The 56925-nt window shown below is 73.0% G+C and carries 50 protein-coding genes and 1 pseudogene (2 of these 51 only partly in view); 30 read left to right on the top strand and 21 right to left on the bottom strand.

Features of this window, described 5'->3' with window-relative positions; genetic code table 11:
* Positions 1 to 771, top strand: partial view of a hypothetical protein gene (locus OG455_RS22745; RefSeq protein ID WP_266296524.1) — the 3' portion only. Its footprint begins 60 nt before the window's first position; 771 of the gene's 831 nt are visible here — the last part of the coding sequence; its start codon lies beyond the left edge, outside the window; its stop codon occupies positions 769 to 771.
* A gap of 52 nt (positions 772 to 823) precedes the next feature.
* Here the strand turns inward: OG455_RS22745 and OG455_RS22740 are convergent, their stop codons facing one another.
* Together OG455_RS22740 and OG455_RS22735 are read right to left on the bottom strand one after the other, a co-directional pair.
* Positions 824 to 1987 carry an NADH-quinone oxidoreductase subunit D gene (locus OG455_RS22740; RefSeq protein ID WP_266300912.1) on the bottom strand — a complete coding sequence of 388 codons (1164 nt, stop codon included), beginning with the start codon at positions 1985 to 1987 and terminating at the stop codon, positions 824 to 826.
* A 5-nt stretch (positions 1988 to 1992) separates the two neighbouring features.
* Positions 1993 to 3006, bottom strand: a complete 1014-nt coding sequence (locus OG455_RS22735) for an SAM-dependent methyltransferase (protein WP_266296522.1) — start codon at positions 3004 to 3006, stop codon at positions 1993 to 1995.
* A gap of 94 nt (positions 3007 to 3100) precedes the next feature.
* On the opposite strand from OG455_RS22735, the gene OG455_RS22730 reads away from it, so the two are divergent.
* The 16 genes and pseudogenes from OG455_RS22730 (at position 3101) to OG455_RS22655 (ending at position 20276) form a co-directional block, all read left to right on the top strand.
* On the top strand, positions 3101 to 4303 hold the full coding sequence (locus tag OG455_RS22730; RefSeq protein ID WP_266296521.1) for a sensor histidine kinase: 1203 nt from the start codon (positions 3101 to 3103) through the stop codon (positions 4301 to 4303).
* A 110-nt stretch (positions 4304 to 4413) separates the two neighbouring features.
* Positions 4414 to 5103: a response regulator transcription factor gene (locus OG455_RS22725; protein ID WP_266296520.1), complete on the top strand. Its 690-nt coding sequence runs from the start codon at positions 4414 to 4416 to the stop codon at positions 5101 to 5103.
* Positions 5104 to 5185: 82 nt separating this feature from the next.
* On the top strand, positions 5186 to 6109 hold the full coding sequence (locus OG455_RS22720) for a Rossmann-like and DUF2520 domain-containing protein (RefSeq protein ID WP_266296519.1): 924 nt from the start codon (positions 5186 to 5188) through the stop codon (positions 6107 to 6109).
* Positions 6109 to 7005, top strand: a complete 897-nt coding sequence (gene panC, locus OG455_RS22715) for a pantoate--beta-alanine ligase (RefSeq protein WP_266296518.1) — start codon at positions 6109 to 6111, stop codon at positions 7003 to 7005. Before OG455_RS22720 ends, panC begins: the two co-directional genes overlap by 1 nt.
* 83 nt (positions 7006 to 7088) lie before the next feature.
* Positions 7089 to 7505 carry an aspartate 1-decarboxylase gene (gene panD / locus OG455_RS22710; RefSeq protein WP_266296517.1) on the top strand — a complete coding sequence of 139 codons (417 nt, stop codon included), beginning with the start codon at positions 7089 to 7091 and terminating at the stop codon, positions 7503 to 7505.
* Between the two features lie 25 nt (positions 7506 to 7530).
* A complete protein-coding gene (locus OG455_RS22705; RefSeq protein ID WP_266296515.1) occupies positions 7531 to 9198 on the top strand; it encodes an L-aspartate oxidase in 1668 nt (555 codons plus the stop codon).
* Between the two features lie 6 nt (positions 9199 to 9204).
* Positions 9205 to 10185, top strand: coding sequence for a carboxylating nicotinate-nucleotide diphosphorylase (gene nadC, locus OG455_RS22700; RefSeq protein WP_266296513.1), 981 nt, complete (start codon positions 9205 to 9207; stop codon positions 10183 to 10185).
* Between the two features lie 24 nt (positions 10186 to 10209).
* On the top strand, positions 10210 to 11001 hold the full coding sequence (locus tag OG455_RS22695; protein ID WP_266296511.1) for a type III pantothenate kinase: 792 nt from the start codon (positions 10210 to 10212) through the stop codon (positions 10999 to 11001).
* A gap of 132 nt (positions 11002 to 11133) precedes the next feature.
* Positions 11134 to 11859: a hypothetical protein gene (locus OG455_RS22690; protein ID WP_266296509.1), complete on the top strand. Its 726-nt coding sequence runs from the start codon at positions 11134 to 11136 to the stop codon at positions 11857 to 11859.
* 208 nt (positions 11860 to 12067) lie between these two features.
* Positions 12068 to 13705: a hypothetical protein gene (locus OG455_RS22685; protein ID WP_266296507.1), complete on the top strand. Its 1638-nt coding sequence runs from the start codon at positions 12068 to 12070 to the stop codon at positions 13703 to 13705.
* Positions 13706 to 13790: 85 nt separating this feature from the next.
* Positions 13791 to 15368, top strand: a pseudogene (lysX, locus tag OG455_RS22680) (bifunctional lysylphosphatidylglycerol synthetase/lysine--tRNA ligase LysX); the annotation flags it as partial.
* 4 nt (positions 15369 to 15372) lie between these two features.
* Complete coding sequence (locus tag OG455_RS22675) at positions 15373 to 15543, top strand: hypothetical protein (protein WP_266296505.1); 171 nt, start codon at positions 15373 to 15375, stop codon at positions 15541 to 15543.
* 92 nt (positions 15544 to 15635) lie between these two features.
* Positions 15636 to 16040 carry a BlaI/MecI/CopY family transcriptional regulator gene (locus tag OG455_RS22670; RefSeq protein ID WP_266296503.1) on the top strand — a complete coding sequence of 135 codons (405 nt, stop codon included), beginning with the start codon at positions 15636 to 15638 and terminating at the stop codon, positions 16038 to 16040.
* 10 nt (positions 16041 to 16050) lie between these two features.
* Complete coding sequence (locus OG455_RS22665; protein ID WP_266296501.1) at positions 16051 to 16578, top strand: amino-acid N-acetyltransferase; 528 nt, start codon at positions 16051 to 16053, stop codon at positions 16576 to 16578.
* A 163-nt stretch (positions 16579 to 16741) separates the two neighbouring features.
* Positions 16742 to 17092: an Lsr2 family protein gene (locus OG455_RS22660; protein WP_266296499.1), complete on the top strand. Its 351-nt coding sequence runs from the start codon at positions 16742 to 16744 to the stop codon at positions 17090 to 17092.
* A 667-nt stretch (positions 17093 to 17759) separates the two neighbouring features.
* Positions 17760 to 20276, top strand: a complete 2517-nt coding sequence (locus OG455_RS22655) for an ATP-dependent Clp protease ATP-binding subunit (protein WP_266296497.1) — start codon at positions 17760 to 17762, stop codon at positions 20274 to 20276.
* A gap of 282 nt (positions 20277 to 20558) precedes the next feature.
* On the opposite strand, the gene OG455_RS22650 is transcribed toward OG455_RS22655, so the two are convergent.
* A protein-coding gene (locus OG455_RS22650; protein WP_266300911.1) for an IS5 family transposase occupies positions 20559 to 21481 on the bottom strand; the annotation gives its coding sequence in 2 pieces (ribosomal slippage) (positions 20559 to 20884 and positions 20884 to 21481; 924 coding nt in all).
* Between the two features lie 159 nt (positions 21482 to 21640).
* On the opposite strand from OG455_RS22650, the gene OG455_RS22645 reads away from it, so the two are divergent.
* Positions 21641 to 22849, top strand: coding sequence for a S8 family peptidase (locus OG455_RS22645; protein ID WP_266296495.1), 1209 nt, complete (start codon positions 21641 to 21643; stop codon positions 22847 to 22849).
* A gap of 133 nt (positions 22850 to 22982) precedes the next feature.
* On the opposite strand, the gene OG455_RS22640 is transcribed toward OG455_RS22645, so the two are convergent.
* On the bottom strand, positions 22983 to 23420 hold the full coding sequence (locus OG455_RS22640; protein ID WP_266296493.1) for an ATP-binding protein: 438 nt from the start codon (positions 23418 to 23420) through the stop codon (positions 22983 to 22985).
* Between the two features lie 124 nt (positions 23421 to 23544).
* Between OG455_RS22640 and OG455_RS22635 the strand changes: the two genes are divergently transcribed.
* The 6 genes from OG455_RS22635 to OG455_RS22610 all read left to right on the top strand — a co-directional run bounded on the left by OG455_RS22635 (position 23545) and on the right by OG455_RS22610 (position 28961).
* Positions 23545 to 24375 carry a helix-turn-helix transcriptional regulator gene (locus tag OG455_RS22635; RefSeq protein ID WP_266296491.1) on the top strand — a complete coding sequence of 277 codons (831 nt, stop codon included), beginning with the start codon at positions 23545 to 23547 and terminating at the stop codon, positions 24373 to 24375.
* Positions 24365 to 24577: a DUF397 domain-containing protein gene (locus tag OG455_RS22630; protein ID WP_266296489.1), complete on the top strand. Its 213-nt coding sequence runs from the start codon at positions 24365 to 24367 to the stop codon at positions 24575 to 24577. The genes OG455_RS22635 and OG455_RS22630 overlap by 11 nt, the downstream gene beginning before the upstream one ends.
* 95 nt (positions 24578 to 24672) lie before the next feature.
* Positions 24673 to 25692, top strand: coding sequence for a hypothetical protein (locus OG455_RS22625; protein ID WP_266296487.1), 1020 nt, complete (start codon positions 24673 to 24675; stop codon positions 25690 to 25692).
* Positions 25693 to 25894: 202 nt separating this feature from the next.
* Entirely contained in the window at positions 25895 to 26878 is a 984-nt protein-coding gene (locus tag OG455_RS22620; RefSeq protein WP_266296485.1) for a hypothetical protein, read from the top strand.
* A gap of 83 nt (positions 26879 to 26961) precedes the next feature.
* A complete protein-coding gene (locus OG455_RS22615) occupies positions 26962 to 27546 on the top strand; it encodes a DinB family protein (RefSeq protein ID WP_266296483.1) in 585 nt (194 codons plus the stop codon).
* Positions 27543 to 28961 carry an MATE family efflux transporter gene (locus OG455_RS22610; protein ID WP_266296481.1) on the top strand — a complete coding sequence of 473 codons (1419 nt, stop codon included), beginning with the start codon at positions 27543 to 27545 and terminating at the stop codon, positions 28959 to 28961. The genes OG455_RS22615 and OG455_RS22610 overlap by 4 nt, the downstream gene beginning before the upstream one ends.
* 9 nt (positions 28962 to 28970) lie before the next feature.
* Here OG455_RS22610 and OG455_RS22605 read toward each other — a convergent pair whose 3' ends face one another.
* The 5 genes from OG455_RS22605 to OG455_RS22585 all read right to left on the bottom strand — a co-directional run bounded on the left by OG455_RS22605 (position 28971) and on the right by OG455_RS22585 (position 35289).
* Positions 28971 to 29654 carry a Clp protease N-terminal domain-containing protein gene (locus OG455_RS22605; protein WP_266296480.1) on the bottom strand — a complete coding sequence of 228 codons (684 nt, stop codon included), beginning with the start codon at positions 29652 to 29654 and terminating at the stop codon, positions 28971 to 28973.
* A gap of 52 nt (positions 29655 to 29706) precedes the next feature.
* The gene (locus OG455_RS22600; protein WP_266296478.1) at positions 29707 to 29928 is read right to left on the bottom strand and encodes a hypothetical protein; all 222 of its coding nucleotides are present in this window, start codon (positions 29926 to 29928) and stop codon (positions 29707 to 29709) included.
* 90 nt (positions 29929 to 30018) lie between these two features.
* The gene (locus tag OG455_RS22595) at positions 30019 to 33711 is read right to left on the bottom strand and encodes a tetratricopeptide repeat protein (RefSeq protein WP_266296476.1); all 3693 of its coding nucleotides are present in this window, start codon (positions 33709 to 33711) and stop codon (positions 30019 to 30021) included.
* On the bottom strand, positions 33708 to 34034 hold the full coding sequence (locus OG455_RS22590) for a trypco2 family protein (protein WP_266296474.1): 327 nt from the start codon (positions 34032 to 34034) through the stop codon (positions 33708 to 33710). The genes OG455_RS22595 and OG455_RS22590 overlap by 4 nt, the downstream gene beginning before the upstream one ends.
* 76 nt (positions 34035 to 34110) lie before the next feature.
* A complete protein-coding gene (locus OG455_RS22585) occupies positions 34111 to 35289 on the bottom strand; it encodes a low specificity L-threonine aldolase (RefSeq protein ID WP_266296472.1) in 1179 nt (392 codons plus the stop codon).
* A gap of 501 nt (positions 35290 to 35790) precedes the next feature.
* On the opposite strand from OG455_RS22585, the gene OG455_RS42110 reads away from it, so the two are divergent.
* Positions 35791 to 36612, top strand: a complete 822-nt coding sequence (locus tag OG455_RS42110; protein ID WP_323185549.1) for a M23 family metallopeptidase — start codon at positions 35791 to 35793, stop codon at positions 36610 to 36612.
* Between the two features lie 338 nt (positions 36613 to 36950).
* Here the strand turns inward: OG455_RS42110 and OG455_RS22575 are convergent, their stop codons facing one another.
* Both OG455_RS22575 and OG455_RS22570 read right to left on the bottom strand, forming a co-directional pair.
* Positions 36951 to 37448, bottom strand: a complete 498-nt coding sequence (locus OG455_RS22575; RefSeq protein ID WP_266296470.1) for a hypothetical protein — start codon at positions 37446 to 37448, stop codon at positions 36951 to 36953.
* Between the two features lie 88 nt (positions 37449 to 37536).
* On the bottom strand, positions 37537 to 38163 hold the full coding sequence (locus OG455_RS22570; RefSeq protein ID WP_266296468.1) for a TetR/AcrR family transcriptional regulator: 627 nt from the start codon (positions 38161 to 38163) through the stop codon (positions 37537 to 37539).
* A gap of 313 nt (positions 38164 to 38476) precedes the next feature.
* Here OG455_RS22570 and OG455_RS22565 point away from each other — a divergent pair, with 313 nt between their 5' ends.
* A complete protein-coding gene (locus tag OG455_RS22565) occupies positions 38477 to 40081 on the top strand; it encodes an MDR family MFS transporter (protein WP_266296466.1) in 1605 nt (534 codons plus the stop codon).
* Positions 40082 to 40164: 83 nt separating this feature from the next.
* Here the strand turns inward: OG455_RS22565 and OG455_RS22560 are convergent, their stop codons facing one another.
* A complete protein-coding gene (locus OG455_RS22560) occupies positions 40165 to 41058 on the bottom strand; it encodes an A/G-specific adenine glycosylase (RefSeq protein WP_266296464.1) in 894 nt (297 codons plus the stop codon).
* 141 nt (positions 41059 to 41199) lie between these two features.
* Between OG455_RS22560 and OG455_RS22555 the strand changes: the two genes are divergently transcribed.
* On the top strand, positions 41200 to 42153 hold the full coding sequence (locus OG455_RS22555) for a hypothetical protein (protein ID WP_266296462.1): 954 nt from the start codon (positions 41200 to 41202) through the stop codon (positions 42151 to 42153).
* A gap of 111 nt (positions 42154 to 42264) precedes the next feature.
* Here the strand turns inward: OG455_RS22555 and disA are convergent, their stop codons facing one another.
* On the bottom strand, positions 42265 to 43371 hold the full coding sequence (disA, locus tag OG455_RS22550; RefSeq protein WP_266296460.1) for a DNA integrity scanning diadenylate cyclase DisA: 1107 nt from the start codon (positions 43369 to 43371) through the stop codon (positions 42265 to 42267).
* Positions 43372 to 43492: 121 nt separating this feature from the next.
* Positions 43493 to 44998 (bottom strand): DNA repair protein RadA, encoded by a 1506-nt coding sequence (radA, locus tag OG455_RS22545; protein WP_266296458.1) that lies wholly within the window; start codon positions 44996 to 44998, stop codon positions 43493 to 43495.
* A 125-nt stretch (positions 44999 to 45123) separates the two neighbouring features.
* Between radA and OG455_RS22540 the strand changes: the two genes are divergently transcribed.
* Both OG455_RS22540 and OG455_RS22535 read left to right on the top strand, forming a co-directional pair.
* A complete protein-coding gene (locus tag OG455_RS22540; protein WP_266296456.1) occupies positions 45124 to 47082 on the top strand; it encodes a sigma-70 family RNA polymerase sigma factor in 1959 nt (652 codons plus the stop codon).
* Between the two features lie 236 nt (positions 47083 to 47318).
* Positions 47319 to 48338, top strand: coding sequence for an NAD-dependent epimerase/dehydratase family protein (locus OG455_RS22535; protein WP_266296454.1), 1020 nt, complete (start codon positions 47319 to 47321; stop codon positions 48336 to 48338).
* Positions 48339 to 48445: 107 nt separating this feature from the next.
* On the opposite strand, the gene OG455_RS22530 is transcribed toward OG455_RS22535, so the two are convergent.
* The 5 genes from OG455_RS22530 to OG455_RS22510 all read right to left on the bottom strand — a co-directional run bounded on the left by OG455_RS22530 (position 48446) and on the right by OG455_RS22510 (position 53882).
* Positions 48446 to 49204: a DUF4239 domain-containing protein gene (locus OG455_RS22530; protein ID WP_266296452.1), complete on the bottom strand. Its 759-nt coding sequence runs from the start codon at positions 49202 to 49204 to the stop codon at positions 48446 to 48448.
* Positions 49205 to 49417: 213 nt separating this feature from the next.
* Positions 49418 to 50629 (bottom strand): family 2 encapsulin nanocompartment cargo protein polyprenyl transferase, encoded by a 1212-nt coding sequence (locus OG455_RS22525; protein ID WP_266296450.1) that lies wholly within the window; start codon positions 50627 to 50629, stop codon positions 49418 to 49420.
* 110 nt (positions 50630 to 50739) lie between these two features.
* The gene (locus tag OG455_RS22520; RefSeq protein WP_266296448.1) at positions 50740 to 52167 is read right to left on the bottom strand and encodes a family 2B encapsulin nanocompartment shell protein; all 1428 of its coding nucleotides are present in this window, start codon (positions 52165 to 52167) and stop codon (positions 50740 to 50742) included.
* Between the two features lie 213 nt (positions 52168 to 52380).
* Complete coding sequence (locus tag OG455_RS22515) at positions 52381 to 52977, bottom strand: methylated-DNA--[protein]-cysteine S-methyltransferase (protein ID WP_266296446.1); 597 nt, start codon at positions 52975 to 52977, stop codon at positions 52381 to 52383.
* Positions 52974 to 53882: a helix-turn-helix transcriptional regulator gene (locus OG455_RS22510; protein WP_266296444.1), complete on the bottom strand. Its 909-nt coding sequence runs from the start codon at positions 53880 to 53882 to the stop codon at positions 52974 to 52976. Before OG455_RS22510 ends, OG455_RS22515 begins: the two co-directional genes overlap by 4 nt.
* 157 nt (positions 53883 to 54039) lie before the next feature.
* On the opposite strand from OG455_RS22510, the gene OG455_RS22505 reads away from it, so the two are divergent.
* Positions 54040 to 54810 carry an SDR family oxidoreductase gene (locus tag OG455_RS22505; RefSeq protein WP_266296442.1) on the top strand — a complete coding sequence of 257 codons (771 nt, stop codon included), beginning with the start codon at positions 54040 to 54042 and terminating at the stop codon, positions 54808 to 54810.
* A gap of 17 nt (positions 54811 to 54827) precedes the next feature.
* On the opposite strand, the gene OG455_RS22500 is transcribed toward OG455_RS22505, so the two are convergent.
* Both OG455_RS22500 and OG455_RS22495 read right to left on the bottom strand, forming a co-directional pair.
* Complete coding sequence (locus OG455_RS22500) at positions 54828 to 56636, bottom strand: beta-galactosidase family protein (protein ID WP_266296440.1); 1809 nt, start codon at positions 56634 to 56636, stop codon at positions 54828 to 54830.
* 167 nt (positions 56637 to 56803) lie between these two features.
* Positions 56804 to 56925, bottom strand: partial view of a M23 family metallopeptidase gene (locus tag OG455_RS22495; protein ID WP_266296438.1) — the 3' end only. It continues 1117 nt past the right edge of the window; 122 of the gene's 1239 nt are visible here — the last part of the coding sequence; the start codon falls outside the window, past its right edge — the gene reads right to left on this strand; it ends in the stop codon at positions 56804 to 56806.

Here is a 56925-nt window from a genome sequence, read left to right as displayed (position 1 = left end):
GACTTCCCCCGCGCCTGGGTCGAGTTCACCGACCCCGCCGACACCGAGCAGGTCTTCCGCTGCGACCTGACCTGGCTGACCTCGCGCTGGGGCTGCATCTTCGGCCAGGGCTGCCACGGCATCCGCCCGGGGCGCGGCGAGTCCGACGGCTGCTGCACGCTGGGCGCCCACTACTCGGACGAGGACGACGAGCAGCGCGTGGTCGGGCACGCCCGGCGGCTCACCCCCGAGACCTGGCAGTACTTCGAGCAGGGCACCGACAAGAAGGGCCGGCTCAAGCTCGACGGCGGCATCACCATGCTGGACGAGGACGGCGACCGGCAGACCCGCCGGGTGGACGGCGCCTGCATCTTCCTCAACCGCCCGGGCTTCGCCGGCGGCCAGGGCTGCGCGCTGCACACGCTGGCCCTCAAGGAGGGCAAGGAGCCGCTGGAGACCAAGCCGGACGTCTGCTGGCAGCTGCCGATCCGCCGCACCTACGACTGGATCGACCGCCCGGACGACACCCGCTACCTGCAGGTCTCGATCGGCGAGTACGACCGGCGCGGCTGGGGCCCGGGCGGCCACGACCTGCACTGGTGGTGCACCAGCAGCCCCGAGGCGCACCAGGCCGTCGACCCGGTCTACGTCAGCTACCGGCCCGAGCTGACCGAGCTGATGGGCGCCGAGGCCTACGCGGTGCTGGCCGGGCTCTGCGAGCAGCGGATCAAGTCCCGGGCGGACCGGAAGCTGGCGCCCCACCCCGCCGACCCGAAGCGGGCCAAGAAGTAGCCGGCGACCGCCGGCCGGCCACCCCGGCCGCTCCTCGTCCGCTACTTGTCCGCTACTTGTCGATGTCCCCGACCACGAAGAACATCGACCCCAGGATCGCGACCATGTCGGCCACCAGGGTGCCGGGCAGCAGCTCGGTGAGCGCCTGGATGTTGTTGAAGGACGCCGAGCGGAGCTTGAGCCGCCACGGCGTCTTGTCACCGCGCGAGACCAGGTAGTAGCCGTTGACCCCGAGCGGGTTCTCGGTCCAGGCGTAGGTCTCGCCCTCGGGGGCCTTGAGCACCTTGGGCAGCCGCAGGTTGACCGGCCCGGCGGACAGCCCGGCCAGCCGGTCCAGGCAGGCGTCGGCCAGGTCGAGCGAATTGGCGCTCTGCTCCAGCAGGCACTCGAACCTGGCCAGGCAGTCGCCCTCCTCCCGCAGGGCCACGGTGAGCACGTCCTGCAGCTCGCCGTAGGCGAGGTAGGGCTCGTCGCGGCGCAGGTCGAAGTCGACGCCGCTGGCCCGGGCGATCGGCCCGGTGATGCCGTAGGCCCGCACGTGCTCGGGCGCGAGCACCCCGACGCCCGCCGTCCTGGCCCGGAAGATCTCGTTGCCGAGCACCAGGTCCTGGTAGACCGGAAGCTGGGCGCGGACCGCGGCGACGGCCTGGCGGACCCGGCCGAGCCAGCCGGCCGGCAGGTCCTCCTTGAGGCCGCCGACCCGGTTGAACATGTAGTGCATCCGGCCGCCGCTGGCCTCCTCCAGCACGTGCTGGAGCTCCTCGCGGCTGTGGAAGGCGTAGAAGACGGGCGTGATCCCGCCCAGCTCCAGCGGGTAGGAGCCGATGAACATCAGGTGGTTGAGCACCCGGTTGAGCTCGGCGAGCAGGGTGCGGATCCACACCGCGCGCTCGGGGACCTCCATGCCGAGCATCCGCTCGACGGCGAGCACCACGCCCAGTTCGTTGGCGAAGGCGGAGAGCCAGTCGTGCCGGTTGGCCAGCATGATGATCTGCCGGTAGTCCCGGGCCTCGAAGAGCTTCTCGGCGCCCCGGTGCATGTACCCGATGATCGGCTCGGCCGAGACGATCCGCTCGCCCTCCAGCACCAGCTTGAGCCGGAGCACGCCGTGGGTGGCCGGATGCTGCGGGCCGATGTTCAGCACCATGTCGGTCGCGGTGCCCACCTCATCGAGCGGGGCGGCACCGGCCCCGATGCCGACCGTGGTCTCCCTCAAGCTGCTCATGCCTCCAGAGTCTGCCATCCCGACAGCCCAGCGAGGCTGGGCGGTACCGGCATCCGGACGGCCTGCGCCAGCCAGCCGAAGCCGCCCAGGCCGGCGCTCGCGGTCAGCTCGGCCGCCTCCCCGGCGGCGGCCAGCGCCCGGACGTAGCCCACCGGGTCGCTCGACGCCAGCGCGAGCGGCGGCCTGGAACCGTCCACGCCGAGCGCCCGCAGCGCGGCGCGCTGGGTCGTCCACAGGGTGTGGACAGCCGGGGCCGCCGCGGAGTCCAGCGCCACGTGGGCCGTCAGGTCGCAGCTGCCGTCCGGCACCGGCGCCACCTCGCGCCCTTCGCGGAAGCCGGTCAGCGTGCCGAACGGCGGCCGGGCACCGGCCAGGTGCGCGTAGTCCACCGCCACCGCGAGACCCCGCTCCAGCGCACCCACCGCCGCCGCCCACGCCGCGTCCCTGGGCCCGCCGAGCTCCACCCGCGTACCCGGCCCGCCCGCCGGCCACCACCGCTGTGCCCAGGCCGCGTCCGCCGCCGACAGCGGCTCGCCCAGCCGCTCCCGCCCCGACCGCGAGACCTCGACGTAGCGCGGCACCCCGTCCTCGCCGTACTCGGCGATGTCCAGCGGCACGTTGTCCAGCCACTCGTTGGCGAAGAGCAGCCCGACCGCCCCCTGGGGGACCCGCTCGGTCCACCGCACCGCGGCGGGCAGGCCGGGCGGGCGCCCGGCCAGCTCCACGCCGTAGGCGCGCAGCCGTCCGCGAAGGGGCTCGGCCATCAGGTCGCAGAGCGCGCCGACCAGCTCGCCGCGCCCGGCCCCGACGTCGATCAGGGCGATCTCCTGGGGGTGGCCGAGCGCCGCGTCCACCTCCAGCAGCAGCCGGCCGACCGCCCACGCGTACTGGGGCGAGGCGTGCACGGAGGTCCTGAAGTGCCCGGCCGGGCCCTCCGGCCCGCGGTAGAAACCGCCGTCGGCCCCGTACAGGGCCCCTTCCATGGCGGGGCGCCAGCGCATCCAGGTCATGCCCGCGACCGTACCGGGCTCCGACCTGCGGACGAGGGCGGGATCGCTCCTACGGCGGACGGGAGTGCCCCCGCGGACTGCCTAGGCTGGTCACGTGCATCGACTCAACGCCTGGCTTCGCGGACACCCCATGGTGGTCGATGGCGCCTGGGCGTCCATCGTGCTCCTGCTCTCCGTGCTGGGCGCGATCAACGAGGCGGGCTGGCACCAGCCCGCGCTGCTGGTCATCGCGGTGGTCATCTGCGGCCTCATGGTGGTGCGCCGGCGCTGGCCCAACGCCACGGTGGCCGCCGCGATGACGCTGGGGCTGGCCCAGGTCACCGCCCAGATCGACCCGGACGCCTCCTCGATCGGCTACCTGGTCTTCTGCTACACCGGTGCCGCCTTCGGCAGGCCCTGGACCTCCCGCTTCGCGCTGACCGGCGGCCTGCTCGCCGGGCCGCTCACGGTCTGGCTGCTGCGCCGCACCGCGGACGACCACCCGCCGGGGCACGGCTTCCTGCAGCAGGCCTTCGTCGCCGCGCTGCTCTCCAGCCCGTTCATCCTCTGCTGGGCCTGGGGCCGGCTCACCCGGGTCAGGCGCGCCTACCTGACCGAGCTGGAGGACCGCGCGGCCCGCCTGGAGCGCGAGCGCGACGCCCAGGCCAAGGTCGCGGTGGCCGCCGAGCGGGCCCGGATCGCCCGCGAGCTGCACGACGTGGTCGCGCACAACGTCTCGGTGATGATCGTGCAGGCCGACGGCGCCGCCTACGTGATGGACAACTCGCCGCAGCAGGCCAAGGAGGCGCTGGCCACCATCGCCTCCACCGGCCGGCAGGCGCTGGTCGAGATGCGCCGCCTGCTGGGCGTGCTGCGCACCGCCGACGCCGCCCACGAGTACGTTCCGCAGCCGGGCGTCGAGGAGCTGCCCGACCTGCTCGACCAGGTGCGCACGGCCGGCCTGCCGGTGGAGTTCTCCACCTCGGGCGAGGCGCGCGAGCTGCCCCGGGGGGTCGAGCTGACGGTCTACCGGATCGTCCAGGAGGCCCTGACCAACGTCCGCAAGCACGGCGGCCCGGGCGTCAGCGCCCGGGTCGCGGTGGACTTCGGCGACCGCGACCTGAACGTGCTGATCGAGGACGACGGGCGCGGCAGCACCGACGAGCAGCTCACCCGGGGCGGCACCGACGGGCAGGGCCACGGCCTGATCGGCATGCGCGAGCGGATAGGCATGGTCAGCGGCAGCCTGGACGCCGGACCGCGCCCGGGCGGCGGGTTCCGGATCCGCGCCGTCCTCCCCCTGAAGACCGCCCGATAGCCGCCCGACAGCCGTCCGGCAGCCCCGACAGCCGCCCGACAACCACCGACAGCCGCCCGACAGCCGTCCGGCAGCCCCGACAGCCGCCCGACAGAAGGAGAGCCCCCAAGGTGACGATCCGTGTGATGCTCGTGGATGACCAGGAGCTGCTGCGCACCGGCTTCCGGATGGTGCTGCAGTCCCAGGACGACATCGAGATCGCCGCCGAGGCCGGCGACGGCGCCCGGGCCCTGGAGGTGCTGGCCGGCACCTCGGTGGACGTGATCCTGATGGACGTGCGGATGCCCAGGATGGACGGCGTGCAGGCCACCGGCCGGATCTGCCTGGACGCCGACGGCACGCCGCGGCCCGACGCGCCCAAGGTGCTCATCCTGACCACCTTCGACCTGGACGAGTACGCCTTCGCCGCGCTCCGGGCCGGGGCCAGCGGCTTCCTGCTCAAGGACGTGCCGCCCACCGAGCTGGTGGCCGCGATCCGCTCGGTGCACGCGGGCGACGCGGTGGTCGCGCCGACCACCACCCGCCGGATGATCGACCAGTTCGCCGAGGTGCTCCCGATGCCGAAGGCCTCCGGTGCCCAGCCCGCCCTGGCGCCGCTCACCGAGCGGGAGCGGGAGGTCTTCCTGCTGGTCGCCCAGGGCCTGTCGAACAGCGAGATCGCCGCCTCGCTGGTGCTCTCCGAGGCCACCGTGAAGACCCACGTCGGGCGGATCCTGGCCAAGCTGGGCCTGCGCGACCGGGTACAGGCCGTGGTGCTCGCCTACGAGGCCGGCCTGCTCCGGGCGGGCGGGCACGCGTAGGGCCGGCCGGTCCAAGGGCGCCCACGGCGGGCCGTAGGATGGGACGGACCGTCTGGTACCCGTAGAGGACTGGAACGCAGAAGTGAGCACCTCCGAGCTGTTCGACCTCCCCGACCCGGGCGACCCGGCCGGCCGCCCCGCCCGCCTGGCCGTCGGCGTGGTCGGCACCGGCCGGGTCGGCCCCGCCCTCGGCGCCGCCCTGCAACTGGCCGGCCACCGGGTGGTGGCCGCCTCCGGCGTCTCCGCCGCCTCCCGCCGCCGCGCCGAGGCGCTGCTGCCGGGCGTGCGCCTGGTGACTCCCCCTCAGGTGCTGGCCGCCGCCGACCTGGTGCTGCTGACCGTCCCCGACGACGCGCTGGCCGACCTGGTCGCGGGGCTGGCCACCACCGGTGCGATCCGTCCGGGCCAGCTGCTGGTGCACACCTCGGGTGCGCACGGCGTCGGCATCCTGGCGCCCGCCACCCGGGCCGGCGCGCTGCCGCTGGCGCTGCACCCGGCGATGACCTTCACCGGCACCTCGGTCGACCTGGCCCGGCTGGCCGGCTGCCCGTTCGGGGTGACCGCCCCCGAGGAGCTGCGGCCGGTGGCCGAGGCCCTGGTGGTGGAGATGGGCGGTGAGCCCGAGTGGGTGCCCGAGCAGGTCCGCCCGCTCTACCACACCGCCCTGGCGCACGGCGCGAACCACCTGGTCACCCTGGTCGCGCAGGCCGGTGAGCTGCTGCGCACCGCCGGGGTCGCCGAGCCCGGCCGGCTGCTCGGCCCGCTGCTCGGCGCCGCGCTGGACAACAGCCTGCGCTCCGGCGACGCGGCGCTGACCGGCCCGGTGGCCCGCGGCGACGCCGGCACCGTACGCCGGCACCTGGCGCAGCTGACCACGGTGTCACCGGACATCCCGGCCGCCTACCGGGCGATGGCGAAGGCCACCGCGCAGCGGGCGCTGGCGAACGGAACGCTGACGGACGAAGCGGCGGCCTCGCTGCTGGACGTACTCGACGAGGAGATCTGATGGCCCGCCCCAAGCCCGCCGCCAAGGCCCCGAAGGTCCGCAAGGCGCAGCTCACCCACACCGTCGCCGACTTCGAGGGCGCCTTCTGGCCCGACGAGAGCCCGGTGGACAACGCGGTCGTGATGACCATGGGCGCGCTGCACGAGGGCCACGCCGCGCTGATCCGGGCGGCCCGCAAGGAGGTCGGCGCGGACGGCCGGGTCGCCGTCACGGTCTTCGTCAACCCGCTGCAGTTCGGCCCCACCGAGGACCTGGAGCGCTACCCGCGCACCCTGGCCGCCGACGTCCGCCTCGCCGAGGAGCACGGCGCCGACGTGGTCTTCGCCCCGCTGCCCGAGGAGGTCTACCCCAACGGCACCCCGCAGGTGCGACTGTCGGCGGGCCCGATGGGCGAGCGGTTCGAGGGCGTCAGCCGCCCCGGCCACTTCGACGGGATGCTGACCGTGGTGGCCAAGCTGCTGCACATCACCGACCCCGACTTCGCCTACTTCGGCGAGAAGGACGCCCAGCAGCTGGCGATCATCCAGCGGATGGTGGCCGACCTGGACTTCGACGTCGAGGTGGTCGGGGTGCCGACCGTGCGCGAGGCGGACGGCCTGGCGCTCTCCTCGCGCAACCGCTTCCTCGCCGAGGCCGAGCGCGAGCGGGCCCTGGCACTCTCCCGGGCGCTGTTCGCCGGGCGCGACGTGGCCGCGCAGGGCACCAAGGCCGTGCGCGAGGCGGCCGCGCGGGTGCTCGACGAGGCCGAGGGCGTCGAGCTCGACTACCTCGCCCTGATCGACCCGCACGACTTCGTCGAGGCGCCGGACGACTTCCAGGGCGAGGCGGTGCTGGCCGTGGCCGCGCGGGTGGGGACCACCCGTCTGATCGACAACGTCCGTCTGCTCGTCAGGTAGAGCCCCGCCGTGTAGAGCTCGGGCAGAACTCAGGTAGAGCAACGACGCGATTCGGCAAGCACCCGACCCAGGAGGCGTGACCCATGCTCCGCACCATGATGAAGTCCAAGATCCACCGCGCCACCGTCACCCAGGCCGACCTGCACTACGTCGGCTCGGTGACGGTCGACGAGGACCTGCTGGAGGCGGCCGACCTGCTGCCCGGCGAGCTGGTCCACATCGTCGACATCGACAACGGGGCCCGCCTGGAGACCTACACCATCGCCGGGCCGCGCGGCACCGGCGTGATCGGCATCAACGGCGCCGCCGCCCGCCTGGTGCACCCCGGCGACCTGGTGATACTCATCGCCTACGGGCAGATGGACACCGCCGAGGCCAAGGCCTACCGGCCCAAGGTGGTCTTCGTGGATGCCGAGAACAGGATCACCGGCACCGGGGCGGACGCCGCCGAGGCGCTGCCCGGGACGGACACCCTGCGCGGCGACGCCGTACACGCCTGACACCCAAGCCGACTGGAGCCCCGCCATGCCTGCGACCCACCGTCTCACCGCGCCCGCCCCGGGCTGGACCGCCACCACCGACGTCGTGGTGGTCGGCTCCGGCGTGGCGGGCCTGACCGCCGCCCTCGGCATCCGCCAGGCCGGCCTGCGGGTGACCGTGGTCACCAAGGCGATGCTGGACGACGGCTCCACCCGCTGGGCCCAGGGCGGGATCGCCGCCGCGCTGGGCGAGGGCGACACCCCCGAGCAGCACCTGGCCGACACGCTGGTGGCCGGGGCCGGGGTCTGCGACGAGGAGGCCGTGCGGGTCCTGGTCACCGAGGGCCCGGGCGCGGTGCACCGGCTGATCGCGGTCGGCGCCGCCTTCGACACCGGCGCCGACGGCGAGATGCTGCTCACCCGCGAGGGCGGCCACCACCGGCGCCGGATCGCGCACGCGGGCGGCGACGCCACCGGCGCGGAGATATCGCGGGCCCTGGTCGCCGCCGTCCGCTCGGACCCGGGCCTGGAGCTGATCGAGCACGCGCTGGTGCTCGACCTGCTCACCGACGAGAGCGGCCACGCGGCCGGGCTGACCCTGCACGTGATGGGCGAGGGCCAGCGCGACGGGGTCGGCGCGCTGCGGGCCAGGGCCGTGGTGCTGGCCACCGGCGGCATGGGCCAGGTCTTCTCGGCCACCACCAACCCGGCGGTCTCCACCGGCGACGGGGTGGCGCTCGCCCTGCGGGCCGGCGCCGAGGTGGCCGACCTGGAGTTCGTCCAGTTCCACCCGACCGTCCTGTGGCTCGGCCCGGAGGCCCAGGGCCAGCAGCCGCTGATCTCCGAGGCGGTCCGCGGCGAGGGCGCCCACCTGGTGGACGCCGCCGGGACCCGCTTCATGCTGGGCACCCACGAGCTCAACGAGCTGGCCCCGCGCGACATCGTGGCCAAGGCGATCACCCGGCAGATGCAGGCCCAGGACACCGACCACATGTACCTGGACGGGCGGCACTTCGGCGCCGCGATGTGGGCCGAGCGGTTCCCGACCATCCTGGCCTCCTGCCGCTCGCACGGCATCGACCCGGTCACCGAGCCGATCCCGATCGCCCCGGCCGCGCACTACGCCTCCGGCGGGGTCCGCACCGACCTGCGCGGGCGCACCTCGGTGCCCGGCCTCTCCGCCTGCGGCGAGGTGGCCTGCACCGGCGTGCACGGTGCCAACCGGCTGGCCTCCAACTCGCTGCTCGAAGGCCTGGTCTTCGCCGAGCGGATCGCCGCCGACCTGACCGCCCGGCACCGGGCCGGCGACCTGCCCGAGCGCGCGGTGGACGTGGCCGCCGCCCGCGCCGCGCGCACCGTGCCGCTGCCCGCCCCCGAGGCCCGCGCCCAGGTCCAGCACCTGATGTCGCGCGGCGCCGGCGTGCTGCGCTCGGCCGCCAGCATGGCCACCGCCGCCGCCGGGCTGGCCGCGCTCGCCGAGGGCGCCGCCGCGCACACCGCCGAGGAGAAGCCGGCCGACCCCCGGGTGGAGACCTGGGAGGCGGCCAACCTGCTGCTGGTCGCCACCGCCCTGGTGGCCGCCGCCGCCCGGCGCGAGGAGACCCGCGGCTGCCACTGGCGCCAGGACTTCCCCGAGCGCGACGACGCCCACTGGCGCCGCCACCTGACCACCACCCTGGACGCGGACGGACTCCGCGTCGCCGAGGAGCACTGAGCAACCATGACCCACACGCACGAAGAGCTGCCGCTCGCGGACCAGGACGCCGGCCAGGAGGGCTGCGGCGCGGGCTGCGGCTGCGCCGACGGCGAGGGCTACGAGACCGGCCTGGACCCGGCGCTGGCCGAGCTGCTGGAGGAGGCCGGCCTGGACCCGGTCGAGGTCGAGGACATCGCCACCCTGGCGCTGGCCGAGGACCTGGCCGGCGGCGAGGACGTCACGTCGGTGGCGACCGTCCCCGAGGACGCGGTGGCCACCGCCGACTTCACCGCCCGCGAGGCCGGCGTGGTGGCGGGCCTGCGGATCGCCGAGGCCGTGGTCTCGCTGATCTGCGAGGAGGAGTTCGAGGTCGAGCGGCACGTCGAGGACGGCGACCTGGTCGAGGCCGGCCAGGTGCTGCTCTCGGTGCGCAGCCGCACCCGCGACCTGCTCACCGCCGAGCGCAGCGCGCTCAACCTGCTCTGCCACCTGTCCGGCATCGCCACCGCGACCCGGGCCTGGGCGGACGCCCTGGCGGGCACCGGTGCCGCCGTGCGCGACACCCGCAAGACCCACCCGGGCCTGCGCGCGCTGCAGAAGTACGCGGTGCGCTGCGGCGGCGGCGTCAACCACCGGATGGCGCTCTCCGACGCGGCGCTGATCAAGGACAACCACGTGGTCGCCGCGGGCGGCGTGGCCGAGGCCTTCCGGGCCGTGCGGGCCGCCTACCCCGAGCTGGAGGTCGAGGTCGAGGTGGACCGGATCGACCAGATCGCGCCGGTGCTGGAGGCCGGGGCCGACCTGATCCTGCTGGACAACTTCACCGTGGCCGAGCTCAAGGAGGCCGTCGCCCTGGTCGACGGCCGGGCGAAGCTGGAGGCTTCCGGCGGCCTGACCCTGGCCACCGCGCGCGCGGTCGCCGAGACTGGTGTCGACTACCTCGCGGTCGGCGCGCTGACCCACTCGGCGCCGGTCCTGGACATCGGCCTGGACCTCCGTTCCTGACCCTGCGACAGACGAAAGCGGCCCATGCTCCTCACCATCGACGTCGGCAACACCCAGACCACGCTCGGCCTGTTCGACGGTGAGGAGGTCGTCGACCACTGGCGGATCTCCACCGACCCGCGCCGCACCGCCGACGAACTGGCTGTCCTGATGCAGGGCCTGATGGGCCGGCGCACCGGCGGCACCGGGCCCGAGCAGGTGGACGGCCTGGCGATCTGCTCCTCGGTGCCCGCCGTGCTGCACGAGCTGCGCGAGGTCACCCGCCGCTACTACGGCGACGTGCCCGCGGTGCTGGTGGCCCCGGGGGTGAAGACCGGGGTGCACGTCCTGATGGACAACCCCAAGGAGGTCGGCGCGGACCGGATCGTCAACGCGCTGGCCGCCAACCACCTGTACGGCGGCCCGTGCATCGTGGTCGACTTCGGCACGGCCACCACCTTCGACGCGATCAACGAGCGCGGCGACTACGTGGGCGGCGCGATCGCCCCCGGCATCGAGATCTCGGTCGAGGCGCTGGGGGTGCGCGGCGCCCAGCTGCGCAAGATCGAGCTGGCCCGGCCGCGCAACGTGATCGGCAAGAACACCGTGGAGGGCATGCAGTCGGGCGTCCTCTACGGCTTCGCCGGACAGGTGGACGGGCTGGTCACCCGGATGGCCAAGGAACTCTCGCCCAAGGACCCGGAGGACGTCCAGGTGATCGCCACCGGCGGCCTGGCACCGCTGGTGCTGGGCGAGGCGAGCACGATCGACGTGCACGAGCCCTGGCTGACCCTGATCGGCCTGCGGCTGGTCTACGAGCGCAACACGACGAGCTGAGCACGGCACGGCGGGCCGGGCACAACACGGAGGGCGGGCCGGGCGCAACACGGGAGGGCACGGACTGATCCGAACGGGGCGCCGCGCGCGAGGCTTCCGACAAATCGGATATTCCTCACGTAGTGTCAACTTATGCCCACGCCCCACGGATCCCGCGGCGGCATGGCCTTCAGCGCCGACGAAGTGCGCGTGCTGCGCCGTGCTCTCGCCCAAGCTCTCCACCCCGCCGTTCCCGCGCAGCTGCCGTCCGGCCACGGCTCGGCCGACCTCTGGATCGAGGACGTCCAGGACGCGCTGCGCCTGACCGAGGCCATCGACGAGGCCGCCGCCGAGGGCGGCCGGCTGCGCCGCTTCCTGCTCGCCGAACTGGTCCGCTACCGGACCGCGCTGCCCGGCAGCGCCCCGGGCTACCTGGAACGCCTGGAGGAGGCCGTCACCGACGGCTACCTGCCCGAACCCGACGACCTGTCGGCCCTGCGCGCCCTGACCCGGCAGCCCTGCGGCCCCGGCGAGCACAGCCGCCGCTCACGCCTGGCCGGCCGCTGCCACGCCCTGGCCGAGTCCGCCGTCCGCGAACGCCTCGCGCTCACCTCGGGCCTGCCCCGCCCCGCCACCGAGCCCGTCCCGGCCCCCGCCCGCCACCTGGCCGCCGTGCCCACCCCCCTCACCGACCGAGCCGGAGGACCGATCCCGATGAGCACCCAGTCCCACCAGTCCACCGCCTCGACCCAGCGCCCGACCCGGATCCCGACCCCGGCCGAACTCTTCGCCCGCCGCCCCGCCCCGGTGGGCGCGGCAACGCACCCCGCGGCGCCGCGCGAGGAGGAGGACGAGGAACTCGCGACCGGTACGGGGTGACTCCGTGCCCGGACCGCGCGCCATCGCCCTCGCGGGGGCGGTGGCGCGCGGTGCTTTATCGACAATGCGAGCACTCCATGACCGATCGCCGGTCAAGATTTCATAAAATCTCAGTGCGCTTGCGCACCACTGTCCTTATGTGCCCGATTCATTCCCTCATGAACACCCTTATGGTCCGCTGGGAATATTCAGTCACCAGGGGGACCCCGTGCTTTCAGCCCGCACCCGCAGGGCAACCGCGGCCGGCGCCACCGCGCTCACCGCACTCGTCACCGCCGGCCTGACAGCGCTGCCGGCGCAGGCGGCCGCCGGGGCGCTGACCATCACCGGCCAGGCGGTCTACGCGCTGCCCACCGACGGCACCACGCAGCAGGTGCGCATGACGATCGCCGACCCGCAGTCGGCCAAGCCGCAGGAAGCCAAGGTCACGATCGACACCAGCGCGCTGGCCGGCATCGCCACCGTCCAGACCAGCGCCGCCTGCACGACCCAGGGCTCCACCGTCACCTGCGACGAGTCCGTCGGCCCGAACGTCGGCAGCCAGCTCGAGCTGCCCTTCCAGGCCGTCAAGACCGCGAAGCCCGGAACCTCCGCGAAACTGCACCTGACGGCGACCACTCCCGACGGCGGCTCCGCCTCCTTCGACACCGTGCTCACCGTCGGTGGCACCCAGCTGTCGGTCAAGCCGCTCCCCGCGCAGCACGGCCTCAAGGTCGGCTCGACCATCACCACCGGCCTGGACATCACCAACAACGGGTCGCTGGCCTCCACCCAGACCACCATCGAGATCTACTCGGACACCGCACTGCCGATGCACCAGTACGGCAACTGCCTCTACGACCACAGCTCGGGGATCGAGTCGATCGCGATCTGCACCGTCAACACCGGCATCGCCCCCGGCGAGACGGTCCACCTCGACCCGGTGCAGTTCGACGTGACCAGTCAGGCACTGGGCGAGGACATCGAGTTCAACGTGAGCCCGCAGCCGGTCGACCTCACCGGGTTCCCCGCCACGGACAAGCTCGTTCAGGGCAGCGGCCCACGGCTGACCCTCGGCAAGCCCGAGTCCCCGGCCCCGGTTCCCTCCACCGTGGCCGAGCTGAGCCAGAACAACGGCGCCGACCTCCAGGTGAGCGTCGACAACAGCGCGGACTTCGTCGCGCTCGGGAGCTGGCAGCCGCAGTCCGGGGGCAAGCAGGGCACCCTCCAGGTCGGCCTGCGCAACGACGGTCCGGCGATGATCACCAGCCGGGCCGGCTCCTCGGCCGCCGACCTGCAGGTGATCCTGCCCGCCGGCGTCAAGGTCACCACGGTTCCGAACGGCTGCACGCAGGCCAAGGTCTCCGACCCGGCCGGCCGGACCCTGTACCGCTGCGACACCAAGGACACCCAGCTCGCCGGCTTCAAGATCACCTTTGACTTCGGCGTCCAGGTCGACGACCCCACCGCTGTGCGCAACGGCCTGGTCGACTTCGTCGACGGCGAGGCGCCGTCCGACTTCGCCGCAGCCGACAAGCTGAGCTTCGACCCGAACCCGGCGAACAACAGCGTCCAGCTCGCCTTCGGCGCCCAGGCCACGGCCTCTCCCACCCCCAGCACCGCCGCGGCCGCCCCCGCCACCAGCGCCCCGGCCGTCGCCACCACCAGCGCCGCGGCCGCCCCCGCCAGGACCCCCAGCGCGGTCGCCACGCCCACCAAGGCCGCCGGCACCTCCCAGGACCTCGCCTTCACCGGCGGCGGCTCCAACGCCGGTGCCATCGCCGCCGTCGGTGGCGGCGTGATCCTGCTCGGCGCGGGCTCGCTCTTCTACGCGAACCGCCGCCGCAAGGCCGCCGACCAGGGCTGAGCCCCGCACGCGTGACGCACCCCGCCCCGCCCCGGCGATATCCGGTGGCGGGGCGGGGTGTATGGCTCGCTACCCTGGTGAGGTGAGCGATCAGAGCAGCCTTCCCGCGACCGACGACCTTCCCGAGCAGATGCGCGTGAGGCGCGAGAAGCTCGAGCGCCTGCGCGCCGCCGGGGTCGACCCGTACCCGGTCGGATTCCCCCGGACCACCACCATCGCGGACCTCCGCGCCAAGCACCCGGACCTGCCCGTCGACACCGCCACCGGCGAGCGGGTCGGCGTCACCGGCCGGGTCGTGCTGGCCCGCACCGGCGGCAAGCTCTGCTTCGCGACGCTGCGCGACGGCTCGGGCGACCTGCAGGTGATGCTCTCGCTGGACAAGCTCGGCGAGGAGCGACTGGCCGCCTGGAAGGGCGACATCGACCTGGGCGACCAGGTGGGCGTCGAGGGCGAGGTGATCACCTCCAAGCGCGGTGAGCTGAGCGTCATGGTGGACAGCTGGGCGCTGACCGCCAAGTGCCTGCGCCCGCTGCCCGACAAGCACAAGGGCCTGACCGACCCCGAGGCCCGGGTCCGCCAGCGGTACGTGGACCTGATCGTGAACCCCGAGGCCCGCGAGATCCTGCAGCTGCGCACCAAGGTGATCCGCTCGATCCGCCGCACCTACGAGGACCGCGGCTACCTCGAGGTCGAGACCCCGATGCTGCAGCCGATCCACGGCGGCGCCAACGCCCGCCCGTTCGTCACCCACATCAACGCCTACGACATCGACCTCTACCTGCGGATCGCCACCGAGCTCTACCTCAAGCGGCTGGTGGTCGGCGGCGCCGAGAAGGTCTTCGAGATCAACCGGAACTTCCGCAACGAGGGCGCCGACGCGACCCACAACCCGGAGTTCACCGCGCTGGAGTCCTACGAGGCGTACGGCGACTACGACACCCAGGCCGAGCTGATCCGGGAGATCGTGGTCAACGCGGCCCGGGACGCGCTGGGCACCACCGTGGTGCGCGGCACCGACCCGCACGGCGTCGAGCACGAGATCGACCTGGCCGAGCCGTGGGAGGAGGTCAGCGTCTACCCGGGCATCTCCGCGCGGCTGGGTACCGAGGTGACTCCGCGGACCACCGTCGAGGAGCTGCGCAAGCTCGCCGACGCGGCCGGCGTGCCCTACGAGAAGGAGTGGGGCCACGGCCAGATCGTCCTGGAGATGATCGAGCGACTGCTGGAGGAGAACGCGATCCGGCCCACCTTCATCCGGGACTACCCGACCGAGGTCTCCCCGCTCACCCGCCAGCACCGCTCGATCGCCGGCGTGGCGGAGAAGTGGGACCTGGTGATCTTCGGGACGGAGCTGGGCACCGCCTACTCCGAGCTGATCGACCCGGTCGAGCAGCGCGCCCGCCTCACCGCCCAGTCGCTGCTGGCGGCCGGCGGCGACGTCGAGGCGATGCAGGTGGACGAGGACTTCCTGCGGGCCCTGGAGTACGCGATGCCGCCCACCGGCGGGCTGGGTCTGGGCGTCGACCGCCTGATCATGCTGCTCACCGGCAAGAACATCCGCGAGACGGTGCTCTTCCCGCTGGTGAAGCCCGAGAGCAGGAAGCTCACGGACCCGGCGGGCGGCTCCGACGCGGTGTCCACCGAGCTGACCAAGGGAGAGTGACCTGATGGAGTACGTCAGTGCGATCGTGCCACCGCTGGTGATGGCGATCGGCTTCGGCTTCCTGGTGCGGGCCATCATCCGCAGCCAGGGCGGCACCCAGAAGGGCAAGGAGGACGCCGCCGCCGAGGCGCTGACCCGGCCCGCGGCCGCCGCCGGCGGCGGGACCGCCGAGTAGACCGGCTCCCGCGGACGGGATTTCGAAGGCCACTCCCCGATCAGGGAGTGGCCTTCTCCGTTGAACCGACAAAAAGTCTCTAAAGTGGTCGTATGGTGCGTCCGCTCGGTGAGCTGGAGAACGCCGTCATGACCCGGGTGTGGGAGTGGAACCGCCTGGTGACGGTTCGCGAGGTGCTGCTCGATCTGCGCACGGAACGCGAAATCGCGTACACGACGGTGATGACCGTGCTGGACAAGCTGTACCGAAAGGGCTGGCTGCGCCGGGAGCGCGAGGGGCGCGCCTATCGATATGCGCCGGTCTCCTCCCGTGAGGCGTACACGGCATCGCTGATGAACGACGCCTGGAGCACCAGCGACAATCCCGCCGCCGCGCTGGTGCACTTCTTCGGCACGATGTCCGCCGAGCAGCGGGGCGCGCTGCGCGACGCACTTCGGGTGGCCGGCCCCGACCTGGCGAACGGAACCGAGGAGACCCCTCCCCCCGGGACGCGATAACGTCCCGCCCATGGAGGTCACCATCCGCCGGGCGCGGACCACTGATGTGCGGGCCGTACGCCGGCTCATCGACAGCTACTCGCGCGACGGCATTCTGCTCGACAAGCCCACCGTCGCGCTGTTCGAATCCGTCCAGGAGTTCTGGGTGGCCGAACGGGAGGCGGACGGCACCGTGGTCGCCTGCGGAGCGCTGCACGTCATGTGGGAGGACCTCGCCGAGGTCCGCACCCTGGCGGTCGATCCGATCTGCCGAGGTCACGGCATCGGGCACGTACTGCTGGACCGGCTGCTGGACACCGCGCGCTGGCTCGGCGTCCGTCGGATTTTCTGCTTGACGTTCGAGGTGGCGTTCTTCGCGAAACACGGCTTCGTCGAGATCGGGGAAACCGATGATGGTACGACAGACCCGGCCGTCATCGCTACGGAAGTGTATGAAGAACTCCTTCGCTCCTACGACGAAGGCGTGGCCGAGTTCCTCGACCTGGAGCGGGTGAAGCCCAACACCCTGGGCAACTCGCGCATGCTGCTGCACCTCTGAACCGGCACCTGAACCGGCACCGCGGCAGTTGCCCGGCTGTTGCGCCGCGACTTGCCGGGGAGCGCTTGGCGCGCCCGGGCGAACAGACCGGGGTTTGTGTTTTCCGAGAAAAGGCGGTTTCCTTTCCCTAAGGCATTGGGTCGTTAAGAGGAAAGGGAGTCCCGTGGCGCAGAGGGTACAGGTCATTCTTGAAGACGATCTCGACGGCGGTTCGGCGGACGAGACGGTGACGTTCGCCCTCGACGGCGTTGCCTACGAGATCGACCTGAAGTCCGACAACGCGGAGAAGCTGCGCGGCCTGCTCGCTCCGTACGTCGAAAAGGGCCGCAAGCAGAGCGGCCGGCTCACCAGCGCGCGCCGCACCAGCGGCCGCGCCGCCGCCCGCCCGGCGGCCAGCAGCGCGGACACGGCAAAGATCCGCACGTGGGCGAAGGACAACGGCCTTCCCGTGAACGACCGGGGCCGGGTCCCGAGCAACGTCCGCGAGGCGTACGAGGCGGCCAACGCCTCCTGACGCGCCGCCCGGCGCCCGACGGCGCACCGAGCGGATCGCGCCACCCACGACGGGGCGCGGAGGCCACACCTCCGCGCGCCGTGGCCCGAGACGGTCGCCGGAACACTCACGGACTGTGCAACGCTGGAACGGCGGCACGGTCACGGCGCCCGCCCCGTTCGGCCCTACCCGGGCCGGCGGCACCCCTGGCCCCGGGCCACCGCCCCGGCTCGAACGGGGCTCGACCCCTGCTTGAGCCCCTGTCATCCAGGGCCGCCCGGAGCGGACTTCTCGCGGGGCGAACAACACCAGTGGGGAAACTGCGCGAGAACGGCCGGAATTTCCGGTATGAATGCAGGTGGGGCGGGCGACAGAGCCGTGAGTGGCTTCCGGAGCCCGGCCCGGAGGCAGCCGCGAAGCCGAAGAACGAGGCGGGTGCGCACTGTTCCCCATCGGGGCGCCGAGCGTGTTCGCCATTGGCGTAGCGGCAGCACGTGCATCGGGCCGACTAGCGGGAACACCGTTCCCCAGCATCAGGTTGGGAAGGGTGTCGGCTGGTCGCGCAGCATGATTTCCCCGCAGTCGCGGGGGAACACCGTAGGCCGCGCCGCTGAGCGGGACTAGCATGCGGAAGGACAGGGCGGGGACAGTCCCCGAACTGCCCGACCGCTCTGAGGAGCGATTAACGATGTTCGAGAGGTTCACCGACCGCGCGCGGCGGGTTGTCGTCCTGGCTCAGGAAGAAGCCCGGATGCTCAACCACAACTACATCGGCACCGAGCACATCCTCCTGGGCCTGATCCACGAGGGTGAGGGTGTCGCCGCTAAGGCCCTGGAGAGCCTCGGGATCTCTCTTGAGGCGGTCCGCCAGCAGGTCGAGGAGATCATCGGCCAGGGCCAGCAGGCCCCGTCCGGTCACATCCCGTTCACACCCCGGGCCAAGAAGGTGCTGGAGCTGTCGCTCCGCGAGGCCCTTCAGCTCGGCCACAACTACATCGGCACCGAGCACATCCTGCTCGGCCTGATCCGCGAGGGCGAGGGCGTCGCCGCCCAGGTGCTGGTCAAGCTCGGCGCCGACCTCAACCGGGTCCGCCAGCAGGTGATCCAGCTGCTCTCCGGTTACCAGGGCAGCGGCAAGGAGTCGGCCACGGCCGGCGGCCCCGCCGAGGGCACGCCGTCGACCTCGCTGGTCCTGGACCAGTTCGGCCGCAATCTCACCCAGGCCGCCCGCGAGGCCAAGCTCGACCCGGTGATCGGGCGCGAGAAGGAGATCGAGCGGGTCATGCAGGTGCTGTCCCGCCGCACCAAGAACAACCCGGTGCTGATCGGCGAGCCCGGCGTCGGCAAGACGGCCGTCGTCGAGGGCCTGGCCCAGGCGATCGTCAAGGGCGAGGTCCCCGAGACGCTGAAGGACAAGCAGCTCTACACGCTGGACCTCGGCGCCCTGGTGGCCGGCTCGCGCTACCGCGGTGACTTCGAGGAGCGCCTGAAGAAGGTGCTCAAGGAGATCCGCACCCGCGGCGACATCATCCTCTTCATCGACGAGCTGCACACCCTGGTCGGCGCGGGCGCCGCCGAGGGTGCGATCGACGCGGCCTCCATCCTGAAGCCGATGCTGGCCCGCGGGGAGCTGCAGACGATCGGCGCCACCACGCTGGACGAGTACCGCAAGCACCTGGAGAAGGACGCGGCGCTGGAGCGCCGGTTCCAGCCGATCCAGGTCGCCGAGCCCTCGCTCCCGCACACCATCGAGATCCTCAAGGGCCTGCGCGACCGCTACGAGGCCCATCACCGGGTCTCGATCACGGACGCCGCCCTGGTCGCCGCCGCCACCCTGGCCGACCGGTACATCTCGGACCGCTTCCTGCCGGACAAGGCGATCGACCTGATCGACGAGGCCGGCTCCCGGATGCGCATCCGCCGGATGACCGCGCCGCCGGACCTGCGCGAGTTCGACGAGAAGATCGCCGACGTGCGCCGCGAGAAGGAGAGCGCGATCGACGCGCAGGACTTCGAGAAGGCCGCCTCGCTGCGTGACGACGAGAAGCAGCTCCTCAACGCGAAGTCCAAGCGCGAGAAGGAGTGGAAGGCCGGCGACATGGATGTCGTCGCCGAGGTCGACGAGGAGCTGATCGCCGAGGTCCTCGCCACGGCCACCGGCATCCCGGTCTTCAAGCTGACCGAGGAGGAGTCCTCCCGGCTGCTGCGCATGGAGGACGAGCTGCACAAGCGCGTCATCGGCCAGAAGGACGCCATCAGGGCGCTCTCCCAGGCCATCCGGCGCACCCGGGCGGGCCTCAAGGACCCGAAGCGCCCCGGCGGTTCGTTCATCTTCGCCGGCCCCTCGGGTGTCGGTAAGACCGAGCTGTCCAAGACGCTGGCGGAGTTCCTCTTCGGCGACGAGGACGCGCTGATCTCCCTCGACATGTCGGAGTTCAGCGAGAAGCACACCGTCTCGCGGCTCTTCGGCTCCCCGCCCGGCTACGTCGGGTACGAGGAGGGCGGGCAGCTCACCGAGAAGGTGCGCCGCAAGCCGTTCTCGGTCGTCCTCTTCGACGAGGTCGAGAAGGCCCACCCGGACATCTTCAACTCGCTGCTGCAGATCCTGGAGGACGGTCGCCTGACCGACTCCCAGGGCCGGGTCGTGGACTTCAAGAACACGGTCATCATCATGACGACCAACCTCGGCACCCGGGACATCTCCAAGGGCTTCGGCCTGGGCTTCGCGGCCACCGGCGACACCGCCACCGGCTACGAGCGGATGAAGGCCAAGGTCGGCGAGGAGCTCAAGCAGCACTTCCGCCCCGAGTTCCTCAACCGTGTCGACGACATCGTGGTCTTCCACCAGCTGTCGGAAGAGGACATCATCCAGATCGTCGACCTGATGGTCGACAAGGTGGACTCCCGGCTGAAGGACCGCGACATGGGCCTGGAGCTCAGCGTCGAGGCCAAGAAGCTGCTGGCCAAGCGCGGTTACGACCCGCTGCTGGGCGCGCGTCCGCTGCGGCGCACGATCCAGCGCGAGATCGAGGACCACCTCTCCGAGAAGATCCTCTTCGGCGAGCTGCGGGCCGGCCAGATCGTGGTCGTCGGCGTGGAGGGCGAGGGCAAGGAAGCCAAGTTCACCTTCCGCGGCGAGGAGAAGTCGGCTGTCGCCGACACCCCGGCGGCGGTCGCGGCGACGGGTCCCGACCTGACGAAGTAGCAGCTCGCTCCGAGTGAGTCGCGGCCGTGGGCCCCACGAAGGAATTCGTGGGGCCCACGGCTTTTTCGCGGCGTGCAGTGATGGGCTGTGACCGAACTCCGTTTCGAGGGTCGAGGGCACCTGCGGCCCTCCTGGGGTGCGCCGGCGATTCCACTCGCCATCCTCCTCGTGCAGATCCTGGCGCGGGACCTGCACCGCGGTTGGGCGTCGGGCCTGGCTCGAAGCGGGCGGCGCCGCGGCTACGGCTGACCGACGGCAGCTCCCTAGGCCCTGTCCGGCCGATCATGTGCGGAGCCAGATCATGAAGGCTGCGACGGTGACGGTCCCCTGGTAGACGTATGCCCGCTTGTCGTATCTCGTCGCGACGGCGCGGTAGTTCTTCAGTCTGCTGATGGCTCGTTCGACGGTGTTGCGTTTCCTGTACCGATCCCGATCGAACCCGGGTGGTCGGCCGCCGGCATGCCCGCGCGTGCGGCGGTTGGCAGCCTGGTCGCTCTTCTCGGGGATGCTGTGGCGTATCCCGCGACTCCGTAGGTATTGGCGTATTGCCCGGCTGCTGTACGCCCTGTCCGCGCTGACGCTCGACGGGGTGCTCCGAGGCCGGCCAGCACCGATGCGGGAACCCGGAGGCCTCTCATCACCGCCTCGAACTGCGTACAGTCCGCACGCTGGCCCTGTGTCAGGACCAGGGAAAGCACGCGGCACCGGCCGTCGGCGCTCAGGTGGACCTTGGTGGTGAAACCGCCTCGTGAGCGACCAAGGGCATCACCCTCGCAAACTGGGGCTACGGCTTTGCCGACACCCGGCCGGAGCCCGCCGGCGGAGTGACGCCCGGACGACAGGGGCATCGGCACCGTGCGCCGGGCACCGGCGGCGTGCTGGTGGGCGCGCACGGATGTGGAGTCGACCGCGATCTCCCAGTCGATGTCACCTTCCGCGTCGGCCTCGGCCTGGAGCCGACGGAGCACCAGGGCCCAGGTACCGTCCGCCGACCACCGCCGATGCCGTTCGGAAACGGTCTTCCACGGCCCGTAGCGGTGCGGCAGGTCACGCCACGGCACACCGGTCCGAAGCCGGTGCAGCACCCCGTTGATCACCTGCCGGTGGTCGCGCCACCTGCCGCACCGCCCGGTGCCCACCGGCAGGTACGGCCGAAGCCGCTCCCACTGCGCATCCGTGAGATCGCCCCTGCCTCTGTCCTCCACGGCCGGATCAACGACCACTCCGCCAACCGGAAACCGGGCAGGCTCCCGCGGCGCGCCGGGCTCAAGGAAGGTGCGCGGACGGACGATGCATCAGGTGACCGTCGTGCGTGGGGCTGTCCCGGCCCCGGGGGCGGTCCCCTTTTCGTGAACGGAGACCTGATGCGACTGTCCGCGCGCTGCGCGTCCGCCGCCCTCATGCTGATCATTCCCCTGGCCGCCGCGCAGGGAGCGGCAGCCGACGGCCCGTCCGAGCGGGCCGTCGCGGCTCCCCTGCACAGGACGGCCACGGCCGTGCCCGGTGAGTACATCGTCACGGTGGGCAAGGGCCTGGACCCGGCCCGGGTGGCGGCCAGGGCCGGGGGCGTCGAGCCGCTGCACACCTACCGCCACGTCCTGAACGGGTTCTCCGCCCGCCTGGACGCAGCCCAACTGGAGCGGGTACGTGCCCAGCCCGGGGTGGAGGCCGTCGAGGAGAACGGCCGCGCCGGCGCCCAGGCGGCCACCGTCTCGCCCACCCAGGACAAGCGGCAGGTAGCCGCCAGCTGGGGCCTGGACCGCATCGACCAGCACGACTGGGACAAGGACGCGGGGACCGGTGACGGGCAGTTCAACGTCGAGGGCAACGGAGCCGGCGTCACCGCCTACCTGATCGGCACCGGCATCGACTTCGGCCACGACGAGTTCGAGGGCCGCGCCACCCTCGGCACCGACACCGTCGGCGACGGGAAGAACGGTGCCGACTGCAACGGCGTCGGCACCCACGTCGCCGGCATCGTCGGTGGCAAGACCTACGGCGTCGCCCGCAAGGTGAACCTGGTCAGCGTCCGCGTCGTGGGCTGTGACGGCAAGGGCACCACCGAGCAGATCATCGCCGGCCTCGACTGGGTGGCGGCCAACGCCAAGAAGCCCGCCGTCGCCAACATCTCCGTCGGCGGCGACAAGGACGAAGCACTCAACAAGGCAGCCGACGCGCTCTCCAACGCGGGCATCCTGCCCGTCGTCTCCGGCGGCAACGGCGCCCGCGACGCCTGCCTCTCCTCCCCCGCCTCCGCCAAGCGGGTCGTCACCGTCGGCGCGACCGACAAGTACGACGAGGAGACCGACTTCAGCAACTACGGCACGTGCGTCTCGCTGTACGCGCCCGGCAAGGACATCATCTCCGCCAGGCTCGGCGGCGGCAGCGAATCCAAGAGCGGCACCGCCATGGCCGCCCCGCACGTCACCGGCACCGTAGCCCTCTACCTCGCCGGGCACACCGACGCGACCCCCGAGGACCTCGCGGAGTGGCTCTCCACTGAAAGCACGAGGGACGCCCTGACCGTCACCAAGAGCAGCCCCAACGAACTGCTGTACGCCGGCGGCCTCTGACACCTCACCACCCCGCTCCCACTGCCCCGCCACGCCCGAAGGGCCAGCGGGGCAGTCCCACATCAAGACCCAGACCCCACCCGGCCGTACCCAAAACCCACTGCAACCCCCCCCAAGATCGACCGGACAGGCCCTAGCCGACGGCGGGCGGGATCTCGCACCAGACGAACTTGCCGATGCCGTGCGCCCGAGGGCAGCAGCCCCAGCGGCTGGCGAGCGACTTGACGAGGAGCAGGCCGCGTCCTGACTCCTCGTCGGCGCCCACCTGGCGGGGCAGCGGGCGGCCTTCGCCGATGTCGTGCACCTCGATGCGCAGCGGGCCCTCGCCTTCTTCGGCCAGCCTGACGACCACCCGGATCAGCGTGCCCCGGCGGGGGCCGTGCACCACGGCATTGGTGACCAGCTCGGAGAGGAGCAGCTCGCCGCAGTCCGCGTAGCGCTCACCCTCCTTGGCCCTGGCCAGCACCTCGCGCAGCAACTGCCGTGCACGGGAGGGACTTCTGAGGTCCTTGGGGAACCAGCGGGCGCCTTCGACAACCCGGGCAGGTGGTTTGGCGAGGGATTCGGGCATGCGGGGGCCTCCCATGGGGCACGGTGACCGATATGTGGTCCCTGCAAGCCTCGGGGGCGGCGGGGTCGGCTCGCCAGGGGGGCGGTGGCAGCAAGGGGTTTGTGGGCGAGGGGAGTTCGAATACGTGAGCGCGGACCGGTTCAACCAGAAGATCGGCTGGAAGCACTTCGGCACCGAGCTGAAGCGCGCGAGGGAGGAGAAGGGCCTCTCCCAGACGCAGTTGGGTGCGCTCATCTTCGTGTCGGGCTCGTACGTCGGCCAGTTCGAGTCGGCCACCCGCAAGCCGCAACTCGATGTGGCGGAGCGGATCGACAAGGCACTGGAGACCGACGGACGGTTCGGTCGGATGTGCAAGGAGCTGGTCGACAGCTCGGTGTTCGAGGACCCTTTCGTAGTCGCCGCCGAGCTGGAGCAGCAGGCGATCAGCATCTGCGAGCATGCCGGTCAGCTGCTCCCTGGACTGCTGCAGACCGAGGCCTACGCGCGAGCCATCTACCTTGCCTGCCAGCCTTTGATTCCAGGGAAGGAGCTCGATCAGCTGGTGGCCGCCCGGCTAGAACGAGCAGGGCTGCTGAAAGGTCCAACACGCCCCATGTTGTGGGTGATCATCGATGAGTCGGCAATCCGACGGCCGCTAGGTGGTCGCGTGACCATGGCTGAGCAGCTTCGGCATGTGACAGAGCTGGCGGAGAGCGGGTCCATCATCCTGCAGGTGCTCCCGTTCTCTGCCGGCGGCCATGCTCTACAGGAAGGCTCGCTGCGGATCATGGCCTTCGCCGACGCGCCACCGGTGGCCTACGTGGAAGCCGCTCTCACAGGCCAACTGATCGATAAACCAGTGATGGTCGCCAAGTCAGAGATGCTCTACGATCTCGCAAGAGCGTCCGCGCTGCCATGCGAGGCCTCTCTGGCACTGGTCAAGGCGGCTGCAGAGGAATACGCATGTGAGCAATGACCCCGCAGTCTCGTGGCGGAAGTCCAACTACAGCGGCGGTAGTGGCGGCAACAATTGCGTCGAGGTGGCCGATGGTCTCACCGGCATCCTCCCGGTCCGCGATTCCAAGGACCCTCACGGCCCTGCGCTCGCCTTCACCCCTGATGCGTGGTCCGCCTTCATCAGCGCCCTCAAGACCGGAACTGTCGCAACACCGCGCTAGTTGTTGCGTTGTTGAGAGGGAAACCCGCTGCTCAGCTGACGTCCGCTCAGATTAGTGTGATCACACGATCCGGACGAAGAGAGCACGGGGGAACGATGAAGAGGACAGTTCGGGGAGCCGTCTGCGCGGTGGCGCTGGCGGTCACGGGGCTGGCGCTCACCAGTCCGGCGGCCGATGCGGCGCCGAGGCCGCTGGCGCTGGGGATCTATCCGGGGGGCTACGCGGGGGGCGGTTCGACCGATCCGCTGCCGGACGATCCGGCGAAGGTGGTCAAGGCGCTGAACGAACTCCAGGACGGGCCGGGTTTCCTGGTCCGCGAGTACGTCGGCTACAACGGGACGCAGAACGGCGGTGCGGACGCCAAGCAGTACTTCGGGTACCTCGGCCACGGCCGCAAGCTGGACCTGGTGCTGAGCTACCCGGGCAAGGACACCCCGCTGGACGGCTGGCTGCAGTACGTCCGCACCGAGGTGAGGGTGGCCGGTCCGCGCGCGGCGTCGATCTCGCTGGGCGTCGACGTCAACCTCTCTGCGGCCTCGGACCCGTCGGTGGTCCCGGCCGTGGTGGCGGGCGTCGAGGCGGCGAAGGACGAGGCCCGCCGGCTGGGCCTGCGCAACCTTGAGATCGGCTTCGACGAGGGCGCGTTCGGCCGGGCATACACCCCGTTCTGGCAGTCACTGGCGGCGGCGGGCGGCGAGAAGTTCCGCGACTCGATCGACTACGTCGGTGTGGAGCTCTACCCGGACGTCTTCTTCCCGGGCCCGGGGGACCTGGGGCAGCAGGCGGTGGACGCGATCACCGTGGTGCGCACCCAGGAGATGCCGATCGCCGGGCTGGGCGGCAAGGTGGCCATCCACGTCGCGGAGAACGGCTGGGACACCCTCGCCCCGCGCACCGAAGCCCAGCAGTCCGCCGCGCTCACCTCGGAGTTGACCGCGATCAGCGCCAACCGCGCGAAGCTGGACGTGACCGCCTACGAGTACTTCGACCTGCGGGACGACAAGAGCGGCTCGACCAACATGCTCGACCACCTCGGGCTGCTCAACGACGACTACACGCCGAAGGCGGCGTTCCAGACGTACCGCCGGCTGGTGCGGCAACTCAAGCGCGGGTAGCGGGCAGGGCGGGACGCGACTGCTCCTGATGGGCGAGCGGGCGGGCGGGGCTTCGAACATCCCGCCCGCCACTCGCACGGGTGATTTTTGTAGATCTGATGGTGGATCAGATCATCTGCGGTGCTAACGTCCGCCGCAGAAGCAATTTGACCCCGGCGGTGCGCCAACACCCCGGGGCCCGGCACCAGGAAAGCAGCTCCCAATGCACATCAACTTTAGCGCGCCCGAGCGCTATGTCCGGGCAGACCACGAGATCGTCCGCCACCCGCGTCTGAACGGGACGGCGAAGACCCTGCTGCTCTGGGCCCTCTCACTGCCGCCGGGCAGCCGCGACACGGTCCTGACGATCGGTCAGCGGATGCCCGAGGGCCGGCAGGCGGTCAGCACCGCGCGCGCCCAGCTCAAGGCCGAGGGCTACCTGCACGTCCGGCGCGGACAGCACCCGACCAACGGCACCTGGCACACCGAAGTGCTGGCCAGCAGCGTGCCGTTGACCACGCCCGAACAGATCTCCGAGGCCTGGGCGGCGACGACCCGCGAGGCGGGAGAGGTCGGGCAGGCGTCACCGACGCACCAGGACCCGACACTCGGTGGGGAGACGGGTCGGGCAGTCGGCACTTCCCCCAAGGGGGAGAACAATGGGGGGAAGAACCTCCCTCCCGCCGCACCCGATCCGGCGCCTGCTCCGGCGGCGCCCCCGCCGCGGCCGCCCGGCCCCGTCACGCCCGGGCCCGTCACGCCCGGGCCCGTCGCGGCGGCCGGGCGGGTGCTGCGCAGGCTGCTCGCCGGGGAGGCGCGGCTGTCCCTCGGGCTGGCCGAGATCCTGGCGCTGGCCCCGCTGGCCGCCGAGTGGCTCGCCCGCGACCGCAGCGAGGACCGGCTCGGGCGCGCGCTGCTGGACGCGCTGCCGCAAGGGCCGATCTTCGCGCCGCTGGCTTTCCTGCGCAGACGGCTGGAGCGCAAGATGCCGCCGCCGCCCGCCCTGGGAACCGCCCCGGAGCCGCCCTTGCCCGGGCCGATGATGGCGGAGTGCGGGACCTGCCGGGCGCCGGTGCAGGTGGGCAGGCGCTGCCGTTCGAGCACCTGCGCGGTGGATCCGGTGTGGGCGGACGAGTCGGTCGCGGAGATGTACCACCGCGGCGCGGCGACCGCGCGGGCCGCGATGACCACCCGCGGCACGCGGTAGTGCGCGGCCCGGGGCGCGGGGCGCGGGGTACGGCGCTCGGGCGGCCTGAAACCTGGTCGTATCCGGTCGGTGACCGTCCTAGGGTGGCCGTGACGGAGCGGCGGCGAGGGACGGTGGCGTTCATGACCGGTGGCGGGCAGCACAGTTGGCAGGATCTCGTCCTCGCGCAGTTCCACCGCGTCCACCGCGACCTGTCGGCCGCCCTGGACGGCGCCGATCGCGCGCTGCTCGACCGGCGTCCGGCCGTCGGCGCCAACAGCGTCGGCTGGCTGGCCTGGCGCATCGCGCGCGGCCAGGACCGCAACCTCTCCGAGCTGCTCAAGGTGCCGCAACTCTGGCTCACCGCAGGGTGGTCGGAGCGGTTCGGGCGGCCCGCCGACGCCGGCGACACCGGCTACGGCCACTCGCCCGCCGAGGCCGCCGCCTTCCGCGGCCCGGCCGCCGAGGTGCTCAGCGGCTACCTGTCGGCCACCTACCGGCTCGCCCAGCGGTACCTCGCCCGCGCACCCGATGACGACCTCCGGCGCAGTTCCACCAGCCCCACCCTGGGCAACACCCACACCGTCGCCGAGCGCCTGACCGGCCTGCTGGCGGAGGGCTACGCGCACGCGGGCCAGGTCGCCCTGCTGCTCGCGCAGGCGTCGCCCGAGGGGTCGGCCACGCCATGACCGCGAGCACCGGCACCGGCCTCAGCGGCACGAGTGGCAGCAGCGGCACGAGCGGTGGCACGAGCGGTGGCACGAGTGACGGCCGTGCGCTGGGCGGTCGCCGCAGGACCGATCTGATCAGGCCTATCGTCGGCACGGCCGCCCCCGTCTACCTGAGCATGCTGGTCTCCTCGGTCGCGGCGCTGCTGGACACCGCGCTGCTCGGCCACCGCGGCACCGCCACACTGGCCGCCTTCGCCGTCGCGCTGGCCGTCTTCACGCCCGTGCAGACGGCGCTGGCGGGCGTGCAGCGCGGCGTGATCCCGTTCGTCGCCGCGCACCGGGAGGACCGCGCGGCGCTGCTCCCGGTGGTGCGGGCGAGCCGGTGGCTCGGGTACGCGGTGGGGCTGCTCGGCGCGGGGGTCCTCGCCGCGGTGCCGCTGATCGGGGCCGCGACCGGGACGCCCCCGGGCACGCTGGCGCGGTTGGGCGTCTTCCCCGCGCTGCTGGCCGCCACCGTGCTGGTCACCGCGCTGGGCGCGACGGCGAGCAGCGTGCTGATCGGGCTCGGGCGGGCCAAGGCGGTGATGCGGGCCGGTCTGCTGGGCACCGCGACCGCCGTGCTGCTCTCCGTCGTGCTGGTGCGCGGCCTGGGGCCGGTGCCCGCGCTGGGCCTGACCGGCGCCGGGCTCTCGCTGCTCGGCGCCACCGCCGTGAGCCGTGGCGCGGCCCAACTGGCGCTGCGGCGAAGCGAGGTGCTGCGCGGGCTGCCCGCACACCCCGGCCGCCCGGACCCGCGCGCGGTGCTGCGGCAGGCCCGGGTGGGAGTCCCGCTGGCCGGGACGGTGCTGGTGAAGTTCGCGGTGCTGGGGGTGCTGACCCTGGCCGCCGCCCGGCTGGGCGCGGCGGACGCGGCCGTGCAGTCGGTCTGCGTTGCGCTGGCCAACCTGCTCTACACCGCCGCGGTGGCGATCGGCCAGGCCGCCGTGCCGCTGACCGCCGTCGCCGTCCGTGACCGCGACCTGCGCCGGGCCCGACGGACGATCAGCACGGCGCTGGTGGTGGCGCTCGGCGCGGTGCTGCTGCTGGGCGCGGTCGTGCTGGGCGCGCACCGGCAGCTGGTGCCGCTCTTCACCGCCGACCCGGCGGTCCGCCGCCGGGCGCTCACCCTGCTCCCGCTGGTGCTCGCGGCGGTGGCCGCCGACGCGCTCCAGGCGGTGGCGGGCTTCGGACTGGTCGCCCTGAAGCGCACGGTGCCGAGCCTGCTGTCAACCCTGCTCTGGTTCGGCCTGCTCGGGGCGGCCGCCGTGCCGATCGCCGACGCCGGCGGCCTGCGGGCGCTCTGGCTCGCCCTGGCTGCGGCCAACCTGCTGCAGGCGGTCAGCAAGGCGGCCTCCTTCCGGCGGCAGAGCGCCCGCGCGGTGGCGGCCCCGTAGCGGCCGGCGCTACGGAAGCGTGCCCTCCACCGCCGCCTTGGTGAGCCCCAGCCCGCTCAACACCCCTGCCCCGTCCTCGTGTTCGAGCAGAGCAAGCAGGATGTGCTCGGTGCCGACGTAGTTGTGCGCCAGCCGGATCGCCTCCCGGAAGGTCAGCTCCAGCACCTTGCGGGCGCCCGCGTCGTAGGGGATCAGCTCGGGCACCTCGGCGGCCGGCGCCGGGAGCGTAGCGGTGACGGCCGCGCGCACGGCCTCGGCGGTGAGTCCGTTCGCGAGCAGCGCGGTCACGCCGAGGCCCTCGGGCTCGTGCAGCAGCCCGAGCAGCAGGTGCGCTGCCCCGATCTCGCCGCTGCCGGCCGTGCGCGCCTCCTCCTGCGCGGCCATCACCACGCTGCGGGCCCGGTCGGTGAAGCGGCCGAAGCCCTGGCTCGGGTCCAGGTCGGAGGGCTCCCCCGGATCCTTGGGCACGAATCGCTTCTGCGCGGCCTGCCGGGTCACCCCCATGCTGCGGCCGATGTCCGTCCAGGAGGCGCCGGAGCGCCGCGCCTGGTCCACGAAGTGCCCGATCAGATGGTCCGCCACCTCGCCGAGGTGGTCGGCGGCGACGACAGCGGTGGAGAGCTGCTCCAGCGCGTCGCCGTGGGTCTTCTTGATGCCTTCGATCAGCTCATCGAGCCGGATGGGATGCGTCATGTGTCAACCGTAGGTTGACAGCATCGCAGTGTCAACCCTTGGTTGACAGCAGCTACTGACCCAGCAGCGAGCCCTCGGTGGCACTGGTCGGCGCGGCCACCGCGGGGCCGTGGTGGTTGCCGAGCAGCGAGTCGACGATCGGGTTGTTCCCGGCCAGGTTGGGCGAGGTGCCGTCGCCCACCGAGGTGGCGGCGTGGGCGGCGCTCGGCGCCGCGAGGGAGGCGGCGAAACCGACCGCGAGGGAGGCGTAGGCGAGCATGCTGCGCTTCTTCATGCGCTGCCTAACGAGACCGCGCGCGAGGGGTTTCGCCGCGCACTCGGGTGACTTCCCGTGCCCTCTCGGGGGCGGGGCGCCGACGGATCGTCAGCGGCCCTGGCCGCGCCGGCGGTCGCGCTCGGCCGCGTCCAGGCTCTCCCGCACCGCCACCGTGAGCGGGTGCCCCTCGCTCAGGGAGGTCAGGCAGAGCGCCAGGGTGCGGGCGGCCAGCTGGGCCGCCTCGACGGACTCGTTCGCCGCCCAGTGCGCCTTCGCCAGCTGGTGGCGGGTGCGCAGCGTGTCGGGGTGCCGCTCGCCGAGCAGCGACCAGCGGTCGCTGAGCACCCCGCGCAGCAGGGCGACCGCCTGGCTCGGGTCGCCCTCCTTGCGGGTGGCGACACCGAGTTCGTAGCGCAGCGCGAGCGGTTCGGGGTGCTGCTCGCCGAAGACCCGCCGGGCCCGCTCCAGCGTGCCGCGCAGCAGTTCGAAGGCCAGGCCGCGCTCGCCCAGGCCCAGGTAGGCGACCGCGAGCAGGCGGCGGGCGGCGAAGGTGTCGGGGTGGTCCTCGCCGAGCCGCCGGGTGCGGGCGTCGTCGACCGCCTCCAGCAGCGGCACCGCGCGGTCCTGCTCGCCCATCCGCACGTAGGCCGAGGCCAGTTGCAGACCTGCGGTCAGCGTGATCGGGTAGTCCTCGCCCAGGGCCCGCACGGCGTCCGCCTGGATCTGCTCCAGGGCGTTGATGGCGCGGTGCAGGTCGAACTCGGCCAGCGCGGCGGCGGCTTCGGTGCGGATCACCAGGGTCTCCGAGGCGTCCTCGCCGAGGATCCGCTCGGCGTCCGGCAGCAGCCACTCGAAGGCGGTGATCGCCTTCGCCAGGGCGCCCGCGTCGCGCAGCGCGGTGGCGTGGCTGCCGCGGGCGACGATCGCCTGGCCGCTCTCGGGGCCGTGCACCTCCTCGGCCTGCGCCTTGAGCTGATCGAAGAGCGGGACGGCGCGGTCGGTGGCACCGGCCCGCAGGTAGCCGGCACCGAGCCGGCCGCGGATGTGCAGCAGGTCGGCGGCGGCCGCGCCCGACTCGGCGTCGGCCAGCAGCTGCTGGTAGCGGGTCAGCGCCCCGCCCAGTCGGCCGCACTCCAGGTAGGCGTCGGCCAGTCGCAGCCGGGGGGCGAAGGTGTCGGGGTGGCCGGCGCCGTAGACCGTCTCGGAGAGCACGACCAGCTGCTCCAGCACCGGGATCTCCTGCCCCAGGTCGCCCGCCCCCTGGTAGGCGCGGGCCAGCACCTCGCGGGAGGCGAGCACCTCCCGGGAGTCGAGCGCGTCGCGCCCGTCCCGCTCGGCCGCGATCCGCGCGTTGACGGCGACCAGCCGGGCCAGCGCCTCCTCACCGCCCATCCGCTCCAGCAGCCGGCAGACCAGCCAGAGCGGCAGTCCGCTCTCGGGGCCGAGCAGCGGCAGGAGTTCCTCGCCGATCGCGAACAGGCCCTGCCACTCGCGCTGCTCGTAGGCGGCCTGGTCCTCCACCGGGTAGAGCCTCAGCAGCGGCAGCAGTGCGGCCAGCACCTCGGCGCGCACCGCCTCGTCCAGCACCGAGGCGTAGGGCAGGCAACTGGCGGCGACCAGCCGCAGCCAGCGGGCCTCGCGCGGCTCCGCGCAGGCGTCGGCGTCGGCCAGCAGTCGACGCAGCAGCCGGGCCCGGTCAGGTGGCGGGCAGTGGCCGACGGCCATCCGGATCACGTCGGCCCAGTGCTCGTCGACCGCCCTCGCGGCGAGCAGCCCGAAGTCCCGGTCCTGGGCGAACTCCCGCCCGGCCAGGTAGTCCTGGAAGGTGCGGTGGACGAACTCCAGGGTGTCCACGCTGGTCTCGGTGAGCAGGCCGGTGCGCTCCACCAGGTGGCGCAGCATCCGTTCGGCGTCGACGCCGTCCCGGGCGGCGGGCAGGCTGGGCAGCACCTGGTCGATCTGCCGCAGCGCGTCGGACCGGTCGCCCTCGTGCTGGCCGTTGAGCACCAGCCAACGCGCTATCCGCTGCAGCGGGGCGAGTTGCTCCTCGCGGCCGAACTGCTCGACGACCACCCGGCGCTGCTTGTCGCGGCGCAGCAGCAGCATGTCCAGGGCGAGTTCGTAGAGCTCCATCTTGCGCCGGGGCAGCGCGCCCTCCCACTCGCGGTGCAGGGCGCAGATCATGGCGCAGAGCAGCGGGCTGTCGGTGAGCAGCTCCAACTCGGGCGACTGGCCCAGGGTGCGCCGCAGGGCGTCCTTGCGTTCGCTGAACTCCTCTTCCAGGCCGGCCAGTTCGGAGGCGGTGAGCTGCTCGGGGGCGGTGGCCTCGGCGGTGGCGCGCTCGGCGGCCAGCGCGGCCTGGTGCCAGCGTTCGACGAAGCGGTTGCGGTCCCACTCGTCCATCGGGCAGAGCAGCAGCTCCTCGAAGCGCAAGTGGGCCAGCCACTGCGCGGGGACGCCGGAGGGGCGCACGGTGACCAGGGTGACGCAGTCGGGGTAGGAGGCGAGCAGCTCGGCCAGCCACTCGCCGGCCTCGTCGCGCTCGCTCTGCGGGATCTCGTCCAGGCCGTCGACCAGCAGGATCGCCCGCCCGGCGGCGAAGATCCGGTCGGCCCAGCCGGGCGGCTGGCTGTCGGCGACCGGGCTGCGGTCCATGGCGAGGAACTCGGCGGGCAGCGGCTGCAGGTTGCGCAGCTGGAACAGGGTGCGCAGCCGCAGCACGAACGGGACCCGGTAGTTCAGCTCGGCCAGCTCGCCGACCAGGGTGCCGGCCACGGCGTTGACGGCCAGCCACTGCAGCAGGGTGGTCTTGCCGGAGCCGGCCTGGCCGCGCAGCAGCACCCGGCGGCGGTCCTTGAGCATGCCCTCCACCCGCCCGCGCCGGTCGGGCGGGCCGAGCACGGTGTCGCCGCTGGGGACGGCGTCGCCCGGGTGGCCTCGCCGGGCGGCGGGGCGGGCGGCGGGGCGCTGGGGGTCGGAGAGCTGGACGGCCTGCAGGCTGAGGTAGGCGGTGCCCAGGTCCCAGGGCTGCGACTGCGGCAGGCCGAAGATCTTCAGTCGGCCGTGTTCCTTGCCGATGCTGCGGGCGTACTTCTCCTCGAAGGCGGCGTCCTGGCGCTCCTGGGCCGAGACGCCGAGCAGCCGCACCGGGGCGGGCAGGTGGCGGGCGAGCAGCTGGGCGAGGTCGGGGCGGGCCAGCAGCGGGGCGAGCGGGATCAGGCCGAGCTGGGAGTGGTGCCAGACCTCGGGGGCGAGGTCGGCGGTGGCCAGGCCGAGCAGCAGGCCGTTGAAGACCACCGGCGCGCCCGACATGCCCGACCACGGGGAGGCGGCGCCGGCCACCGGGCCGGGCGGCTGGTGCTGGGTGCTGAGGGTGTGCCGACCGGTGCCCAGGCCGGTGCCGGGGGCCAGCGTGCCGACCAGCTGGTGGCTGCGCAGCAGCACGCCGTCCTCCCGCCCCGCGGCCGGGTAGCCGATCGCGTGGCAGAGCGGGAGCGGCTCCAGCCCCTCGATCCGGCCCCAGGGCAGCGGGCCGAGGGCGGCGGCGAGTTCGGGGCGGACCAGGTCGCGGGTGGCGAGCAGCAGCGCGAGGTCCGTCTCCTCGTCCGCGGCCCGCCACAGCACGGCGCAGCGCACCCAGCCCACCCCGCCGCCCGGGACCGCGGCCTCGATCCGCACCGGGGCCGCCGCCGCGGGCGGCAGCAGGTGGGCGACGGTGAGGACCAGCCGGCCGGTGAGCAGCAGACCGCTGCCCTGACCCGCCGCGCGGACGGCCGCGACCCGCTGGGCGGTCAGACTCAATGGAAGCCCTCGTCGCTGCCCAGGTCGGGATTGCCGACCAGGACGCTGCCGCCGGTGGCGAGGTCCTTGGGGGTGAGCGAGACGGTGACCTTGTGGCTGCTGGTGCGCCCGGCGCCGACCTCGGCGCCCGCCTGCAGCACCCAGGCCCGCACCCCGCCCTTGAGCGCGGCGTCGCGGCGCAGCTCGATGGCGAACTCCAGCTCGACCGTCCCGACTTCGAACTGGAACCGCTCACCGGCCGCGCGCTCGGCGGCCGCCGCCAGCTGCCGGCGGACGGCCTCGACCGCCTCCGCGAGCTCGATGTCAGCGAATCGGTCGTTCACGTCGCCCCCAGCTGCCTCGTCGGCCGACCAGTCGACTACTGATCGGTCATCAGCGTTGACGATGGGCGACTTTGCGTCAACCCCGGCTCGGGCCGAGCAGCTTGAGGAAACCGCTGAACGAGTCGCTGACCTGCGCGGAGTTCCAGGCGAGGGCCGGTGCGAGGGCGGTCACCTCGGTCAGCGCCAGGCCCACGTGGCCGGACTCCGACCAGGTGCCGAAGAGCGCGTCGCCGGTCAGCTCGGCGTGCCGCAGGTTCGCCTCGGTGAGGCGCTCGGGCGGGTGGGGCAGCAGCAGCTGGAACTGGTGGGTGTGCGGCGGGTCGGGGTTCAGCCGTCCGCCGGGGACCTGGGGCAGCACCTCGCGCAGCCCCTTGGCGATCACCTGGGCCTGGCTCAGGTAGCCGGGTAGTCTGGGCAGTTCGCGTCCGAGCGCGGCCAGCGCCGAGAGCGCGGCGGGCCACTGCTGGTACAGCAGTCCGCCGTAGCGGTGGCGCCAGGTGCGGGCCTCGCGGATCAGCTCCTCACCGCCCGCGAGCGCTGCTCCACTGATGCCGCCCAGCGCCTTGTAGAAGGAGACGTACACCGAGTCGGCCAGGGCGGCGAGGTGCGGCAGCGGGCGGCCGTAGTGCGCGGCCGCCTCCCAGAGCCGGGCGCCGTCCAGGTGCACCACGGCGCCGCGCTCGCGGGCGGCGGCCACCAGGGCGGTCAGCTCGGACCAGGGGGGCAGCACGAAGCCGGCCGCGCGCAGCGGCAGCTCGATCATGAGGATGCCGAAGGGTTCGTCGAAGTCGCGCAGCTCGGCGGCGGTGGGCAGCCGGGGTGCGGTGGTGGGCCAGACCGCGTCCAGTCCGGTGAGCCGCTGGTGGGCGCGGCGCTCGTGGGTCTCCAGGTGGAAGAGCGGGTGGGTGGCCACCACCGGGTCGGGGCGGCGCCGGGCCCAGCAGCGCAGCGCGACCTGCTGGGCCATGGTGCCGGTGGGGAAGAAGAGCGCGGCGGGCTTGCCGAGCAGGCCGGCCACCCGCCGCTCCAGCTCGGCGACCACGCCGTCGCCGTAGAAGTCGGGCCGCTCCAGCGGCCCGACCGCGGTGCGGGCGTCGGCGCCCAGCTCGGCCAGGCGCTCGTGCAGGGTGACCGGGCGGGGCCCGGAGAGGATCCGGTGGCCGGCCCGCCAGAGGGCGAAGCGGCGGTCCGCCGGGCCGAGCACCGCATCCGATCGACCGTTCGACTCGTTCCACTTGTTCGACTCGTAGGCCATCCTTTGATGGTCCATCAGGCGGGCGGCGCGGGGAATGGGCGGGACGCGAGCAGTCGTGGCTCTTCTCACAGGCCGAACCGCCGATACGACGGGGGGTAGTAGAGGGGGGCGCCGGGCGTCGATGATGCGATCAGCGGACCAATCCGCCGATCGCCTGAAATTCACGGACGCCTCGCACTACACGCCGTCGTAGCTGATCGGATTTCGCTACCACCTCACCGACGGTTACATCTGTAGGGTCCCCCGCCGAGTACGCCCCAGGGCCGGCTCCGCGCTGCCCCGAACCGCTGCGAGGTCGAGCACACGATGTCCGCCAAATCCCCTGAGTCCCGTTTCGCCGGCCTGCAGGTACGTTTCGGCAAGGGGCGCCACGCCCGACCGCGCCCGGCTCGCCGCCTGGCGCTGCCGGTCCGCCGGCTGGCTCTGCCGGTCCGCCGGCTGGCTCCTCTGCTCCGCGTGGCGTCCCTGGTTCGTGTGGCGCCCGTGCTCCGCGTGGCGCCCGTGCTGCCCCGTCCCGTGCTGCCGGCTCGCGACGTCTACGCGGTCTTCCGCGGACCGCACCGGCGCCAGGCGATCTCCTCGGCGGTCGCGGGGGCCGCACTGCTCGGCGTGGTGCTCGCGGCGGTCCCGGGCAGCGCGTCGGCACAGACGGTGCACCCGACCACCCCCGGCAGCTCCGCCTTCACCGCGACGGCCCGCGACCGGGCACCCTTCGACAACCTGGTGCAGGTGGCCGACCCGAGCGCGTACCAGCTGCCGCGCGGCTCCCACACCGCCCAGCAGGCGGTGGCCGTGGCGGGCAACCTGGCCGCGGCGGCGGCTGCCGCAGGGGTTCCGGCGCAGGCCCAGGGGCAGGCACAGCCGCAGGCGCCGGCCCCGGAGCCCGCCCCGCCGCAGGCGCCCCCGGCGGCGCCCGCGTGGTCGGCCCCCGCCCCCGGCGCGCGGATCAGCTACGAGTTCGGCCACCCCGACGCCGGTTACGTGGCCGGCTACCACACCGGCGTGGACTTCGCGGTGAACACCGGCACCCCGCTGCTGGCCGTCGGCGAGGGCACCGTGGTCGAGGCCAACTGGGGCGGCGCCTACGGCAACGAGGTGGTCGTGCGGCTCGCCGACGGGCACTTCGCGCTGTACGCGCACATGTCCCGGCTGAGCGTCAGCGAAGGCGACCACGTGACGGCCGGTCAGCCGCTCGGCGCCTCCGGCAGCACCGGCAACGCCACTGGCCCGCACCTGCACTTCGAGATCCGCACCGCCGACCGCTACGGCGCGGTGATCGACCCGGTCGCCTATTTGCTGGCGCACGGGGTGACGGGGCTTTGACGCTGACAGATATCAACATCTGTCAGCCGTCATCCGTCATCTGTTGGTCGCTGGTCGCCAGCTGACAGCTGACAGCTGACAGCTGACAGCTGACAGGTGCTATCAGTCGACCGTCAGCCATCAGCTGTTGGCCCTCAGCCCGCGGCCGTCAGCCGTCAGCCGTCAGCCGTCAGCCATCGAACGTCAACCCGCAGCCGCCAACGGCAAGAGCACGCATCTGGTCGTGACCGACTCGGCTTCGCGACCGACAGGCCCACCACCCGTCGTCCGCCCCCGCTGCGCACCCCGCTCCGCCCACGGATCCCGCGCAGCCAGCGCCCGGCCGCCCGGCTGGGCGGTCAGGCGCGCCCGGTGAGGGCTACAGCAACCTCGGCAGCGCCGGTACCACCGGTACCACCGGTCCGGCGGACGCGAACGACGAGGAACCGCAGTGAGACCAGCAGGCCGGCCGTGGCGGCCACCGCCGCGAGCAGGCAGGTGGAGGGCGTGTCCTCGTCCGGGTAGTGCTCGCCCGCCACCCGGGCTGTCGCCGGGTCGGACTGGGCCACCTCGAGGGGGACGGTCACACCGGGGCCGGGGTTCGGGATGCGCTTGAGGTTGAGCGACTTCGTGCTGTAATCGCGATCGCCGACCCGGTAGGCAACGGTGTAGCCCTCGTCACCCTTGCGCGGCAGCGCGGCGCTGATGGTCGCGTCCACCCGCAGGGGCGACGCGTCGATGAGGCTCGCGGCGCGCCACTGCTCGGACGCCGTGAAGAGGCTCCCACCGAGCACCAGCAGGGCGATCACCACACCCGCCAACGGGATGGCCCACGCCTGACGGATCAGCTTGTGCATGAGCCGGACAGTACTCGCCCGGTCCGCCCTTCCCTCTCCCCCCCCGAGGCCGAGCGAGGAGCACAGGCCGCCCGCCGACCCCGACCGGCTACACGCCCTGGCGGGGCTCGATCCGCGCGGCGTTCTCCAACGCCACGGTGAGCGCGCCCGCCACGGCGTCGTCCAGGGTCGCCGCATGGTCGGACCCGCCCCCGTGGGGCTGGCAGCCGGAGGCGTCCTCGGTGTCGTTCTTGAGCAGGAAGAACGCCGAGTTCACCGAGAAGAGCGCCATGGTGGCGCGCAGCCGGTCGTCGAACGAGGCGCCCGGGCCGTGCACCAGACGGGCCATCGCGGCCATCCGGGCCTTGAACTCCAGCCCGGCCGGCGACTCGCGCAGCGCGGGCTGGTTCTCGTGGAAGAAGCGCAGCAGCGGGATCCGCTCGGTCATCCCGGCCGCGAACCGGCGCACCAACTCGTCGCGCACCGCCGGGGACCAGGTCTGCTGCTCGCCCCAGGCGATGGTCTCGTCGATCGGCGCCGCCATCGTGGCCACGATGCCGTGGACGATGTCGTCCTTGGTCTTGAAGTGGTAGTACAGCGCAGCCTTGGTGACCCCCAGCCGGTCGGCGATCTCCCGCAGCGAGGTCTTCTCGTAGCCCTGCTCCGAGAAAAGCTCCAGCGCGACCGCGATGATCCGGGCCCGCGTGCCACTGCGGGGGCTCTGCGACGTACTCATGGCGTGTGGCCTGCCTTGATAGCTGCGAGGGGAACCGGTGTGGTCGAGCCGCACCGATCACGTGATGCGGACATTCTCGCCGCCTGTGACGCGGTGGCCGAATTCGGCTTGACGCCCGGCTTACCCAGACCTTACCGTGCCAGCTGACCAATAACTAGCCGGTCGGCAAGTAAGCACAGCGAAGTAAGCACAGCGAAGCAAGTACCGCGACGCGAGCACCGCGAAGCACAGTACGCAGCCGACAACACGAGGATCGCGGGCCGCGGAACAGACGGCGCTCAGCGGTCCGCACGCGCATTTCGGGAGAGGCACCATGGCACAGCAGCAGGTCGACGCGAAGGCGGCGCCCCCGCCCGGCAGCGGCGCGGGGGAGCCGGGCGACCAGCGCCCGGTCCGCACCCAGCGAGAGATCCGACTGGTGATGATCGGCCTGGTCATCACCATGATGCTCGCGATGCTCGACAACCTCATCGTCGGCACCGCGATGCCCACCATCGTCGGTGACCTGCACGGGGCCAACCACCTCTCCTGGGTGGTCACCTCCTACACCCTGGCCACCGCCGCCGCGACCCCGATCTGGGGCAAGCTCGGCGACCTCTACGGCCGCAAGGGCACCTTCCTCACCTCGATCGTGATCTTCCTGATCGGCTCGGCGCTGGCCGGCCTGTCGCAGAACATGAACGAGATGATCGCCTTCCGCGCCCTGCAGGGCCTGGGCGCCGGCGGCCTGATGGTCGGCGTGATGTCGATCATGGGCGCGCTGGTCTCGCCCCGCGAGCGCGGCAAGTACCAGGGCATGTTCGCCGGCGTCATGGCGATCGCCACCGTCGGCGGCCCGCTGCTCGGCGGCTTCATCACCGACCACTTCAGCTGGCACTGGATCTTCTACATCAACCTGCCGCTGGGCCTGATCGCGCTCGCCGTGGTCTGGGTCACCCTGCACCTGCCCAAGGTGCGCTCCTCCGCGAGGGTCGACTACGCCGGCGCGGCGCTGCTGACCATCGGCATCACCTCGCTGGTGCTCATCACCACCTGGGGCGGCACCCAGTACGCCTGGGGCTCCAAGCACATCATCGGCCTGATCGTGCTGGCCGCCGCCTCGCTGATCGGCTTCTGCTACGTGGAGGCGCGGGTCCAGGAACCGATGCTGCCGCTGGGCCTGTTCCGCAACCGCGACTTCACCGTGGTCTCGATCATCGGCTTCATCGTCGGTTTCCAGATGTTCGGCGGCGTCACCTTCCTGCCGCAGTACCAGCAGATCGTCCAGAACGCCTCGGCCACCAACTCCGGCCTGCTGCTGATGCCGATGATGTTCGGCATGCTGGTGGTCTCGCTGGCGGTCGGTCAGGTGGTCACCAAGACCGGCAAGTACCGGATCTTCCCGATCCTGGGCACCGTGGTGATGGGCGTCGGCTCGCTGCTGCTCTCCACCATGGGCACCGGCACCACCCGCCTCACCTCCGGCATCTTCATGGCGGTGCTCGGCGCCGGCATGGGCTTCCTGATGCAGATCACCATGCTGGTCTCGCAGAACAGCGTGGAGCTCAAGGACATGGGCGTGGCCAGCTCCACCGCCACCCTGTTCCGCACCATCGGCGGCTCCTTCGGTGTGGCGCTCTTCGGCGCGATCTACACCAACCGGATCACTGACACGCTCAAGAGCCTGCCGGGCGCCGAGCGGCTCGGCAGCATCGACCAGATGACCCCGGCCCGCCTGCGCACCCTGCCCGCTCCCGTGCAGGACGGCTTCCACCAGGCGGTCTCCAACGGGATCCACTCGGTCTTCGTCTGGGCCGCGCTGATCAGCCTGGTCTCGATCGCCGCGGCGCTCTTCCTCAAGGGCACTCCGCTGCGCGGTGCCGCGGGCTCCGGCGGCGAGAAGGCCGAAGGCGAGGACATGGCGGCGATGGCGCACTGAGCCGACGCCCCACGAACTGGCGGCGGGTGGGCCCGGAGGGATCCCGGGCCCACCCGCCGCCGTCTTCCACCGCCCGGCGGCCCTCAGGAGGGCAGGCGGAAGCCACCTTGACCGACCGGCTCGACCAGACCGTCGATGATCAGGCCGTCCAACGCGCGCGAGCGCTGCACGGGGTCGGGCCAGACCGCGTCCAGCCGGTGCCGCGGCACCTCGCCGTGCGCCTCGCGGAGCACCGCGAGCAGCTTGCCGCGCACCTGGCGGTCGGTGCCCTCGTAGGTCTGGCCCCGGCGCGCCGGGCCCTGGTACGGCGGACGGCCCGCCCGGTCCCAGGCGCAGTGCGCGCGCAGCGGGCAGCTGCCGCACTCGGGGCTGCGGGCGGTGCAGACCAGGGCGCCCAGCTCCATCACGCCCACCGCCCAGCCGGCGGCCACCTCGGGGTGGTCCGGGAGCAACTCGGTGGCGGTGCGGCGCTCGGCGGCGGTGGTGGCCTGCGCCGGGTACTCCTCGCCGGTCACCGCACGGGCGAAGACCCGGCGGACGTTGGTGTCCAGCACCGCGTGGCGCTGGCGGAAGGCGAAGGAGGCGACGGCCGCCGCGGTGTACTCGCCGACTCCGGGCAGCGCGAGCAGCTCGGCGTGGTCGTCGGGCACCTCACCGCTGTGCAGCTCGACGATCGCGCTCGCGGCCGCGTGCAGGCGCAGGGCCCGGCGGGGGTATCCGAGCCGCCCCCACATCCGCACCGCCTCGCCCGGCGCGTCGGCGGCCAGCGCGGCGGGGGTGGGCCAGCGCTCCAACCAGGCGGCGTAGACGGGCAGCACCCGCTTGACCGGCGTCTGCTGGAGCATGAACTCACTCACCATCACCGCCCAGGGCGAGGCCTCGGGCGCTCGCCAGGGCAGGTCGCGGGCGTGCTCGCGGTACCAGTCGAGCACGATGCCGTGCAGCAGCGGGGCGGGGGTCACAGAGGTCGTTGCCATAGCGTCTCCGATCCTCGCACACGGCCGGACGGCCCCGGATCCGTCCCACGAACGGCGGAAATACCGGATCATCTGAAAGATCGGGGGCCGAGACCGGTGTTGGTGCGACGAGCGGTGCTCCGGCTCTCGTAGAGTTTGATCGTGCCTTCTCTGCGTCAGCCTGTCGGACCGCTGCCCGCCTCGATCTACTGGCGGCGGCGGGTTGTTGTGCTCGCCGCGCTCGCGGTGGCGGTGGCCGTGGCGGCGTGGCTGACGCTGGGTCAGGGCGGAGGCGCCAAGGAGAAGACCGCACAGCCCCTGCCGGCCCCCAGCACGCCGTCCGGGCCTGGCTCGATCACACCGGGCGCCACCCCGACCGGCCCGGCGATCACCACCCACCCGGGCGGCACGGGCGGCGGCAGCGGGACGACCACCGGCGGCGGCACGGGCGGCAGCGGCGCGAGCACAGGCGGCAGCGGCGGCGGCACGGGCGGCAGCGGGACAGCCGGTGGTGGCAGCGACACCGGCGGCACCTCGAACGGCGGTGGCACGTCCACCGGCACCACCGGCGGCAGCGGCGGCAGTGGCACCGGCACGACCGGCGGCGGCAGCGGCACCGGCACGACCGGCGGCGGCACCGGCACCGGCACCGGCGCCGACAGCGGCGGCGCCCCGCCGGTCAACACCGGCGAGGTGATGGCGCTCCCCGCCTGCACCGCCTCCCAGCTCACCCTGGAGCTGGCCGGCACCCAGGACGCCTTCGCCGCCAAGGACAAGCCGACCTTCGAGCTGAAGATCCACAACGCCTCCGGCGCCGTCTGCCGGGTCGACCTGAGCCAGACCGCCTCCGCGATCACCGTCAGTTCGGCCACCGGGGAGCGGATCTGGTCCTCGGCCGACTGCGTGAGCGACAAGCAGGGCCGCTGGGTGCAGGTATCCCCCGCAAACGTGCTGACCGAGACCTTCGTCTGGGACCGCTCGCACAGCAAGCCGCAGTGCGCCACGCCGACCGACACCTCGCTCGCGCCGACCGGCAAGTACTCGGTGCAGGCGGAGCTGACCGGCCCCAGCGGCGGCCCGATCAAGGCGCTCGCCGCCACCCGGCTGGACGGCTGAGCACGCCCGCAGGACAACTCGCCCCGTTCACACCACGACTGGGCCCGTCCGGAGAACGCCTGAGCCCACGTCGCACGACGTGGGCTCAGGCGCGTACGGCGAGGGAGCCGGTCAGACGTACCGCTCCAGGATCGAGGACTCCGCCAGCCGGGAGAGCCCCTCGCGGACCGAGCGGGCCCGGGTCTCGCCGACGCCCTCGACCGCCTGCAGGTCGTCGATGCTGGCCGCGAGCAGCTTCTGCAGCCCGCCGAAGTGCTCGACCAGCCGCTCGATCACGGTGTTCGGCAGCCGCGGGATCTTCGCCAGCAACCGGTAGCCGCGCGGCGAGACCGCGGAGTCCAGCGACTCGGGCGTGCCGGGGTAGCCGATCGCCTTGGCCACCGTCTGCAGGTCCAGCAGTTCGGCGTGGGTGAGCGCCTCCAGGTCGGCCAGCACCTCGGCGACGGTGCGACCGCGCTTGGCGGCCCGCTCCGGGAAGTAGTCCCGGGTGACCAGCTCGCGCTCCGGCTCGACCCCGGCGATCAGCTCGTCCAACTGGAGCGAGAGCAGCCGCCCGTCGGTGCCGAGCTCCAACACGTAGCCGGCGATCTCGGCGGCGATCAGCCGGACCATCTCCAGCCGCTGGGCCACCGCCGTGACGTCCCGGACCGTCACCAGGTCCTCGATCTCCAGGGCGGAGAGGGTGCCGGCCACCTCGTCGAGCCGCAGCTTGTAGCGCTCCAGGGTGGCCAGTGCCTGGTTGGCCCGGGAGAGCACGGTGGGCGAGTCCTCCAGCACCCGGCGGGTGCCGTTGACGTACATCGCGATCAGCCGCATCGAGTGCGAGACGGCCACCACCGGGAAGCCGGTCTGCTTGTTGACCCGCTCCGCGGTGCGGTGCCGGGTGCCGGTCTCGTCGGTGGGGATCGAGGCGTCCGGCATCAGGTGCACCCCGGCCCGGACGATCTTGGTGATGTCCTTGTCGAGCACCACCGCGCCGTCCAACTTGCACAGCTCGCGCAGCCGGGTCGCGGTGAACTCGACGTCCAGCACGAAGCCGCCGGTGCTGACCGACTCCACCGTCTTGTCGAAGCCGAGCACGATCAGACCGCCGGTGTTCGCCCGCAGCACCCGCTCCAGGCCGTCGCGCAGCGGCGTGCCGGGGGCGATCGCCTGCAGCGAGGAACGCAGCAGGGCCTCCTCGCGGGGGGACTTCTCCACCCGGTCGCTCGCTGCCACGTGACTCCTTAGGCCGGCCGGTTCCGCGCCACCCGGTGGCCCCGGTCCCTCGTTCGCTACTGCCCGATCTGGTGCTGGACAGGGCAAAGTCTACGATGCGGGCGCGCTGACGGTGCCTCGGTCAGCCCAGTTCGTCCGAATCGACCGGTTCCCAGCCCGCCATCAGCTCCTCCGGCCAGGCGGCGGGTGCGGGGACCACCGGGGCTCCGTTCGGCTGCGAACGTTGCTCCGTACGGGGTTTGGCGGCCGCGCGGCGGCGCCCGGGGATCGCGCGCAGCGCCTCGCCGATGTCGGCCACCTCGACCACCTTCATCCCCGGCGGCACCTTGCCGGGGTCCGGCGGGACCAAGGCGTGGGTGAACCCGAGCCGGTGCGCCTCGGCGAGCCTGCGCTGCACGCCCGTCACCCGGCGCACCTCGCCGGCCAGGCCCACCTCGCCGATCGCCACCAGGTTGCTGGGCAGCGGGGTGTCGGTGGAGGAGCTGGCCACCGCGAGCGCCACGGCCAGGTCGGCGGCGGGCTCGGTGAGCTTCACCCCGCCGACGGTGGCGGTGTAGATGTCCTGCTTGCCGAGCTTGACCCCGCCGTGCCGCTCGACCACGGCCAGGATCATCGCGATCCGGGGCGACTCCAGGCCCGAGGTGGTGCGGCGCGGGGAGGGGATCTGGGAGTCCACCATCAGTGCCTGCACCTCGGCGACCAGCGGGCGCTTGCCCTCCAGCGTCACGGTCAGGCAGGTGCCGGGGACCGGCTTGTCACGGCGGGTCAGGAAGAGCCCCGAGGGATCGGCCAGGCCCACGATGCCTTCGTCGTGCAGCTCGAAGCAGCCGACCTCGTCGGTGGCACCGTAGCGGTTCTTGATGCCGCGGATGATCCGCAACCGGGCGTGCCGGTCGCCCTCGAAGGAGAGCACCACGTCGACCAGGTGCTCCAGCAGGCGGGGGCCGGCGATCTGGCCGTCCTTGGTGACGTGGCCTACCAGCAGGGTGGCCATGCCGCGCTCCTTGGAGGCCCGGATCAGCGCGCCCGCCACCTCGCGCACCTGGGCCGGGCCGCCGGGGGCACCGTCCAGCTCGGCGGAGGCGATGGTCTGCACCGAGTCCAGGATCAGCAGGCCGGGGCTGACCTGGTCGATGTGGCCGAGCACCGCACCGAGGTCCTGCTCGGCGGCCAGGTATAGGTGGTCGGAGAGGGCGTTGATCCGGTCGGCGCGCAGCCGCACCTGGCCGGCCGACTCCTCGCCGGTGACGTACAGGGTGCGGTGCTGGGAGGTGGCGGCCTTGGCGGCGACGTCCAGCAGCAGGGTGGACTTGCCGACGCCGGGCTCGCCGGCCAGCAGCACCACGGCGCCGGGCACCAGGCCGCCGCCCAGCACCCGGTCCAGCTCCGGGACCCCGGTGGAGCGGGCGGTGGCCACCTGGCCGTCGACCTGGCCGATCGGTCGGGCCGGCGCGCTGACCGGCCCGGCGGCGGTGGTGCGGATCGGGACGGCGCCGTACTCCTCCACCGTGCCCCAGGCGTTGCACTCGGGGCACCGGCCGACCCATTTGGGCAGCTGGTTGCCGCACTCCGTGCAGCGGTAGGCCGGACGGGGCTTGGCGGTGGTCTTCGCGGTGCGGGCTGCCATGGGGGCCACCGTAGCGGGTGGGTCCGACAGCGCGCTGTCAGCCGCCGGACGGTGTTGTTACCCGAAAGAAGGACAAACGGCCCGACTTTCCGGGCCGACCAGGGCCCGATCCCTACCGTCGGAGGATGACCCACCGTCTGGACCCCGCCGCGGCCTTCGACCAGCTGCAGGACGGCCTCTACACCTACTGCCTCTCGGTGCTCTGCGACCGGCGGGCCGCCCTCGCGGCGCTCGACGAGGCACGGCGGCTGGCCGACGCCAACGCGGAGCGGCTGACCGACCCCGGACTGCGCCGGGCCTGGCTCTACTCACTGGCCCGGTACGCCTGCGTGCGGCGCCTGGGCACCGCGCAGGACCCGGCCGTGGACGGCGGCGGCGCCGCGCTGCTGGGCGAGCTGGCCTGGCCGGAGGCGGCCGGGACCACCGCGGAGCAGCGGGAGGCGCTGGAGCTGTCGGTGCGCCACCGGCTCACCCCGCTGGAGCTGGCCGCGGTGCTCGGGATCGGCACCGAGGCGGCCCAGCGGCTGCTGGCCGAGGGCGCGGCCGAGGTCGAGCGGACCAGGCGGGTGCTGCTGGTGCTGGGGGTCGGCAGCTGCCCCGAACTGGCCCGGCTCGGTGGCGCGGGCGCGGACCACTGGCGCTCCTGGCTGCTGGGCCCGGCGCTGCGGCGCGAGCTGGTCGGGCACGTGGCCGGCTGCCCGACCTGCCGGGGCACCGCGGAGCGGGTCGAGGCCACCCTGGGCACGAGCAGCGGCGGCACCGCCGGGCTGCCGCTGCTGAGCGCCCGCGCAGCCGGGCCGGTCTCCGACCCGCCAGCCGACCCGGCCGCCGACCCGGGCCTCGACCCCGGCGCCGGCCCGGTTCTCACCCCGGTTCTCACCTCGGGCGTCGACCCGGACGTCGACCCGGACGGCTCCGCGATCGCGGAGCGCCCCGCCAGACCCGCCCGCTTCGACCAGCGCGGCTTCCCCCGGCACCGTGCTCCCGGCCTGCTGGAGCGCCACCGGCCCGGCGGCGACCTGCACGAGCGGGCCGTCCTGATCCGCCAGCGGGCGCTGACCACCGGAGTGCTGGCCGCCGTGCTCTCCGCGCCGGTGGCCGCGCTCTGGCTGGCCCACCGGGACGCCACGGCGACGACCGACACAGCGGCGGCGGTCTCCTCGGTGCGCGTCGCGGACGGCACCCCCGACCCGGATCCGGCGCTCCAGGCCCCGGGAGCGGTACCGGCCGTGCCGCTCCCGGCGCAGGCGCAGGCTCACGGCCAGGGCGGGGAACAGCCGCCGGACAGCGCGCTGGCCGCCGCGGTGGTGCGCCCGCCCGCCGCCGCGGGGGCGGCGCCAGGGATGGGACTGCCGGCCGCCGCCGGTGCAGAAACGTTGCTTCCCGCGGTGCAGGGCGCCGCCGTGCCGGTCCCCGCCGCGGGCGCCCTGGCACTCAGCGACCCGGGCCTGCGCGGCGTGCCCGTGCCCGCGGCGCCCGCCGCCCCGGTCGCGCAGCTCACGGTCGAGGCGGGCGCCTACGGCAACCGGACGGTGCTCACCCTGACCGACACCGGCCAGGCACCGCTCGACTGGCGGGCCGTGCCCGACTGCGACTGGCTACGGCTCAGTCGCGACGCGGGCACCCTCTCCCCCGGCCAGCGGATCACGGTGACCGTCACCGTGGACGAGCAGCGCGCGCCGAGCGGTCACTGGACGGCGGCGATCTCGCTGCCGCCGTCCGAGGCCGTGGTCACATTGGCCGGCGACAACGGCACCGCCCCCGCGCCCACCCCGTCGGCCGCGCCCTCGACCCCGGTCCCGAGCGCCAGCGCGAACCCCAGCGGTGCGGCCAGCCCCAGCCCCTCGGTGACCGCGAGCGCCGGCAGCAGCGCGAGCACCGCGCCGAGCAGCAGCGACAGCCCGACGGCGAACCCGACGTCCGGCGCGTCGGCCACCCCGAGCCCGTCCAGCCGCCCTAGCAGCTCGCCGAGCGCCACTCCCACACCATCGGCCACCCCGTCCGGGGACGCGCCCGGTCCGATTCCGAGCCCTGCTCCGACTTCTGCCACTTCCAGCCCCTCGTCCTCGTCGCCCGCACGCTGAACCCTCGGGCCCTCCCCGATGATTCCTACCTAGGACTCGCCAGCGGCCGTCCCTGTTGCACGCGCCGGATGAGAAAGAAATGGGGATGTGGCCGAAGCGTGACCGTCAGCGCCGACGGCGGATCGGCGAGCGGCTCTGACCGACCGTCATGACCCCGCGTCGGATACGCCCTGAGCGGATCCGCCGACCGCGAACGACCGTTCACCGGCCGGACCGCGCCGGGCAGGATCGGCGACATGCGAATCCTCGTACTCGGCGGGTCGGTCTTCCTCGGCCGCGCCTTCGTCCGGACCGCCCTGGCCAGGGGCCACCAGGTGACCACCTTCAACCGCGGCCGCTCCGGCCCCGACCAGCCGGGCGCCGAGGCGGTGCGCGGCGACCGCGACAGCGACCAGGACCTGGCCGCGCTGGTCGCCCGGGCCCCCGACCGCGGCTGGGACCTGGTGATCGACACCAGCGGCCAGCAGCCGCACACCGTGGCACGCTCGTCCCGCGCGCTGCGCCCGCACGCCGGGCGCTACCTCTTCGTCTCCTCCGTGCACGCCTTCGCCGGCTGGCCCGCCGAACCGGTCGACGAGCACTCGCCGCTGCACGAGTGCCCCGCCGACTCCCCACCCGGGTTGCCGTTCAGCACCGCGCTCAAGGCGGGGTGCGAGCGGGCGGTGACCGAGGAGTTCGGCGACCGCTCGATCATCCTCAACTGCGGCCTGCTGGTCGGCCCGCACGAGAACATCGGACGGCTGCCCTGGTGGCTGGAGCGGATCGCGCGGGGCGGCCGGGTGCTCGCCCCGGGCCGGCCCGACCTGCCGATCCAGCTGATCGACGCCCGGGACTTCGCCGTCTTCGGCCTGGACCTGGCCGAGCGCGGCGCGAGCGGCAGCTACGTCACCACCGCGCTGCCGGGCTCCAGCAGCTACGGCGAGCTGCTGGCCCAGTGCGTGGCCGCCACCGGCTCGGACGCCGAGCTGAGCTGGGTGGACGACGAGCGGCTGCGCGCGGCCGGGATCGAGACCTGGACCGAGCTGCCGCTCTGGGCGGCGGAGTTCGAGGACGGCAAGCCGATCGGCATCTGGCAGGCGGACAGCCGCAAGGCGCGGGCGGCCGGCCTGCGCTGCCGTCCGGTCGCCGAAACGGTGCGCGACACCTGGGCCTGGATCCAGGAGCGCGGGCCGCGCGAGCAGCCCTACACCCAGGGCGGCGAGCCGCTGGGCATCGACCCGGAGAAGGAGCGCCGCATCCTGGCCGGCGAGCTGTGAGGACGGGCGGTGCGGGAGGCCTGCCGATCCGACCTCCCGCACCGCCCGTTCCCGTACCTGCCCGTACCTGCGCCGTACCTGTCTGGCCCTGCCCGGCTCCTGTCGGCTCAGCGCGGCGGGGGGAGGCGCTGCAGGAAGACTTCGAACGCGGTCGGTTTGACGGCCGTGACCCCGGTGAACGGGAAGTTCATCTCCTTGATCACCAGCAGCGAGATCACCACAAGACCGGCCAGCGAGAGCACCATCAGCGAGTGCGCCAAGGTGTTCGGCAGCCCGAAGAGGAAGGTGAAGCCGACGGTGAGCACCGCGCCGACGATCAACGCCACCCAGAGCAGCGGCGGCACGTCGTCGTCCACCTCGTTCAGCCGGGCCCGGCGCTGCGAGGCGAGGTCCTCCAGGTGGGTCACCGCGTGCTCGTAGAGCACCTGCTGCTGCGGGCCGTTGGGGTTGATCGAGAAGACACTGTCCCGCATCTGGTACACCAGGTCGGTGGCCTGCGGGCTGCTCTGGTGCTGGGCCATCAACGGCCACTCGGTGTCCATCACGGTGCGCGCGTAGGTCAGGGTCTCCTGCTCCAGCTGCGGCCCGAGCGGGGCGGGCAGTTCGCGGGAGATCCAGTAGATCCCGGCGACCGCGTCGGCCTCCTGGAAGGTGGTCTTGCGGGCCGTGTCGCTGTTCGTCCACACGCTGACCACCACGAAGGCGAGCAGCACGGCGTAGATCACGCCGACGGCCGCGAAGATGAAGCCCGCGACGTCGTTGTGCGCCTCCCGGACGTGGTGCGGGATCCAGCGCTGGAGCATCTTGAGGAGGACGGCCAGGACGGCCAGGACGATGACGAGGGTGCCAATGTCCAGCAGGCTCATGAATGGTGGTCCTTGGGAGCGTTGGGTCCTGGGAGCGTTTGGGCCTGGGAGCGTTTGGGCCTGGGAGCGTTTGGGCCTGGGTGTTTTCGGGCGGGCGTGTTCTCGGGCCCGGATGTGCTCAGGCCCGGAGGTGCTCAGGCCCGGCTGTGCTCAGGCTCTCAGGCCTGGGTGGTGTTTCGGGCCCGGGAGCGCCGGCCCGGTGCGGGTGCCGGCTCAGCGGTTGCGGCGGGTGACCAACTCGGCCAGCGCCAGCAGGTCTTCGGCCGCCTCCGGGTCGGGGACCGCGAGGGCGAGGTGCTCGATCGCGGTGGCCATCCGCTCGCAGGAGGCCCCCTGGGCCCAGGCGCGGCCGCCGGCCCGCTCGACGGCCTCCGTGGCGCGGCGCACCTCGTCGGCGGTGAGCGGGCGGTCCAGCGCGTAGATCTCGGCGAGTTCGGCGCCGGCGGGCGTGCCCGAGCCGAGCGCCGCCACCACGGGCAGCGACTTCTTGCGGACCAGCAGGTCGGCGCCGACCGGCTTGCCGGTCACCGCGGGGTCACCCCAGATGCCGATCAGGTCGTCGATCAGCTGGAAGGCCAGGCCGATCTCCCGGCCGAAGGCGTCCATCTCCTCGGCGACCCGCGCGCTCGCACCGCCGTACAGCGCGCCGATCGCGCAGGCGGCGCCGAGCAGGGCGCCGGTCTTGGCCTCGGCCATGGCGAGGCACTCGTCCAGCGAGACGGTGCTGCGCCGCTCGAAGGCGCAGTCGGCCTGCTGACCGTCGCAGAGCTCCACCACGCAGTGGGCGAGCCGGCGCAGCGCGTCGCCGGCCGCGGGGTGCGGGTCCTCGGCGAGGGTGCGCAGGGCCAGCGAGTGCATCGCGTCGCCGGCCAGGATCGCCTCGGTGGCCCCGAAGACCAGCCACGCGGTGGGTCGGTGACGGCGCGTCTCGTCGCGGTCGATCACATCGTCGTGCAGCAGGGTGAAGTTGTGCACCAGTTCGACGGCGGCGGCGGCCCGGACCGCCGCCGCGGCGACCGCCGCGGGCTCGGCGTCCGGACCGGCGCAGGCCTGCGCGGCGGCCAGCACCAGCGCGGGCCTGATCGCCTTGCCGGCGTCGGCCCCCGAGGGCGAGCCGTCGGCCTCGCGCCAGCCGAAGTGGTAGGCGGCGACCCGGGACATCGACTCGGGCATGCTCTCCACGGCGGCCCGCAGCGCCGGATCGACCACCGCCCGCACCCGGGCCAGCAGTTCCGCGGCCTGCTCCTCCCCGCTGGGCGCCGAGCCGCCGGACGCCGAGCCCCCGGACGCCGAGCCCCCGAGCCGCTGCGTGCCGGGCTCCTCCGCGCCGGCCCGCTCGACGCGCGCCGCCGGGACGGCACCGCCCCGTTCCCCCCGGTCGTCGTTGTGATTGTCCCGGCCCCGGCTGAGTGTTTCGATGCCCATGATCGCTGGTCCCCCCAGAAGTCGGGCTGGAAAAACGGTGCCGCACACTCGTGTGCCGCCCGCCGGTCGCCCCGGGGAAATTCCCCGGGGCGACCAAAGAATGGAACAGCTCAGCTACGCGGACGGGAGATTTCCACGTTTTCCAGCACGCCGATCGCGTCGGGCACCAGAATGGCCGCCGAGTAGTAGGCGCTGACCAGGTAGGAGATGATCGCCTTCTCGTTGATGCCCATGAAACGGACCGAGAGGCTGGGCTGGTACTCGTCCGGGATGCCGGTCTGGTGCAGACCCACCACGCCCTGGTTGTCCTCACCGACACGCATCGCGAGAATCGAGCTGGTGTGGCCGTCCACGATCGGGATCTTGTTGCAGGAGAGGATCGGCACCCCCCGCCAGGAGGGCACCTGCTGCCCCTGCATCTCGACCGTGCCCGGGTAGAGGCCCCGGCTGCTGCACTCGCGGCCGAAGGCGGCGATCGCCCGGGGGTGGGCCAGCAGGATCCTGGTGCCCCGGCGGCGGCTGAGCAGCTCGTCCAGGTCGTCGGGGGTGGGCGGGCCGGAGTGGGTCTGGATCCGCTGGTCGTACTCCGCGTTCTGCAGCAGGCCGAACTCGCGGTTGTTGATCAGCTCGTACTCCTGGCGCTCGCGCAGCGCCTCGATGGTGAGCTTCAACTGCTGCTCGATCTGGTTCATCGGCTCGTTGTAGAGGTCCGCGACCCGGCTGTGCACCTGCAGCACGGTCTGCGCGACGCTCAGCTCGTACTCGCGCGGGGCCAGCTCGTAGTCCACGAAGGTGCTGGGCAGCTCGTGCTCGCCCTCGTGGCCGGCGGCCAGCGCGATCTCGGCCTCGCCGTGCCTGGTCTGCGGCTTGCCGGCGTCGGCGAAGTACTGCAGCAGCTGGGCGCTCAGCACCTCCGAACGGTCGGCGAGCTCGCGGAAGGCGGGCCAGGACAGCGCCAGCACCGTGCCGGCGGTGGCGGCCTGGCCGCCGTAGGGCCAGACGGAGTCGGCCGAGCTGAGCGCCTCGTCGCCGATCCGGTCGCCGTCGGCCACCACGCCGACCACCGCGTGGTCGCCGTACTTGCCGGTGGCGATCTTGTTGATCTTGCCGTGCGCGACCAGGAAGACCTCGTTGATCGGCTGGCCGGCCTCGAACAGCACCTCACCGGCCCGGAACTCGCGCTGGACGAAGCGGGTGGCCAGCTCCTCCAGCACCGCGTCGTCCTCGAAGCCGCGCAGCACCGGCAGCTCGCGCAGGCTCGGCGCCAGCACCCGCACCTCGGCGCCGGTCTTGACGAAGCTGACCCGGCCGCGCCCGACGGCGTAGCTGAGCCGGCGGTTGACCCGGTACGTGCCACCGGAGACCTGGACCCACGGCAGCACCTTGAGCAGCCAGCGCGAGCTGATGCCCTGCATCTGCGGCGTGGACTTGGTGGTGGTGGCGAGATTGCGAGCGGCGGCGGTCGCGAGGCTCTGCTGCTCACGGCTCTCGGCGGAACTACTGGGCGCTGGAATACCGACACCGGTATCAGTGGTCATGACGGGGCCCTCCCCCACGAAGATGCGGACTTCTGCATTCCAGAGTGAGGCCCCGACGATCACAACGCAATCACTCGGATGGGTGATTGGAACGTCGGATTAATAAGTATGATTAGCCAGTCTGCTCGAATTCTGTTCGGGGAATTCCGGACAGAATCGTTCCTTCCGGCCAGTGCCGATCCGGCCGCGGCCGGCCCCGTCCCGGGGACCCGCTCAGCCCGGGCCGTCCCAGTCCAGGGTGGGCGCCAGCCAGCCCTCCAGGGTCAGCAGCCAGCGCTTGACATCCAGCCCGATCCGCCCGTTGCCGAAGCCGCCGAGGCCGTCCGCGGCCACCACCCGGTGGCAGGGCACCAGCACCGGGATCGGGTTGGCGCCCATCATCTGCCCCACCGTCCTGGCCGCGAGGCCCGGGCTCTCACCGACGCCCTCGAACACCCCGCTGCGCTGGGCCAGTCGACCGTAGGTGATCGTCTCGCCGACCGGCACCGACCGGTACAGCGCCTCCAGCACCACCTGGTGCGGGCCGCTCGACAGCCGCCAGTCCACCGGCAACCCCAACTCCCTTCGGGCTCCGGCGAAGTAGGCCGCGAACCGCTCGGTCACCGCCGCCACCCGCCGCGACTCGACGCAGCGCGGCGCCTGCTCGGGCACCGCGTCCGGGGTGAAGTGCACGGCTGCCACACCGAGTTCGGTGATCCCGACGGTCAGCGGGCCGCTGGGCAGCGGACTCGGCACCGTGAGCCACTCGATCGCCCCGCCTCCGCTCATCACCGCTCCGCCTCCGCTCATCACCGCTCCGCGGCCGCTCATGACCGCTCCCCGGACCGCTGCCGGCCCTCGGACTCCGGCTGCGGCTGCGGCTGCGGCTGCGGCTGCGGCGCGGACCAGCTGGCCAGCAGCGCGAGCCGCTGCGCGGTGGGGCTGCCCGGCACCGCCGTGTAGCAGACCAGCAGTTGGTCCGGATCGCCCGGCAGCGCCAGCGCCTCGTACCCCAGCTCCAGATCGCCCGCCAGCGGGTGCCGCAGCAGCTTCTGCCCCCAGGTCTTCTCCCGCACCTGGTGGTCCGCCCAGAGCCGGCGGAACTCGGGACTGCGCAGCGACAGGTCGCCGACCAGCGAGGCGAGTTCGGGGTCCTCCGGGTGTCGTCCGGCGTCCAGCCGCAGGTGGCTGACGGTCTCCGCGGCCACTGCCTCCCACTGCGGGTAGTAGGTGCGGGCGTCGGGCTCCAGGAAGGTCTGCCGGGCCATGTTGCGCCGCCCCGGGTCCATCGCCGAGAAGCCGACCACCGCGTCGCCCAGCGCGTTCCAGGCCAGCACGTCCATCCGCCGCCCGAGCACGAAGGCCGGCACCTCCGTCATCGCGTCGAGCAGCCGGCGCAGCCCGGGGCACACCTGCTGCCCGGCGCGCGCACCGGCCGTCCGGGCGGCGGTGGGCGAGGCGGCCCGCGGCGGCCTGGCGAGCGCCCGCAGGTGCGCCCGCTCCACCTCGTCCAGCGCCAGCACCCGGGCGACGGCGTCCAGCACCGCGTCGGAGACGTTCGCCCCGCGGCCCTGTTCGAGCCGGATGTAGTAGTCGACGCTGACTCCCGCCAACTGGGCCACCTCCTCACGCCGCAGCCCTGGCACCCGCCGCTGCCCGTAGGAGCGCAGCCCCACCTCCTCCGGCTGGATCCGCGCCCGGCGCGACCGCAGGAACTCCCCCAGTGTGTTCTCCATGCGCTCCAGCCTAGGCCGCCGCGCCGACCGGCCGGGTGGTACTGGCGGACCCAGGAACAACGCTGCCCTGGGTGGGCCTGCCGAGCGGCGGAAGTATCGGTGGCGCAAGCACAACAGCCCGCCGGACAGCGGCGGGCGCATCCTGGAGGAGAACACCATGGCCACCACCGGCTACCCCGAGCTCGCCGGCCGCACCGCGGTCGTCACCGGCGCCGCCTCCGGCATGGGCGAGGCCACCGCCCGCCTGCTGGCCGCCGGCGGCGCCCGGGTCGCGCTGCTGGCCCGCCGGGCCGACCGGCTGGCCGAACTCGCCGAGAAGATCACCGCCGAGGGCGGCCAGGCCCTGGCCGTCCGGGTCGACGTCGGCGACCAGGCCGCCGTGGACGCGGCCGCCGCCCAGGTGCGCGCGGCGTTCGGCCAGGTCGACCTGCTGGTCAACGCGGCCGGGGTGATGCTGCCCAACCCGCTGGCGGCCGGCCGCCTGGACGAGTGGACGACGATGATCGACACCAACCTGACCGGCGCCCTGCGCATGGTGCACGCCTTCCGCGCCGACCTGGTGGCCGCCGCGGCCGAGGGCCGCACCGCCGACCTGGTCAACGTCTCCTCGATCGGCGCGCACGTCGCCTTCCCCAACTACGCCGTCTACGGGGCGACCAAGGCCGCGCTGACCCAGCTCTCGGCCTCGCTGCGCACCGAGTTCGGGCCGCTGGACGTACGGGTCACCAACATCGAGCCCGGGCTGACCGAGACCGAGCTGGGCGGGCACATCGACAACGCCGAACTCGCCGACCAGCTGACCGGCATGCTCCAGGTCATCCCGCCGCTGACGGCGGCGGACATCGCCGACCTGATCGGCTGGACCACCAGCCGCCGCCGCGGGGTCAACCTGCGCCAGGCGGTGATCCTGCCGACCCGTCAGGCCTGAGCGTGCTGCTCGACCCGTCAGGCCTGAGCGTGCTGCTCGGCGAGCCGGTCCAGCACCGGCTCGGCCACCAGCGCCAGCTCGTCCCCGCGCGGCCCGTGCAGCTCCAGCAGCACCAGCTCGTTGCGGCCGGGGCGCAGCAGCGGGCCCGGCAGGTAGAGGGTCTGCTGCGGTCCGATGTCCCAGTAGCGGCCGAGCAGGAAGCCGTTGATCCAGCAGAGTCCCTTGCCGTGGCCCTCGGTGAGCACGAAGGTGTCGGCCGGGCGGTCCACCTCCAGGACCGCGCGGCGCAGCACCGGACGGTCCGTCAGATCACCTGCTCCCGAGGCTCCCTGAGCACCGTGGCCCGGCCCGGCCGCCGGCGGCACCGGATGGACCAGCGGCAGCGGGAACATCTGCCACCCCAGCAGCAGCTGCCGGCCGAGCCGCACGCCCTCCGCGATCCCCTTGCGATCGGCCGGCCGCGGGCCGTAGTTGACCCGCCCGAGGTTCTCCACCAGCAGCTCCAGCCGGACGCCGGACGCCGGGACGGCGAACTCGACCCGGGCCGTCCCCGGCTGCGCCGTCCGGTCCAGCACGCCGGCCGGCCGCCCGTCCAGGAAGACCTGGGCCCGGTCGCCGAGCCCGTCCACCAGCAGCTCGGCGCTCTCGCGCGGGCCGCTGACCCAGGTGCGGTAGAGCACGAAGCCGTAGGACTGGTCGAGTTCCTCCATCGAGAGCGGCGCCGCGCTGGGGACGGGGGTGGTGAGCTGCTCGACCAGGTCGAGCAGCGGCACCGGCGGGCCGAGCTCCAGGGTCCGCGGCTCCAGCGGCGGCGGCGCGTCCCGCGGCATCGGCGGCAACTCGGTGTACCGGCCGAGGACTTCGCGGAAGGCCCAGAACTTCGCGGTCGGCCGGCCCGCCTCGTCGATCGCGGCGTCGTAGTCGTAGCTGGTGACGGTGGGCTTGAGCCGCCCGTCCTCCTCCAGGTTGGCGCCGTTCAGGTAGCCGAAGTTGGTGCCGCCGTGCGCGAGGTAGAGGTTGACCGAGGCGCCGGCGGCGAGCAGCTCCTCCAGCACCCTGGCCGCGTCCGCCGCGTCCCGGGTGTGGTGCGGCGCGCCCCAGTTGTCGAACCAGCCGTTCCAGTACTCCATGCACACCAGCGGCCCGTCCGGCAGCTGCCCGCGCAGCACCGCGAGGTTCTCCGCCACCCGGTCACCGAAGTTGACGGTCGGCAGCGCGTCCGGCAGCGTCCCGCCCTGCAGTTCCACCCCGCTCGGCCCGTCCGAGGTGAAGAGCAGGCAGTGCGCGCCGCGCCGCCGCAGCCCGTCCGCGAGGTGCCGCAGGTAGGCCGCGTCGTTGCCGTAACTGCCGTACTCGTTCTCCACCTGGAGCGCCAGCACCGGACCGCCCTGCTCGGCGAGCAGCGGCACGATCCTGGGCAGCAGCACGTCGAACCACCGGTCAACGGCGGCCAGGAACGCCGGATCCGCGCACCGCAGGCGCATCGACCGGTCCTTGAGCAGCCAGGCGGGCAGGGCGCCGAACTCCCACTCCGCGCAGATGTACGGGCCGGGCCTGAGCAGCACCTTCAACCCGTGCCGCTCCGCCGTGCGGACGAACCGCTCCAGGTCCAGCATCCCGCTGAAGTCGTAGGCCCCGGGCCGCGGTTCGTGCAGGTTCCAGGCCACGTACGTCTCCACGGTGTTCAGCCCCATCGCCCGCAGCAGGGCGAGCCGGCCGTCCCACTGCTCGGGGTGCACCCGGAAGTAGTGCAGCGCCCCGGCGAGGATCCGCAGCGGCTGCCCGTCGAGCGTGAATCCGTCCCGGTCGTAGGTGAGGCTGGACATCGGCGGCGGGCTCCTCTGGGCACGGGAACGGCGGACGTCCGCCATCCTGGCGGACGCGACGTGTGCTCCGGGTCAACGCCGCTCCAGCCCGCCGTGCCCGCCCGCCGTGCCTGCCCGGGGAGCGCGCCCAGTGGTCCCGGAGGTCCCGGAGTGCGCCCGGGCCCCGCTCAGTGGTCCAGCCGGCGCCCGCGCCGCGGTTCCCGGCCCGGGTGCGCGACCATGCGCAGCCGCACCGGCGTGGTGCCCTCGGGCGTGCGGGCCTCGGCGTGCAGGTGCAGGTGCGGCTCGG

It is taken from the genome of Kitasatospora sp. NBC_01287 (genome assembly GCF_026340565.1).
GTDB lineage: Bacteria > Actinomycetota > Actinomycetes > Streptomycetales > Streptomycetaceae > Kitasatospora.
The sequence above is the reverse complement of the archived record's forward strand: the minus strand, read 5'-3'. Positions and strand labels throughout refer to the sequence as shown.

What these genes read in the sequence shown, in the direction of transcription:
- OG455_RS22735 (WP_266296522.1), bottom strand. Translation starts at nt 3,006, where the DNA reads ATGACCTGGATGCGCTGGCGCCCCGCCATGGAAGGGGCCCTGTACGGG.
- panC (WP_266296518.1), top strand. Translation starts at nt 6,109, where the DNA reads ATGGCCCGCCCCAAGCCCGCCGCCAAGGCCCCGAAGGTCCGCAAGGCG.
- panD (WP_266296517.1), top strand. Translation starts at nt 7,089, where the DNA reads ATGCTCCGCACCATGATGAAGTCCAAGATCCACCGCGCCACCGTCACC.
- OG455_RS22705 (WP_266296515.1), top strand. Translation starts at nt 7,531, where the DNA reads ATGCCTGCGACCCACCGTCTCACCGCGCCCGCCCCGGGCTGGACCGCC.
- nadC (WP_266296513.1), top strand. Translation starts at nt 9,205, where the DNA reads ATGACCCACACGCACGAAGAGCTGCCGCTCGCGGACCAGGACGCCGGC.
- OG455_RS22695 (WP_266296511.1), top strand. Translation starts at nt 10,210, where the DNA reads ATGCTCCTCACCATCGACGTCGGCAACACCCAGACCACGCTCGGCCTG.
- OG455_RS22690 (WP_266296509.1), top strand. Translation starts at nt 11,134, where the DNA reads ATGCCCACGCCCCACGGATCCCGCGGCGGCATGGCCTTCAGCGCCGAC.
- OG455_RS22675 (WP_266296505.1), top strand. Translation starts at nt 15,373, where the DNA reads ATGGAGTACGTCAGTGCGATCGTGCCACCGCTGGTGATGGCGATCGGC.
- OG455_RS22670 (WP_266296503.1), top strand. Translation starts at nt 15,636, where the DNA reads ATGGTGCGTCCGCTCGGTGAGCTGGAGAACGCCGTCATGACCCGGGTG.
- OG455_RS22665 (WP_266296501.1), top strand. Translation starts at nt 16,051, where the DNA reads ATGGAGGTCACCATCCGCCGGGCGCGGACCACTGATGTGCGGGCCGTA.
- OG455_RS22655 (WP_266296497.1), top strand. Translation starts at nt 17,760, where the DNA reads ATGTTCGAGAGGTTCACCGACCGCGCGCGGCGGGTTGTCGTCCTGGCT.
- OG455_RS22645 (WP_266296495.1), top strand. Translation starts at nt 21,641, where the DNA reads ATGCGACTGTCCGCGCGCTGCGCGTCCGCCGCCCTCATGCTGATCATT.
- OG455_RS22640 (WP_266296493.1), bottom strand. Translation starts at nt 23,420, where the DNA reads ATGCCCGAATCCCTCGCCAAACCACCTGCCCGGGTTGTCGAAGGCGCC.
- OG455_RS22625 (WP_266296487.1), top strand. Translation starts at nt 24,673, where the DNA reads ATGAAGAGGACAGTTCGGGGAGCCGTCTGCGCGGTGGCGCTGGCGGTC.
- OG455_RS22620 (WP_266296485.1), top strand. Translation starts at nt 25,895, where the DNA reads ATGCACATCAACTTTAGCGCGCCCGAGCGCTATGTCCGGGCAGACCAC.
- OG455_RS22610 (WP_266296481.1), top strand. Translation starts at nt 27,543, where the DNA reads ATGACCGCGAGCACCGGCACCGGCCTCAGCGGCACGAGTGGCAGCAGC.
- OG455_RS22605 (WP_266296480.1), bottom strand. Translation starts at nt 29,654, where the DNA reads ATGACGCATCCCATCCGGCTCGATGAGCTGATCGAAGGCATCAAGAAG.
- OG455_RS22600 (WP_266296478.1), bottom strand. Translation starts at nt 29,928, where the DNA reads ATGAAGAAGCGCAGCATGCTCGCCTACGCCTCCCTCGCGGTCGGTTTC.
- OG455_RS22585 (WP_266296472.1), bottom strand. Translation starts at nt 35,289, where the DNA reads ATGGCCTACGAGTCGAACAAGTGGAACGAGTCGAACGGTCGATCGGAT.
- OG455_RS22575 (WP_266296470.1), bottom strand. Translation starts at nt 37,448, where the DNA reads ATGCACAAGCTGATCCGTCAGGCGTGGGCCATCCCGTTGGCGGGTGTG.
- OG455_RS22570 (WP_266296468.1), bottom strand. Translation starts at nt 38,163, where the DNA reads ATGAGTACGTCGCAGAGCCCCCGCAGTGGCACGCGGGCCCGGATCATC.
- OG455_RS22565 (WP_266296466.1), top strand. Translation starts at nt 38,477, where the DNA reads ATGGCACAGCAGCAGGTCGACGCGAAGGCGGCGCCCCCGCCCGGCAGC.
- OG455_RS22560 (WP_266296464.1), bottom strand. Translation starts at nt 41,058, where the DNA reads ATGGCAACGACCTCTGTGACCCCCGCCCCGCTGCTGCACGGCATCGTG.
- radA (WP_266296458.1), bottom strand. Translation starts at nt 44,998, where the DNA reads ATGGCAGCCCGCACCGCGAAGACCACCGCCAAGCCCCGTCCGGCCTAC.
- OG455_RS22540 (WP_266296456.1), top strand. Translation starts at nt 45,124, where the DNA reads ATGACCCACCGTCTGGACCCCGCCGCGGCCTTCGACCAGCTGCAGGAC.
- OG455_RS22535 (WP_266296454.1), top strand. Translation starts at nt 47,319, where the DNA reads ATGCGAATCCTCGTACTCGGCGGGTCGGTCTTCCTCGGCCGCGCCTTC.
- OG455_RS22530 (WP_266296452.1), bottom strand. Translation starts at nt 49,204, where the DNA reads ATGAGCCTGCTGGACATTGGCACCCTCGTCATCGTCCTGGCCGTCCTG.
- OG455_RS22525 (WP_266296450.1), bottom strand. Translation starts at nt 50,629, where the DNA reads ATGGGCATCGAAACACTCAGCCGGGGCCGGGACAATCACAACGACGAC.
- OG455_RS22520 (WP_266296448.1), bottom strand. Translation starts at nt 52,167, where the DNA reads ATGACCACTGATACCGGTGTCGGTATTCCAGCGCCCAGTAGTTCCGCC.
- OG455_RS22515 (WP_266296446.1), bottom strand. Translation starts at nt 52,977, where the DNA reads ATGAGCGGCCGCGGAGCGGTGATGAGCGGAGGCGGAGCGGTGATGAGC.
- OG455_RS22510 (WP_266296444.1), bottom strand. Translation starts at nt 53,882, where the DNA reads ATGGAGAACACACTGGGGGAGTTCCTGCGGTCGCGCCGGGCGCGGATC.
- OG455_RS22505 (WP_266296442.1), top strand. Translation starts at nt 54,040, where the DNA reads ATGGCCACCACCGGCTACCCCGAGCTCGCCGGCCGCACCGCGGTCGTC.
- OG455_RS22500 (WP_266296440.1), bottom strand. Translation starts at nt 56,636, where the DNA reads ATGTCCAGCCTCACCTACGACCGGGACGGATTCACGCTCGACGGGCAG.